Raw genomic sequence first — 57,671 nt, forward strand, 5'->3', positions numbered from 1 at the left:
TTGGGTTTGGGCCGGCTCCTACCGTGGGTCGGCGGCTTCGCGGTCTGGCACTTCGATGCTGCCCTGGGTCCCGCCCGACAGCAGCTGCGGAAGCACATGATCGCGCAGGAGCGGGGAAATGTCCGTGCGTGCGAACGCTTCGGCCGGGGTGAGCCAGAGCGTCTCTTCGATCTCCGCGGCGGCCTTCGGGGCCGGATCGGAGCCGCTGCCGAAGGGGCCGGACAGGGTCAGTGAAAACAGGCCGGCATCTATGAACGTATTGGCTTCGTTGGCGGCCGGACCGTACCAGCGGCCAATGTCTGACAGGTCAGAGGCCACCACATGAAGTCCCAGCTCTTCGTTGACTTCGCGGGCGGCCGCCTGGCGGAAGTCCTCGCCCGGCTCCAGCTTCCCGCCGGGCTGCATAAAGCGTTGCGTTCCGCGCTTGCGGACCAGCAGGATCCGCCCCTCGGTGTCGTGCACCAGGACGGCGGAGAGCGTGAGCACCATGGGTGCGCCGCCGGGAATGTGTCCCAGCGCCGGGTCCTTCTGCAGTCCGGTGAGCCCGTTCCAGGAGAGGTTGACCAGGTGCGCTGCCACGGTCGCCTTGTCGGGGGAGCGGGCATCGAGCCACCACTGACCGGTCATGGCGACCATACCTACGAGCATCTGGGCGTACATCCCGCCCACCTCGGCGCTGAGCCCGCGGCTGCTGAACTCCTTGGCCAGGATGTGCTCCACATCCGCGGCGATGCGGGAAAGCAGGGTGGAGAAGGTTCCCTCGGGCTGCGACGGCGGCGCGTCCCGGACCAAAATCCGGAAACCGTCGGTGTGGTTCTCGATGTAGTCCAGCAGCGCATAGGCGGCGCGTTCGAGCAGGACGCGCGGGCCGGCGTCGGCCCCCAGCGCCTCAGTAATGGCGGCCAGCAGGCGGTCGAACTCGGAGTCGACCACCTCTGTGTAGAGCGCTTCCTTGGAGCCAAAATGCTCATACACCACCGGTTTGGAGACACCCGCTCCGGCGGCGATGTCCTCAATCGTGGCTCCTTCGAGCCCGCGCAGTGCAAAGAGGGACCGTGCGACGCCGATCAGTTGTGCCCTGCGCTGGGTTCCGGTCATGCGCGGCCGTGAGCGCGCCGCTGTTATTCTCGCCACCTCCCCAGTCTACGCATTCTCCCGGCCGGGCCTCTGGGCGGGGCGTCGGAACCCAAGTCGCGGATGGGCCTGAACACATGGCAAACTGGAGTCTTGTGTGCAGCCGGTGCTGCGTACTTTCCGCCCTGGTGTAATGGCAGCACCCCGGCCTTTGGAGCCGTGGAGTATAGGTTCGAATCCTATGGGCGGAACGGTAAGGCAAGCAGCCGCACTGGGGATATCCCGGAGGCAGCAGACGCCGCCCGTACCCGGCCGGACAACGTGTAGGAGCGCTTTTTCGTGAGCATGCAGGATACGCAGGGTACCGGACCGAACGCTGAGGCCGGCCCCGCCGCCGTCATTGTCCTCGCCGCCGGAGCCGGCACCCGGATGAAGTCCCGGACCCCCAAGATCCTCCACCCGGTGGGTGGTGTGTCCATGATCGGACACGCCCTGAATGCCGCGCAGGCACTGGCTCCCCGCACCCTCGCCGTTGTGGTCCGCCATGAGCGGGACCGGGTCGCTGAGCATGTCGCAGCGCTGCAGCCCGGAGCGCTGATCGTGGATCAGGACGACGTTCCCGGAACCGGACGCGCTGTCCAGGCCGCGCTGGAGGCGATCGACGCCGTCAGTGAACTTGAGGGCACCGTCGTGGTGACCTACGGTGACGTGCCGCTCCTGGAACCGGCGACCCTGCGCGAACTGGTCACGGTGCACCGCGTCGACGCGAATGCCGTGACGGTCCTGACCGCCCGTGTGGATGACCCGACGGGCTACGGGCGGATCATCCGCGCCGCTGACGGCACCGTCACCCGGATCGTGGAACACAAGGACGCTGACGCCGGCGAGCGGGCCGTCAACGAGATCAATTCCGGGATCTATGCCTTCGACGCAGGCGTGCTGCGTACGGCGCTTTCCCAGGTGAGCACCGATAATTCCCAGGGCGAGATGTACCTGACCGATGTGCTCTCCCTGGCCCGCGACGCCGGCGGCCGGGTCGCTGCCGTCGTCACCGGGGACCAGTGGCAGGTCGAAGGTGCGAATGACCGGGTGCAGCTGGCGGCCCTTAACGCGGAGCACAACCGCCGGATCCTCTCCGCCTGGATGCGTGCCGGCGTCACCGTGGTGGACCCGGCAACCACCTGGATCGATTCCACCGTCAGTCTCGCCGAGGACGTCACGATCCTGCCCGGCACCCAGCTGCACGGCACCACGCAGATAGCGCGCGACGCCGTCGTTGGCCCGGACACCACCCTCACCAACGTAGTGGTCGGAGAAGCCGCCAAAGTGATCCGCACCCACGGATCTGATGCGCAGATCGGGGCAGGGGCCGACGTCGGGCCCTTTGCCTACCTGCGCCCCGGCACCCGGCTGGGTGAGGGCGGCAAAATCGGCACCTTCGTGGAAACCAAAAACGCGGAGATTGGTGCCGGTTCCAAGGTGCCGCATCTCTCCTATGTGGGGGACGCCACCATCGGTGAGCACTCGAACATCGGCGCTGCCTCCGTTTTCGTCAATTACGACGGCGAAAAGAAGCACCACACCACCGTGGGTTCGCACGTGCGGATGGGCAGCGACAACATGTACGTGGCCCCCGTAACGGTAGGCGACGGGGCGTACAGTGGAGCCGGGACGGTGATCCGCAAGGACGTTGCCGCCGGCTCCCTGGCCATCAACGTCGCTCCGCAGCGCAACCTCGATGGCTGGGTGGCAGCCAACCGCCCGAATTCCGCCGCTGCCCGGGCAGCGGAAGCGGCGCAGACACAGACTTCCCTCTCCGGTACTGATATCCCCACGCGAGAAAGCGACCACGAATGAGCAGCGTAATCACCGCACAAGGTGAAAAGAAGCTTGTCCTAGCCACGGGACGGGCTCACCCGGAGCTGGCCGAGGAGGTGGCCAAATGCCTGGACACCGACCTGCTGCCGCTCGCTGCCTATGATTTTGCCAACGGTGAGATCTACGTCCGTCCGGGCGAAAGCGTCCGTGGCAAGGACGTCTTCGTGATCCAGGCCCATCCGGCCCCGCTGAACAACTGGCTCATGGAGCAGCTGATCATGATCGACGCGCTGAAGCGTGCCTCGGCCCAGCGCATCACGGTGGTTTCGCCGTTCTACCCCTACGCCCGCCAGGACAAAAAGGGCCGCGGCCGCGAGCCGATTTCCGCCCGTCTGGTTGCCGACCTATACAAGACCGCCGGCGCGGACCGCATCATGAGCGTGGACCTGCACACCTCGCAGATCCAAGGTTTCTTCGATGGCCCCGTCGACCACCTGATGGCTATCCCGCTGCTGGCCGACTACATCCGCACCCGCGTGGACGTCACCAACGTCACCGTTGTATCCCCGGACACCGGCCGCGTACGGGTGGCTGAGCAGTGGGCTGAGCGCCTCGGCGGCGCCCCGCTGGCCTTCGTGCACAAGAGCCGGGATCTCACCGTTCCCAACCAGGCTGTCTCCAAGCAGGTTGTCGGTCAGGTCGAAGGCCGCACCTGCGTGCTTATCGACGACATGATCGACACCGGCGGAACGATCGCCGGAGCGGTCCGGGTCCTGAAGGAAGCCGGTGCCAAGGATGTCATTATCGCGGCTACCCATGCTGTGTTCTCCGATCCGGCGGCACGCACCCTGGCTGAGTCCGGCGCCCGCGAGGTGGTAGTCACCAACACGCTGCCGATTCCGGTCAACAAGCGGTTCGAACAGCTCACGGTGCTCTCGATCGCCCCGCTGATCGCCCGCGCGATCCGCGAGGTCTTCGAAGACGGATCGGTGACCAGCCTCTTCGACGGCAAGGCCTAACCACGCGGCTGTCCGCTTCGGGCGCTAAACCTCCAGCCCCTGGCACCCAGCTAAAAACACAGTGCACAGCTAAAAACACAGCGCACACAGGTAAAAACACAGTCAGTGCCCGAAAGCTCCGGCTCTCGGGCACTGACTGCGTCCAGGCCGCGCCGCCACCCCTGCCCCCTTCCCCGCGGCCACCCTCCCACCGCCGCGGACCAGGGGCCCGGGTGAATGCGGTAGGATTGTCAGCGATGCCTAGGCGAGGGAGGCCCCGGAAAAATCCGGAGGTACTCCGTTATCGACGGTGGCTGGCAACTTCTCAACTGCACCGCAGTCCCCTGGACGCGGGAAATGCAGCTGGTTCGTTCCGATACCGGCGCCGGATAGGCAACTCGAAGCCATTACGGAAGAACCACAACAGGAGTTTGTTATGTCTGATCAGAAGCTCGCAGCCACCACCCGCACCGACTTCGGCAAGGGCGCTGCCCGCAAGGCCCGCGTCGCCGGCAAGATCCCCGCAGTCATCTACGGCCACGGCGCCGACGTTATGCACATCCTGCTGCCCGCCAAGGCAACCACCCTCGCCGTCCGCACCCCGAACGCACTGCTGACGATCGACGTCGACGGCGAAGCCCACCTGGCCCTGGCCAAGGACATCCAGCGCGACCCGATCAAGCAGATCATCGAGCACATCGACCTGCTGACCGTCCGTAAGGGCGAAAAGGTTGAGGTTGAGGTCAACGTCCACGTTGAGGGTGAAGTTGCTCCGGGCGCCGTCTTCAACCAGGAAGCCGTGACCATGCTGGTCTCCGCGGACGCCACCAACCTTCCCGAGTCCATCAAGGTCAGCGTTGAAGGCCGCAAGGCCGGCGAGCACATCATTGCCGGTGACATTGATCTGCCGGCAGGCGTCGAACTGCTGCTGGACCCGGAGACCATGGTTGTCAACGTTTCCGAGCCCACGGTCCAGGACCTGGGCGAGGCTTCCGAGGAAGAGGCTGCAGCAGCTCCCGCAGCCGAAGAGGCCTAAGTCTTTCCTGCACGGTTTGCCGGGGCCTGAACTCCTGGACTGAGCCGTCCGGCAGCTTTCGGAACCAGTCCAAGGAGCAGTCCCACCTGTGAACAGCAATACCTGGCTTGTAGCCGGGCTCGGAAACCCCGGGCCCGGCTACAGCCGTAACCGGCACAACATTGGCCAGATGGTCCTGGACGAGGCCGCCGCCCGGATGGGCGCGCGCTTCAAGACGCACAAGGCGCGGGCCCAGGTCGCTGAAGGCCGAATCTCCCTTGGCGGCCCACGCGTCGTGCTGGCCAAGCCTTCGACTTATATGAATCTCTCCGGCGGTCCGGTGTCCGCCCTGGCCCGTTTCTACGGAATCGACCCGGCCCAGGTCATCGCCGTTCACGATGAGATCGATATCCCGTTCAATACTGTCAAGCTCAAGCTCGGCGGCGGTGAGGGCGGCCATAACGGCCTGCGCGACATCAGCAAAGCCCTGGGGACCAAGGACTACCTTCGGGTGCGGGTTGGTGTGGGGCGTCCGCCCGGGCGGATGGACACCGCGGACTATGTCTTGAAGGACTTCGGCACCGCCGAGGCAAAGGAATTGCCGTTTCTGATCTCAGATGCGGCTGACGCCTTGGAAATCCTCATTTCGGAGGGTCTGACCGCCGCCCAGCAGAAGTTCCACGGCGGGTCCTGAGGCCGTCCCTGCGGTAAAGCCCCACGTCATCGCATACAAGTAGTGCGGGGCATTTTTAGGGTATTTAACCAGTGCCGCCAGTGCCCCTGAAGAGCATTGTTTGAGCCTGACCCCGGGCCTAGACTGGCGTTAGCCTTCGGGCTCCTGAAGCGGGGCCGGCGTCGGGAGGCCTCCGAGACTGGGCCACCCCCATCCCGGCGTCGGTCCCTTTTCCTTTGTATGTTTCCCAACCCAGGTTGCCTGCACTGCCAAGTGTCGGCGGGAAACCATCTACTCAATGCCTTCCTATGAACGCTGATACGGCGTACGCTAACCCATTGACTCGTATGTTGCGGGGGCGCAGAAAAAACCGAATCAGGCAGCATGGGGGAACGCATATGGGATGGGCAGCCAGGGCTGCTTCTAGCCTGTTGACACCTTTGGAAGCTGCTGGCCGGGTATGACAGCGGCCAGGGCGCCGATGCCACTGGTGGGGCGCGAAAGCGTGCTGCACGGCATGCAAGATGCTTTGCGGAGCGGGAAGGGCATGCTCATCGTAGGCGCGCCCGGAATGGGTAAGACGGCACTGGCCACGGCAGTGCTGGAGGCAGCCGGCGGATTCCACGTCGTTAATCTTCACGGAACCCGGGTTTCCCGAAAAACCTCATACGGGGCCATGGCCTGGCTCATCACGGAACTCCCTGCATCGGCCAAACTGCACCCTGTCCAGGTCCTGCAGCAGCTGCGTGTCCTGCTCCGGCAGAAGGCCAACGGCCTCCCGGTCCTGATCTGCGTCGACGATGCTGAGGAACTTGATGACCTGTCCGCACTGCTGGTTTCGCAGCTGGCCCGCGGGGGAGATGCTACTGTCATCGCCACTGTGCAGGACATCCTGCTTGCAGCACCTGACCTGATTTCCCTGTGGTCCGAGGGTTATCTCCAGCGAACCGACCTTGAACCCCTGGACCAGGCGAGCACCCATCAGCTCATGGAGCAGACGGCAGGCGGCCCAGTGTCTGAGCGGGCATGGGCGGCGATGTGGACGGAGACCAGGGGCAGTCCGCAGTTCACCATCCTGATGACCCGCGAACAGATTAAGTCGCGGCGGCTGGTCCGAAGCGAGGGCGTCTGGGTGATGGCCGCACCCTATATCCACACCGGGGCGATCGCTGAACTGATCTCTGCCAGGCTGTCAGGGCTTTCGTCCGAGGAACGCAAAGTCGTGGAGATCCTCTCCTTTACCGTTTCCCTCCCGCTGAAGGCTTTGCTGGAACTGGCATCACCGGATGTACTGGACACGCTGGAGGAATCCGGAACGGTGGAGCTGACCGGCTGTCCGGTGCCCACTGTGCGAATCCGCAATGCCACCCTGGCCGCCGTGGTGGCGGAGAATGTACCGCTGGGCCGCAGCCACCAGCTGTGGAAGGAACTCTCAGCGGTGCTGGGCTCCAGCGACGGTCTGGACCCGGTTGCCACGACCGGCTATGCGTCCTGGTCGCTGGCCTGCGGGGCACAGCTGGACGGACAGCTGGTACTGCGGGCCGCAAAGGCAGCCAATGCCCGGGGGGACAACGCCGGAGCCCTCCTCTACATCAGGTCCGTTGCCGCGGAAAGCCGGAGCCAGGAACTTGTCTGCGAGGAAGTCAGGGCCCTGACCCTCCTGGGCGAGAACCAGCTGGCACTGAGCGTCCTCCAGCACTTCGAACCGGGGTTCGATGTCAGCCGCTCAAGCTGGGTTGAGCTGATGCTTCAAAAGGCCGGGCTGCTGCGCAGCCTGCCCAAGGCCGGCAACGCCCAGTCCGTCTTGGACAGCCTCCGCGGCAAGGGCCCTGCGGGAATTGACGGAACCCCTCCCCGAACGCCGTCGTACGACGCGGATACGGATGCATCCATCGTCCTTGCCCAGGCACATGCGTGGCTGGCGGAGGGAGACTACGCCCAGTCGGTTGAACCGCTTCTTGCCCTCGCCGGCCAGGAAGGTACTGCGCCGGGCCTGCGTGCCCTCGCAGCAGCCATGGCAGCCGAAGCCCTGAGCGTGACCGGTCGCGCCGGCGAAGCCATGGCCATGTTGGAGGACTTCGGGCCGCTGATCATGGCTCCGCAGGCCGCGCCGGACCAGGCGGCGGTCCTGACCCGTCTCTTCTACGCTTATTACGCGGCGGGGGAGCTGGACCGGGCGCGGGAGATGCTGCGTGCCGCAGAGAAGAACGAAGAGGGATTTTTCCGGGGCAACGGCGGAGAACTGGCAGACGGATTCCTGCGGGTTGCAGCTGGAGAAGGAGAGGCAGCGCTGGAATCCCTGCTGCCCGCCGTGGGGCAGCTGCGGTACCACGATCCGGAAAACCTCCTGCCACTGGCCGCCGCCCTGATGGCATACGCATACGCGCTCAGCGGGGATCCGGAGCAGGCCGCGGCCTACACAGCCCTGGCCCCCAGGTTCCGGCACCGGCCGCTCTGGTATGCCAGGCAGATGACCACCTATTTCAGGGTGCTTGCGGAGGAATCCGAACCACCGGAGGCAAACTCCCGGCGCCTGTTCCAGCTCGCCGAAGATGCTCTCGAACTGGGCAACGTGTCCTTTGCCCTCAGCTGCCTCGAACGCGCGGTGACGCTGGGGGACAACACCGCGGCAATGTTGCTGGCCAGAACGGCAGATGGGGCATCGGGTCGGTGGGCGGAAGTGCTGGCCCGGTACGGCCGGGGACTCGCGGAGGGGAACCCGGGGCTGCTTCTGGAAGCGGCCCGGGGCGCACAGGAACTTGGGCAGCACCCGCTGGCGCACCACGCAGCCCGGCTGGTGCGGACGGTAGCGGACACCGTGCCGCGGAGCATGCTGCGCGCAGCCGCCGCCGTGGAAAACGCTGCATTCCGGCAGCTGCGCCGGGAAAACAGCTTGGAGCAGAAACTTGGGGAGCTCAGCGAGTTCGACGCGGGGCTGGTGAGGCTGGCGGCGGGAAAACGGAGCCGGACCCAGATCGCCGAGGAACTCCACCTCTCACCACGCACCGTAGATTGGCATCTGGGCAAGCTCTTCGACAAGCTGCATGTATCCGGCCGCGATGAGTTGAGGGACGTCCTCCGGTAATCCCGGGGATGGATTTGGGGGAAATATGCAAGGTTTTGCTTCGCAGCCGATGGTGGGCCGGGAAGAAGGCATAGAAGCCGTCCTGGCCAGCATCCGCTCGCCGGAACTGCGGGGTGCCCTCGTCGTCGCGGAAGCAGGACTGGGGAAGAGCGCGCTGGCCAACGTGGTGGTTGGAGTCCTCGAATCGGAGATGCCGGTCCACCGCATCCATGCCAGTTCGGCACTGACCGGGATTCCCTTCGGTGCGCTCGCCCCGCTGCTGCCTGTCCTCTCTGCGAGCGACACGGACTCGCCGCTGGCTGTGATGCGGGCGCTGCTGGACCGCCTGCGTCCGGCAACGGAGACGGACACACCCACGCCGCCGTTGGTCGTCGTGGATGATGCGCATGCCCTGGATGAAGCCAGTGCCGATCTGCTTTCCCAGCTGGTGGCAGCAGGAACGGTGCGGATGCTGATCCTGACGCGCAGCATTACGGATATTCCGGCTGGAATACCGGCCCAGGTCTGGAGCGGAGTACTCGCCCGGCACCATCTGCTGCCCCTGACAGATTCCCAGGTTCACGATCTGTGCGGGCAGGTGCTCGGGGGGCCTGTACTGAGCACGACCAGTGCCGAGCTGGCCCGGATGAGCGGCGGGAACCCGATGTATGTGCTCGCGCTGATCGCCGAAACCCGGCGCACCGGCAACCTGGTCCCGCGCCGCGGAGTCTGGTTGCTCGGGGAAAACGTGCGCCCGCCCCAGGGCCGGCTGGGCGATCTCCTGAAAGCCCAGCTGTCGGGGCTTTCACATGATGAACGCGAAGCCATGGAGATCATTGCCCTGGCGGAGCCGGTACCCATCGGCGTCGCCTTTCGCCTGGGACTGCACCGTTCGGTTGATGCACTGACCGCCGCCCGGCTGGTCAGCGTGGAAGAGGACGGTCAGCGGCTTCTGCGCCCCCGGCACCCTTTGTACGGCGAACTGGTCCGGCACATGGTGCCGGCCGCCCGCAGCGCCCGCCTGCGGCAGCGGGTACTCGCTGTCCTGCCGCAGAACCCTGACTCCATGGACGGCCTGCTGCGCAGCGTCGCCTGGTCCCTGGACTGCGGCGCACCCGTGCCGGATCACCAGCTTCTTCAGGCCGCCTACATGGCAAATAATTTCTTCGACAGCGACTTCGCCCTCCGCGCTGCTCACGAAATCCAGGACCCCAATCTGCTGCCTGCCGCCCGGATCCAGACGGCGAGGGCGCACTACCAGCGGGGAAATTTCACCGCGGCGCAGGAGCTGGTGGCCGGAACGGTAGAGACGGCGAGGGACCTCACCACCGCCAAACTCGGCACGCTGCTGGACGTCCAGCTGCGCCAGCACTCCGACCGGGCCGGCTCCGGGCTGCGCCGGGCCAGGCAGACCTGGGAAGACGCGATCGGCCGCATCGAAGCAGCCGCCACAGCTGATGGAAGGAATGGTGCCGAACTGCAGGCGGACATTGCCTCCTCCCGTCGTGGAGCACGCCTGCTGGAAGCCTTGATTGCAGTAGCTGAAGGCACCTACCGCAGCACCGCGGCCGAGCTGACCAGCCTGCTTGCCAACGCGCGGGCCGAGGGGGACGCCGAGGCCACGATGATGGCACTCACACTGCTGGGTGACATCCACACTTGCAGCGGCCGCTCCGAAACTGCCGCCAATCTGACCCGTGAGGCGCTGGCAATCATCATCCGCAACGACCACAGGTTCCTGACCTACTACCAGTTCGTTCTCCACCGCCATCTCACGGCCCTGCTCTGGGCGGGGTACTGGGAGGAAGCCCGGGACACGATGCAGAAGGACTTTGCTGCCTCGTCCCGGAGCACCGGCCGGATTGGCGGCACAGTGGACATGTGCTTCGCCGTGATGGAACTGCGCCGGGGCCGGTTGAAGGATGCTCTGCCAAAGCTCACCGCCGCAGTCGAAGGCCTGCGGACCCATGATCCCGAAGGGATGCTGCCCCTGGCGTTGTCGATCAGTGCCCAGCTGTCCGCACGGCAGGGTGACCTCGCCCAGGCCGATGAAATCCTCGCGGACTGCGACGGACTAGAGCCGCGCGGGCCGGTTAACGCACAGATGATGGCAAGGGGAAACCGGCTCGCCGCCGAATACGCCAGAACGCAGGAACCCAGGGCGCTCACGGACCTTCGGGATCTGGCGGATCAGGCGGAGGAACTGGGGCTGGCCGCAGCGGAGTTCGAGCTGCGGGCGCTGGGCATGGGCCTGGGCGACCCCACGGTCATGAGCCGCCTGCTCAAGCTCAGCGAGGAGGTGCAGGGGCCCCGGGCCCGTGCCGCCAACGTGCTGGCCCGGGCAGTCCTCGACCAGGATGTGCCTGCCCTGCTTCACCTCGCCGTGGAACCGATGGACGCGGACAGCACAGCCCTGGGCCCGCTGGCGCTGCAGGAGGCCCTGCGCCTGGCCAAAGCAGTGGGTGACCGCACGCAGGTACAACGGGTCCAGCGGGTTATCGGCAAGACTTCCGAGGCCGCCGCCAGCAGCCGCAGCACCGCCAGGACACCGTCGCTGACGCGGCGGGAGAAGGATGTTGCCACCCTGGTTATCCAGGGCTACCGCAACGCCGAAGTGGCCGAGCGGCTGTACCTGTCCGTACGCACGGTCGAAGGGCACATCTACCGGATCTTCGAAAAACTTGGCATCAGCAAACGCGATGAACTGACAGCTGAGCTGCTGGGGGAGTAAATCCAGACTCTGACTACGCGGTAGGGAAGTACCCGTTCCGGGTAGCGGCAGGCGATTACCGGTAACCGGTACTCATCCGGCTCCAAACGCGGCCTTCGTAGGGTGATCCGCAGTAACAGGAGCTCAGCCGCCCACGGCTGCGGATAGAACAGCAGGTCTCAAAAGTGCACCCTTCGCCAACCGTTGGATCGGTCTTGCCCGAAAACGTCCTGAACGTGGCCGTGATCGGTGCAGGATACTGGGGTCCGAACCTGGCCCGTAACTTCCACGCCAGCCCGGACTGGCGCCTGAGCGCCATCTGCGACCTGGACCGGGAACGTGCCGGCCGGCTGGCGCACACTGCGGGCGGCGCAGCCGTCCAGGACTCGGTCCAGGCGCTGCTGGAAGACCCCGCCCTGGACGCCGTGGCCATCGCTACTCCGGCCCGCACCCACCATGCCATCGCCGCCGCCGCGCTGGCGGCAGGCAAGCACGTCCTCGTGGAGAAGCCCCTGGCCGACACCCTGGCGCACGGCGAGCAGATGGTGCGCACGGCCGACGCCGCAGGGCTGGTCCTGATGGCGGACCACACCTACTGCTATACCCCCGCCGTCCAAAAAATCCGCGAGCTGGTTGCCGGCGGCGAGCTCGGCGACATTTTGTTCATCGACTCCGTGCGGATCAACCTCGGACTCATCCAGCCCGACGTCGACGTCTTCTGGGACCTTGCCCCCCACGATCTTTCGATCCTGGACTTCGTGCTCCCGGGGGGACTGCGGCCCATTCAGGCGACCGCCCACGGATCCGACCCGCTGGGCGCGGGAACGGCCTGCGTGGGGCACCTCATCCTTGAACTCGACACGGGAGCCCTGGCCCACATCCACGTCAACTGGCTTAGCCCCACGAAGATCCGGCAGCTGGTGATCGGCGGCAGCCGGCGCACCCTGGTCTGGGACGACCTCAACCCCCAGCAGCGGATCAGCGTGTATGACCGGGGGGTCGATCTGGCCCAGCAGACCGGACTGGCCGAACGCTCCCGGTCCAACATTTCCTACCGGCTCGGCGATACCTGGTCCCCGGCGCTGCCCGAGCACGAGGCGCTGGCCGCCATGGTCGCGGAGTTCGCGGCCAGCATCCGGACCGGCCGGCAGCCCCAGACCAGCGGAAACTCCGGCCTGCGCGTCCTGTCCGTGCTCGACGCCGCCACCCGCAGCCAGCAGACCGGATCCCCGGCCGTGCTTCCCACCCTCGAACTGGAATCAGCCTCATGACACAGAACCATTCGCTGTACGGAGCCTCCATCCTGGTAACCGGCGGAGCCGGAACCATCGGATCGGCCATAGTCGACCAGCTCCTGGCTGCCGGTGCAGGTGAGATCCGGGTCCTCGACAATTTGGTGCGCGGCCGCCGCGCCAACCTGGCTGATGCCCTGGAGGACGCCCGGGTCGGGCTCTACGAGGGAGACATCCGGGACCGGGACCTGGTGCACGATCTCACCAAGGGAACCGACTACGTTTTCCACCAGGCCGCGATCCGGATCACGCAATGCGCCGAGGATCCCCGGCTGGCCCTGGAGGTGCTCGCCGACGGTACGTTCAATGTCCTGGAGGCCGCTGCAGCGCACAGCGTGCAGAAAGTCGTGGCCGCCTCCAGTGCGTCCGTGTACGGGCTTGCGGGGCAGTTCCCCACACCGGAGGTTCACCACCTGCATAACAACGACACCTTCTACGGGGCCGCCAAGGCCTTCAACGAAGGCATGCTCCGCAGCTTCAAGGCGATGTACGGACTCTCCTACACCGGGCTGCGGTACTTCAACGTCTACGGTCCGCGGATGGATGTCCACGGCGTCTACACCGAGGTACTGGTCCGGTGGATGGAACGCATAGCGGACGGGCTTCCACCGCTGATTTTCGGCGACGGTGCGCAGACCATGGACTTCATCTACACCGAGGACATTGCCCGGGCAAACCTGCTGGCCGCGGCGAGCGGCGCCGAGGGAATCTTCAACGTCGCCAGCGGTACGGAAACCAGCCTGCTGGAGCTGGCCCGCCAGCTGCTGGTGGTGATGGGGTCCGGACTCGACGTCGAATTCGGACCCGCCCGCGAGGTCAACGGTGTCAGCCGGCGGCTCGGGGACACCGCTGCGGCGCAGGACCGGCTGGGCTTCACGGCAGAAGTGCCGCTGGAAAAGGGGCTGGCGGAACTGGTGCAGTGGTGGCTTCCGCTCCGAGCGGAGATCGCGGCCGGACGCGGAGGGCAGGAACTGTGAACCGCATCAACGTTATGAAGCCGTGGCTCGGAGCGGAGGAAATTGCCGCGGTCAGCGACGTCATCTCCTCCGGCTGGATTGCGCAGGGGCCGAGGGTCGCGGCGTTCGAAGCGCAGTTCGCGGCCCGCATGGAGGCCGGGCACGCCGTCGCGGCATCGAGCTGCACCACGGCCCTGCACCTGGCGCTCGTGGTTGCGGGCATCGGACCTGGTGACGACGTCGTCGTGCCGTCCTATTCCTTCATCGCCACCGCCAATGCTCCCACCTATGTTGGTGCACGGCCCGTCTTCGCGGACGTGGACCTCACGACCGGAAACCTCACCGCCGAAACAGTGGAAGGGGCCCTCACCCCGGAGACCCGTGCCGTGATTGCGGTGGACCAGGGCGGTATGCCGGTGGACCTGGCATCACTGCGGCGGCTGTGCGACCCGCTGGGGATCACCGTCCTGGAAGACGCGGCCTGCGCTGCCGGCTCCCGGTATGCCGGGGCCCCGGCGGGGGCAGGCGCCGAGATCGCCGCCTGGTCCTTCCACCCGCGGAAAATCCTGACCACCGGAGAAGGCGGTATGGTCACGACCTCCCGTCCGGACTGGGCCCTGCGTGCCCGCGCCCTGCGCGAACACGCGATGAGCGTTTCCGCGGCTGACCGGAGCGCCAGTGTATTGGCCGCCGCCGAAACATACACGGAAGTAGGCTTCAATTTCCGTCTGACCGACCTGCAGGCAGCTGTCGGAATCGTCCAGCTGGGGCGGCTCGATGCCGCCGTCCGCCGGCGCCGGGAACTCGCCGGTGCCTACACTAAGGCCTTCGCCGAAATCCAGGGAATCCGCACACCCAGTGACCCGCCCTGGGGCGAGACGAACTACCAGTCCTACTGGATCGAGATACTGCCGGGCTTCAGCATGGACCGCGACGGAGTCCTGGCTGCGCTCGCGGAGGCCGGCATTTCAGCGCGGCGCGGGATCATGGCCTCACATCTGGAACCGGCCTACCGGAACCGGGACACGGGATCCGTGCCGCTGCCGGTCACCGAACGCCTCAGCGCTAACACACTGATCCTCCCGCTCTTCCACGAAATGACCGAATCCGAGCAGGCGAGGGTCATCGAGGCCGTGAACCGATGCGACAGGACACCGTGACCATGCCGGCCCTGCTGCTGCTGGCCGCGGGTGGGCTGGGCCGCGAAGTCCTGGCGTCCCTGCGGATGGTTAACGACTACCGGATCTTCGGCTTCCTCGATGACGACGAAGGGCTGCACGGGACGCGGGTTGACGGCGCTCCGGTCCTGGGCGGCATCGCCGATGCCGTGAACTACCCGCGCTGCCGGTTTCTGGCCTGCGCTGGCTCCGGCGCGGCGCGGGCGCAGATGCTGGCCGCCCTGGAAGCGGCAGGAATCGGTGAAGACCGGTTTGGGACCTATGTGGACCCCCGGGTCCACCTCCCGGAGGGCTGCACCGTGGGAACCGGCAGCATCCTGCTGGCGGGCACCGTCCTGACCGCGTCTGTGTCCGTGGGACGCCACGTAGCCGTGATGCCGAACTGCACTCTCACGCACGACGACGTCCTCGAGGACTTTGCCACGCTCGCCGCGGGTGTGTGCCTGGGAGGCGGCGTCCACGTTGGGTCCGGCGCCTACCTGGGGATGGGTGCCAGCGTGCGGCAGGGCGTGCGGATTGGGCAGGGAGCCGTAGTTGGCATGGCTGCGGCAGTGCTGCAGGACCTGCCGGCCGGCCAGACCTGGGCCGGGGTCCCAGCCCGGCCCCTGCAATCACACGACGCTGGGCTGGCGCCGGTTATGGCCGGAACCGATCGGGAGAGGACGGAACAGCAATGACAGCGGAGCACAAAATCCGGGTCCCGCTTGTGGACCTGGCCGCGCAGCAGGCCGAGGTCGACGAGGAAATCCAGGCCGGGCTCAAGGACATCTTCGCCCGGACCGCGTTCATCGGCGGCGCTGCAGTCGCCGAATTTGAGGCCTCCTACGCCCGGTGGCTGGGGGTAGGGCACTGCATCGGGGTCGGCAACGGCACCGATGCCCTGGAACTGGCACTGCGGGCCTGCGGCGTGGAACCCGGCGGGGAAGTGATCCTGCCGGCCAACACGTTCATTGCCACCGCAGAGGTGGTTTCGCGCATGGGCGCGCGGCCAGTGCTGGCCGACGTCGATCCGCAGCACCTGCTGCTGGATCCCGCCCGTGTCAGGGAGGCCGCAGGTCCAAACACCCAGGCGCTGATGCCGGTGCACCTCTTTGGGCAGACGGCACCGGTGGAGAAACTGGCAGAAACGGCCCGCCGCTGGGGCGCGGTAATTGTGGAGGACGCAGCGCAGGCCCAGGGAGCGGTGCGGTTCGGGAACCGGGCCGGAACGCTGGGTGACGCCGCCGGGACAAGCTTCTACCCCGGGAAAAACCTCGGCGCTGCCGGTGACGCGGGAGCGGTCCTGACCCGGAGCAGCACCATCGCCGAACGGGTCCGCCTGCTGGGCGATCACGGCAGCAGGGTCAAGTACCAGCATGAAATACCCGGCATGAATTCGCGCCTCGACGCGGTCCAGGCCGTGGTCCTCAGCGCCAAGCTGCGCCAGCTCAGCCTCTGGAATGACCAGCGGCGGCAGGCCGCCGCTGCCTACGGCACCCTGCTGTCCGGCATTGAGGGCATCACGCTGCCGGTCTCCGCGGAAGGCAACACCGACGTCTGGCATATTTACGCCATCCGGGTTCCCGCCGCTGAACGGAACCGGGTCCTGCGGGCACTGACCGCCGCAGGCGTGGGTGCCGCCATCCACTATCCGGTTCCGGTGCACCTGACCCGGGCATACGCCCACCTGGGGTACGGTCCCGGGGATTTCCCGGTCAGCGAAGAGGCCGCGGACCGTCTGCTGTCCCTTCCGATTTATCCGCATATTACCGGCGCCCAGCAGGAGTTCGTGGCCGAGACCCTGGCCGGGGCGCTGAAGTGACTTCCCGCCCCGATGCCGCCGGGCTGCAGGCCCTGGGAAGCCGGGCGGCCCGCGGAGCGCTCTGGAGCGGAGCGAACGCATTGATGATGAAGCTGGCCGGGATCGGCGTCATGGTGGTTGTGGTCCGGCTGGTCACACCGCACGATTTTGGTGTTTTCGCCGCAGCCCTGGTGGTCCACGCAGTAGTCTCCAGCTTTGGCGAGCTGGGACTGTCCTCCTGCGTTGCCCGCCGGGACCTGGACCCGGAGAAAGTGGCCTCGACCGTCGCCCTGCTGGCGCTGCTGAGCTCCTTCCTGCTGGCCGTTGGCATGGCGCTGGCGGCTGAGCCGCTGGCAGCAGCGCTGGGTGCACCGGAAGCTGCCGGACCCATCCGGGTGCTGTCCATTGCCGTGTTCCTGGGCGGGGTGTTTACCGTTCCCGGAGCGCTGCTGGTCCGGGAGTTCCGGCAGGGCAGGGTCTTCCTGGCCTCCATCATTTCCTTTGTGCCCGCCAATCTGATTTTGGTGCTGCTGGCGGTGAACGGCGACGGCGCCATGGCCTTCGCCTGGTCACGGGTGGCGGGCCAGCTGGTCAGCGGCGTGGTGATGGCCCTGAGCGTGGACCGGACCTACTGGCCGCGGCTGCGCCGGGCGGAGGTAGGGCCGGTGCTCCGGTTCGGCCTGCCGCTGGCCGGTGCAAACCTGCTGGGCTATAGCCTGCTGAACGCCGACTACGCGATTATCGGTGCATTCCTTGGCCCCGGGGAACTTGGTATTTATACGCTCGCCTTCACCGTGGCCTCCTGGTCAACCTCGGTGCTGAGTTCCACCATCAACTCGGTGGCGATGCCGGCCTTCTCCGCCCTCCGGTCCGACCCGGCTGAACTGCGCCGTTTCCTGGCGAAGACATCGCGGCTGGTGGCCCTCATCGCCTTTCCCATCTCCGCGCTGACCATCGCCCTGGCCGACGAACTGGTGGCTGTCCTGTACGGGCAGCCATGGGCGGCGGCCGCCCCCGTCCTGCGGGTTCTTGCCCTTTACGGAGGCCTGTTCGCGCTTTCCCTGCTGCTCTCCAATCTCCTGGTTGGCCAGGGACGTGCCGGTGCCGTTTTCGGAGTCCAGGCTGCCTGGCTCCTGATACTTGTCCCAGCCGTGGGACTCAGCGTCGGACCGTACGGGCTCCCGGGTGCAGCCTGGGTTCATGTCGCGGTCATTGCGCTCGCGGTTTTCCCGCTGTATCTGCATGCCGTGCGGAGCTCGGTGCCGGCGCCTGGCCGGCTGCTGGCCCGAGCCGCCGGGGCTCCGGCTGCCGCCGCCGCGGCGGCAGCCCTCCTCGGCCTGCTTGCCGCGGGTGCGGGCAACAGCGATTTCCTGCGGCTGCTGTTTGGCGGCCTGGCCGGATGCGCCGTGTACCTGATCCTTTGCGCCCCGATGATTCGCCGGATCCTCCCCGCAGCTCCGGCCGGACGGGCCGGGGAACTGCTTGCCGCCTATGACCACTTCGAACAGCCGCTCCGGCGCCCGCTGCGGCTCCCCAAGGAGGCAGGATGACCACCCCGCCCTACAACCGGCCGCGGCTGCTGTTCTTCCGCTGGGCAAGGCCGGGCCTTCCGGACTTCCTGAGCCGGCACCTGGACGAACACGTCCAGACCCTCGGGCACTTCTTCAACGTGCGGGTGATCGACCGGGACTGCGATTACGGGATCGAGTGTGACGAGTTCGAGCCTGCCCTGTGCGTCTTTGAATCAGGTGTCTACGCGGGTGAGCGGAACATCCGCAACACCGGAAGCCGTCCGGAGATCCCGAAGCTGGGGTTCCTGCATTCCGACGCCTACGACCTGGCCAGGGCTGTCTTCCTCTCCGATATGGAACGCTGGGGAGTGGAATCCTTCTTCACAAACTCCGTGGCCATGGCGGAATACACCCCGGAGATCAGCGACCGGCTCTTTGTCTGGCCGCACGCAGTGGATCCCTCGGTGTTCCGGCGGTATCCGGCGGATTCGGGTCCGGCGGACAAGAACATTCCGGTGCTCTTCACCGGCAGCCAGGAACGCCACTATCCCTGGCGGAACGCCGTCGGGCGGGTCCTGGCACAGCGCTTCGCGACCATGACCATGCCGCACTACGGGTGGGGGCTGGGCGCAGGCCGCACGGTGCACGGAACGGAGTACGCCCGGCTGCTCAGCTCAAGCATCTTCGTTCCGGCATGCGGCAGCATGTCCCGGGACCTCGTCCGGAAACATCTGGAAATACCCGCCGCCGGAGCCTGTCTGGTGGCTGAAGGCACGCCCGCGCTGGCGGCCTTCGGATTCGTGGACATGGAAAACTGTGTCCTGGGCGAACCGGGGGAGCTTGCGGACAAACTGGACTTCCTGCTGGCCGACGCCGGCCGGCTCGCGGACATCGTGCAGGCCGGACATGATCTGGTGCACACCCGCCACGTGCAGGACCGCCGAAGCCAGGTGCTCGAATGGCTTCAGCTTTCTGCGCGCCGGGGACCCGGGGAACGGATTGTCCAGGCCGGCCCCGCCGGCAGCCTGCTGCTCGCACCCGCCGAACCCCGGCCTGCTGCCTTCCTAGCCGGCGGCAGGGACCGGGAAATCCTGGCTGCCGGCTGGCGCGCCATGGACGCCGGGGACCTCGGCGGCGCCCGCCGGGAGTTCCTGAAGTGCCTGAACTTCTACTTCATCCCCGAAGCCGTGATTGGGCTGGCCTTCACCGAGCTGGCAGCCGGAAACGCACAGGCAGCCCGGGACTGGACCACCCAGGCGCTGACGGACACCTTCACCGACCGGTCGGCTCCGGACCCGGATCCCGTCCTGTGGGCCACGCACATCCGGGCACTGCTGTGTTCCGGGGAGTCCGGCCAGGCACTTGCGGCAGCCGGGCAGTTTCCGGCGCTGCGGCATCCCGAGCTTGAGCGGATGCGCCGGGCCCTGGGACTGGCCGCAGCCAGGCCGGCACCCGCCCGGGCATCGATTTGCCCGCCGCCGGCCCGTTCGGAGGAACAATGGGAGCAGGAACTGGCCACTCACCGGCAGGCCTGCAGCCTGGCTGCACCCGCAACGCCGGGAAAGGCATCAGCCCGTCTCATGAAGCAGCGCATCCGCCGCCGCATCCGCTGGCGGCTGCGGACCGGGCCGGTAAAGGAAGTCCGGCTGCGCCTCTCACCGGTCAAGGCAAGGCTGCTCGGCGACGACTGGTCGCGGATGATCACTGACCTGGTCCGGCGGGAGGGACTGGACGAAGCGGTGCTGTTCGGGCGCCCCGCCAACGACCGTTTCCAGCGCGCGCTGCGCCGGGGCCTGGATCTGAATCCGTCACTGCCGCCGCTCACTCAGGTGCCGGCTCCGGGACCCGCTATTACGGGACCCGGACCCGCCCTGCCTGGTGCCCACGGCCACCGGGTGCTGGCGTTTGTGGCCGACCCGGCTGCCGCTGCCGGGGCCGCAGGCTTCCTGACCGGGTGCTCGCTGGTCATCGTCAATAACACTTTTGGTCCCGAAGGCTACCGGCTCGTCACCGAGCTGACGGCTGGAAACAGGCTGGTGCTCCTCGCCCACGACGCATTGAAGGGCCGGATGATCCTTGGCGGAACCGGATCTGGATCCGTTATGCAGCAGAGCCTCGGCCGGACCCGGAGCCACCCGGTTCCCCAGACCGGCGGGAGGAACGAATGAGGAGCAAGGGTCCGCTGATGTGGATTGCCGGCACACCGTGGGACGGTGTTGCCGGCACTGAGAAACAACTGGCCAGCGCCCTCGCCCGGCACCGTGGGGTGGTCTGGGCCGATCCTCCGGCGCCGGTCTTCGGCGGCCGGGCACAGGGCATCTTTCCCTCTCTGGAAACGGTCCACCCGGGAATCCGCCGCCTCACCGTGCCGGTCCCGCCAGGTGCGACCCGTCCGGTGGTGCGGGTGGCTGTCGACTGGATCCTGCAGCGCGCCTTGAAGGCACTGCCAGCATCCGGACAGGGAACCGTGGTGGTTGCCGGGCCCATGGGCAGGTTCCCGCGTGACACAGGGGCTTTCAAGGTCTTCTTTGTCACCGATGACTGGCCCTCGGGCGCAGCGCTGATGGGGCTGCCAGCCGCCAGGATCCGGCACTGTATGAAACGCAACCTCCAGGAAGCGGACGTGGTGGCGGCAGTCTCGCCGTACCTGGCCGGAACGCTGAGGCAACTTCATCCCGGGGCTGAAGTCCTGGTGCTGCCGAACGGGTGCCTGCCCCCGGTGGCCGGCCCGGCCGAAAAACGCCGGCCCGGTGCCGCGTTGGTGGGACAGCTGAACGAACGGCTGGATCTGGACATTCTCGACGCCGTCGCCGCGTCGGGCACGGACCTGACGGTCATCGGCCCGCGCACCGAACGCGACGCCGCCGTTGGTGCCCGGCTTGACGCGCTGCTCAGCCGCAGCAACGTCACCTGGCTGGGGGAGATGTCCGCAGCCGCGGCTGCCGAACAGCTCGGAACGGTGACCGCCGGCATTACCCCGTACGCAGACTCGGAGTTCAACCGGGCGAGCTTCCCGCTCAAGACCCTGGACTACCTCGCCGCAGGACTGCCCGTCGTCGCCACCGACCTGCCCGCTGCCCGCTGGCTGGACACCGGACACATCGCCCTTGAGAGCAGCCCGGAGGGTTTCGCCGCAGCCGTCAAGCGGCTCGTCGGCGAGACACCGAATCCGGTTTTGATCCGGCAGCGGCAGGGGATTGCCCGCGAAAACTCGTGGGATTCCCGGGCCGGGACGCTGCTGCAGGCCATCGACGATGCGGCGCCTGCCTTTGCGGGTGATCACTTCCTCCTCACCCGCTTCAACCTGCCGACCCGCGGGGCGGAAAGCCTGGTGCGCGCCCGAGAAGGCTGGCTGCGGGAACGGGCAGGGCTCTTTGAACGCTACTGCCTCCCCTCAGTCGCCGCGCAAACGAACAACCGGTTCCGGTGGGTCATCTACTTCGACCCCGAAAGCCCGGACTGGCTGCGTGAACGAATCCGCAGCTGGTCCGCGGACGGGGCATTCACGCCGCTCTACCGGGCGTCGGTGGGCCGTGGCGAACTCCTGGCGGATCTGCGCGGGATGGTTCCGGAGCCGGGAAACCTGCTGATGACCACAAACCTGGACAACGACGACGGCGTAGCGGCCGGTTTTGTGGACCGCCTGCAGCAGGCGGCAGGGGCGGTGCAGCCGGCGCGGACAGCGGTGTATCTGCCCCGGGGACTGATCCTGCAGGGAACCGCGCTCTACGCGCGCACCGACCGGACAAACGCCTTCTGCTCGGTCGTGGAACCGTGGCAGGACGCAGTGACGTGCTGGAACGACTGGCACACGCTGCTCGGACGCAGCATGCCCGTTCGGGAAGCGGCCGGTCCGCCGGGCTGGCTGCAGGTTGTCCACGGCGGGAACGTCAGCAACCGGATCCGGGGCAGGCGGACGGCGCCGGAACCGTACCGGGCATCATTTCCAGGGCTGCTGGATTCGGCTGAACCACCGTCACGGCGGGAACGGGTGCGGGAGATGTTCCTGACCCTGCCGCGCCGGACTTTCCGGGACGGGCTGCGCAGGGCGGGTAAGACCGTGCTGCTGCGGGTGGCAGGCAAAGACGGATTGGACCGCATCAAGGAACAGCTTGGTACCCGCCAGGGTGCCGGAAGAACGGGGACATCATGACCGCGCCGCAAAGCCTGCGGGTGCTAGCCCGCCGCTGGTATCTGATCCTGGTGGGGGTGCTGCTCACCGGGGTGCTCTGCGCGGCGGCGAACCTGCTGGTTCCCCCTTCCTATGATTCGCAGGGAAGCATGGTGCTGATGCCGCCGGCGGCGGCGGTAGGTGAAGCCGGGAACCCGTACCTGCAGCTTGGTGGCATGAGTGAAGCCATGGACGTCCTGGTACGGCAGTCGAGCGCCACCGAAATCCGTGAGCAGATCCTGGAGGGCTATCCGTCCGGCACCTATGTCGTTGAGCCGGACCGGACCACCAGCGGCTCGATCATAGTGGTGCACGCGACCGCGGACACCCCAGAGGAGTCGCTTGGACTCCTTGACGACGCCATGGCCACAGTTCCCGATACCCTCGCCAGGATGCAGGACGAACTTGGGGTTATCTCCGGGCAGCGGATCGACATCATGCCCGTGGTGGTCGATACCGAGGCTAAGTTCAATTTCAAGCAGACCGTCCAGGTGGTGGCGATGGCCGGCCTGGCCGGCCTGGCCGGAACCCTGATGCTGACGGCGCTGCTGGACGGTCTCCTCACCGGCCGCAGGCTGCGGAAAGCGGCGTCTGGCCGGGACCGGGGACAGCCCGGCCGCAGCACACAGACGGAACCGGAATCCGGGCCAGGAACCGGCCGCGCGCAGCCGGAAACCGCCCCGGCGGGTACTGTCCGCCCCGGCAAGGCGGGGCGGGGACAGGCCACCGGCCCCCAGATACCCGGTGGCCTGCCGGGTACCGGAACGGGAGACAGCTTCGAGGAAACGGCAGAGCGAACCACCGTAGCCGGCCGGGACACCGTGCCGGCGAAAGAGGCAGGGGTCCGTTGACAGCCGCACAGCTTTTCGGCGCACTGGCCAGGCGCTGGTACATCCTCCTTGCCGGGTTGGGCTGCACCTGTGCCGCGTTCATTCTCCTGGGGCAGTCCGGAACGGTCTATGCGGCACAGTCTGACTATGTCTTCGTGGCACCGGGGGTCCCAGGCGAGAGCCGCCAGCTGACCATGGCCGAACCACAGACGCTGATCGATTTCACGGCCATAGTGGAGCGGAAAGTCCTTACCGGCACCAAACCCGCGAAGCTGGCTTCACCGTCCGCATCCCTCTTTGGCACCGGGATCCGGGAGGGCATCTCAATCAATATGCTGGACAGCGGCGGGCAGTGGGTTCCTTCCTTCAGCCGTCCGGTCCTGTCCGTCCAGGTGGCAGCTCCGTCACCGGCAGCGGTCCGGGACGGGATGGACGCCGTGCTGGCCGAGGTGCGCAAGGTGAGCACGGATCTCCAGCGGGAGTCGGGCGCCGAGCCTGGGTCCTTTATCACGGTGGAACGTTCCCCCGAAGACCTGAACATCACGTCCTTCGGCAAAACCCGCACGGGGGAAGTCAAGGCCTTCGCGGCCCTGGCGGCGGCAGGGCTGGGACTTTCCTGCGCCGCTGCCGCCGCCGTGGATTCCGCAGCCGCACGCCGGACCGGAAGAACGCTTTGACCGCCGTAGGCAGGCGCCCGGCTGGACTGGCACCCGGACCGGATACCGGGCGTGCGGCAGGGGACGCCGTGGCTTTCCTGACGATCTATCTCGTCCTGACACTGGCCGTTCCCTCCTACCTGACCATCACGCCACTCGGCGCCATCGGCAGGCCGTCTACGCTCTGGGGAGTACTTGGACTGTCCTGGTGGGCATTCGAACGTCTGCGGCGGCCGGCTCCCGCCGCCGCAGGATCACCCGCGGTCCGTACAGCGCTGCTGCTGTTCCTCGCGGGTGTCCTGATCAGCTATGCCACGGCCAATCTGCAGGGTATGCCGCCAACCGAATCCACGCCCGCGGACAGTGGGCTCATCCGGGTGGCCGGCTGGGTCGGCATCGCCCTGCTCGCCAACGAGGGCATCACATCGATGTCCCGCTGGCTCTGCCTGATGCGCCGGCTAGTCCTGATCGGCGGGCTCTCGGCCCTCCTGGGACTGGCACAGTTCCTCACCGGTCAGAGCCTGCTCGAGTGGATACAGCTGCCGGGCTTCAGCGCTGACACCGCCTACACGGTGGTCTCCAGCCGCGGGGAATTCGTCCGCCCCTCCGGTGCCGCCTCGCAGCCGCTGGAATACGCGGCGGTGCTGTCCATGGTTCTGCCGGTGGCGTTGATGCTGGCGCTCTCGGAAAAGCAGCGGAACTTCGCGGCACGCTGGTGGCCGGCCGCCGCCGTCGCCCTGGTTACCGTTATTTCCGGTTCCCGTTCCGCCTTCATCGGTGCCGCTGTTGGAGTACTCGCCCTGGTGCCCGGCTGGTCTGCCGCTGTGCGGCTCAGGGTCCTGGGTGCGGCGGTGGTTCTGCTCGGAATCGTCTATGTCACGGTGCCCGGCATGGCGGGAACCATCCGCGGCATGTTCCTGACGCTGGGCAACGATTCGAGTTCCCTGTCCCGGACGGACAGCTACTCAGTTGCCGTGGAAATAGCCTTGCGGAATCCGTTCTTCGGACGCGGGTTCGGTACGTTCCTGCCGCATTACCGGATCTTTGACAACGGCTACCTGACGGCCCTGGTCGAGCTGGGGCTGGTGGGCGCCGGGCTGCTGATCCTGATGCTGGCCTGCGCACTCGCGGCCGCACTCCGGCCCGCGTTCGCGGCGGCCACGAGGGGAAGCGCGGTCCGGGCGCAGGGGAGCGCCGTCGCAGCATCCCTGCTGGCCGGCGGGGTCCTGCTGGCGATCTTCGACGGCCTCAATTTCTCCATGTCCGCTGCGCTGCTGTTCCTGATGTCCGGGGTAGCCGGGGCATTCCGCGGACTCCATCCACTGCCGCGCCAGAGCACCATCCGTACCCGGGAGGAACCATGACAGAACAGGGCACCCGCTGCCGGCAGCGGCGGATCCGGCCGGAAGCCACGGCGGTTGTCCTCGCTGCTGCGCTCGCCTTGGGCCTGGCCGGGTGCACCGCCGGGGCAGATACCCCGGCGCAGGTCCAGGACCAGCCCGGGGACCTGGCGCTGCCGCGTATTCCATGGGAGGGCGGGCCGGCCTACTGGTCCGGCTACGCCAACGCGGACGCGGCAGGATGGTCGGATCCCTCATTCTTCCCGATCGTTGCGTGGCACAACGGCATCAGCAGCAACGAGGAGGTGCAGTACGACAAATCGCTGGGCATCAACACCTATATCGGCCTGTCGGAGGACACCAACTTCCAGCTCTTTGAAGACAACAACGTGTTTTGGATCGGCGACGCCGTCAACGAAACCTTCTCTCCGGACAGCCCGAACTGGGTGGGATCGTTCCTTGACGATGAAGTGGACGGCAGGTTCAGCCCGCAGGAGGGCGTGCGGCGGCTTGAGGCCAGGGCAGCGAAAGCACCGGAGGGAACGTTCAAGATGGCGAACTTCACCCAGATGGTGATCAGCACCGATATGCCGCCGCGGGATGCGGAGAACCTGGTGAACGGCCCCACCGACGTCGTGTCCATGGATATGTACTGGTACACCGTTCCGCATTGTTCGCTCCAGCCTTACCGCAGCCCCTATCTGGTGCCGATCAGCCAGCCTGCCTGCCGGACGGCGTCGAGCTACGGGCGGGCCGTGGAAGCCCTGCGGATGCGGGACGCCGCGGACGGCGCCCTGCAGCAGATCTGGCATTTTGTCGAGAACCTGAATGGCGGTCCCGCGGAGGGGACTTTCTCCGGCTACGTGCAGCCCGGCGCCGTGCAGGGGGCGGTCATGAGCGCCGTCATCAATGAGGCCCGCGGCATCCTGTATTTCAACCAGAGCTTCTCCGGGCCCTGCGAAACGTCCAACGTGTTCCGGGCCTCGCAGCTGGACCCGGACTTCTGCGGACGGGAGCAGATCGAGGCGGTGAAGGACGTCAACACGAAGATCCATGCGCTGGCCCCGGTCATCAACACCCAGTCCTACGAACACCGTTTCGGTGACGGACTGGACACGATGCTCAAGACAGATGGAACCCATGCATTTGTCTTCGCAATGACCGAGGGCGGCACCGGGGCAGGGCCACGGACCTTCCAACTGCCGGAGGGAACTGCCGGCGGGCAAATCGAGGTGCTCTTTGAGGACCGGGCCATCGAGTCCGACAGTTCCGGGAAGTTCACCGACAGCTTCGAGCAGGAGTACTCCTATCACGTCTACCGTGTTCCGCTGGCGCCGTGAGAGTGGCACTACCTGCCCGGGTGGGGGACTGCGCGGCGCGAACCGCGGGCCTGCCGGTAGGCGCCACGCCTTTTATTTCCGCTCCCCGGTCCTACGGTGAGGGTGGCATCCAGTGGACGGCATAGATGAAGGACGCAGGACACCATGCACATAGACTCCAAGGCCCCGGCCGTGCGGAACCGGCGGCGCAGCCCTGCCGCCGCTGCCGTGGCGCTGTCCGTTCTGCTGGCAGCAGCGCAACTGGTGCTGCTGCAGCCGCCGCCGGCCGCTGCGGCAGAAAACTGCGCAGCAGCGCAGCACCCGGTGGCCTGCGAAAATGCGAAACCGGGCACGGACCCGGAAGTGTGGGACATCGAAAAAGCCGGTGATCCGACAATCCAGGGCTTTGCCACCGAGATCAGCGTAAACACCGGGGAAAGCCTGGACTTCAAGGTGGATACCGATGCGTCGGCTTACACCATCAACATCTACCGCACGGGCTGGTACCAGGGGCTCGGTGCGCGGCACATCGCCACGGTGGCGCCCTCGGTGCCGCTGCCGCAGCACCAGCCCGAATGCCTGAGCGACGTCGCCACCGAGCTGGTGGACTGTGGAACCTGGCATCGGTCGGCTGGCTGGACGGTGCCGGCGGACGCTGTCTCCGGGGTGTACGTGGCGCTCCTGCGGCGCACTGACACCGGCGGGGCAAGCCACATTACCTTCATTGTCCGCAGCGATTCCTCCACCGCCGACGTCGTGTTCCAGACCTCGGATCCCACCTGGCAGGCGTATAACACCTACGGCGGATCGGACTTCTACCAGGGGGCTGCGAACGGCAGGGCCTACAAAGTCAGCTACAACCGTCCGATGGCCACCCGGGGAGACAACGACGGACGGGATTTCTATTTCAGTGCCGAATACCCCATGGTGCGGTTCCTAGAGAAAAACGGATACGACGTCACGTACCAGGCCGGCGTCGACACCGACCGCCGGGGTGAGGCGCTCAAATCCCACCGGGTCTTCCTCTCCGTTGGCCATGACGAATACTGGTCCGGGGCCCAGCGGGACAACGTGGAAGCGGCCCGGGATGCCGGGGTGAACCTCCAGTTCCTCTCCGGGAACGAGGTCTACTGGCGGACCCGCTACGAACCTTCTCCGGTGGACGGAACCGGGCACCGCACACTCGTCAGCTACAAGGAAACCTGGGCCAACACCAAGATTGACCCGGCGCCGGAATGGACGGGAACCTGGCGGGACCCCCGCTTCAGTCCACAGTCCCAGGGCGGCGGCGTACCGGAGAACGCCCTCACCGGTACCGCGTACGTGGCCAACTTCTCCGACCTTCCGGTGACTGTCAGCGCCGAGGAAGGCAGGTACCGGCTGTGGAGACACACGGACCTGGCCGCCCAAAGCCCCGGGAGCCGCACCGAACTGGCCGCGCACACCGTCGGTTACGAATCCAATGAGGACCTGGACAACGGCTTCCGGCCTGCCGGCCTGACGAGGCTCTCCACGACGGTGGGGCCAACACCCCAGTACCTGCGTGACTACGGAAACACCGTCACAGAAGGAACCACCGAGCACCATGTAACCCAGTACCGGGCTCCCAGCGGAGCCCTGGTGTTTTCCGCGGGCAGCGTCCAATGGACCTGGGGACTGGACCGGGAACATGACGGCTGGGGCGCGCCGGCCGACCGCCGGATGCAGCAGGCACAGGTCAACCTGCTCGCTGATATGGGAGCTCAGCCGGCCTCCCTGGACTCCAGCCTCACCGCCACCGCGGCCAGCACCGACGAGACCGCGCCCTCCACCGCCATAACCTCCATCCAGCCCGGGACAGCCGTGCCGAACGGCAGTTCCGTCACGGTCACCGGAACAGCGTCGGACACCGGGGGGCAGGTTGCCGGAGTGGAGGTTTCCACTGATGACGGCCTGACCTGGAGAGCCGCCGACGGTACTTCGACATGGAGCTACACCTATATCCAGCACGGGATGGACACCCAGACAGTGCAGGCCCGGGCGATTGACGACAGCGGCAACTTCAACGCGGCCGGGGTCTCCGCGCCACTCAGTGTCCAGGGGCCGTATACGGTGTTCGGCGCCGAAGAACCCGAAACCGCGGACGGCGGGGACGGTTCGGCTGTGGAAGTCGGCATGCGGTTCACCCCCGCTGTCGGCGGCTACATCAGCGGGATCCGGTTTTACAAATCAGAGGCCAATACCGGGCCGCGCAGCGGAACGCTGTGGGACGCGTCGGGAACCGCGCTGGCCACGGTCGCCTTCACCGGGGAGACCGCAGCAGGGTGGCAGCAGGCAATGTTCACCCAGCCCGTGGCCGTCAGCGCCGGAAACGGGTACGTAGTCTCCTACAGTGCGCCGTCCGGGCACTATGCCACCGCCGCGGACTACTGGTCGGGCGGGGGCAGCACGGCTCCTCCCCTGACAGTGGCCGGCGGATTCGGCGCCGCGCCTGCCGGCGTGTACAACACCACTCCGGGACGGTTCCCCGCCGACAGCTACCGCAACACCAACTACTTCGTGGATGCGGTCTTTGAAACGACGAGCAACGCGCCCCTGTCCGCCTCCGGGCATACACCCGCCGACGGCGCTGCCGGGGCTGCGCTGAACACACGGATCAGTGCGGTGCTTTCGAAGGAAGCTGTCCGGGAAAGCGTGAGCGTAGTGGTCCGCGACGCCGGTGGAACGCCCATTGCCGGAACAACCAGCTATTCCGCGGCCAGCCGTACGGCGCAGTTCGTTCCGGCGGCGGAACTTGCGGCCGGGACCCGGTACACCGTTCAGCTGGCCGCTGTGGACACCGGCGGCGGCGCCCTGGTCTCCGGCGGAACCTGGTCTTTCACCACAACCCGCAGCGCCGCCGAGGGGGACTGCCCGTGCAGCCTGTTCAGCGAAGATTCCATTCCGCAGCTGCCCCAGCTTTCGGACGGGATACCGCTGACGCTGGGTGTTGCATTCCGGCCCGACACAGCCGGCACCGTGACCGCCGTCCGGTTCTACAAAGGGCCGGGAAACACCGGAATCCACACGGGACGGCTTTTCGGACCGGGCGGCACCGAGCTTGCCGCGGTCACGTTCAGCGGGGAATCGGCGTCGGGCTGGCAGACGGCCACCTTCCCCGCTCCCGTGCCGGTACAGGCCGGACAGGAGTACATAGCTGCCTACAGCTCACCCAATGGTGCCTATTCGGCCAACCTTGGACAGTTCGCCGGAAGCTATGCCTACGGCCCCCTGAGCGTTCCCGCGAATGGCGGCCGGTACGTTTACGGCGGAACCTACCCAGAACAGTCCTCCACTTCGGGATACCTGGTGGATGTGGCCTTCGAACGCGGAGACCCTTCCCTGAGCGTGTCTTCGCGCGCACCTGCGGCCGGCGCGGACAGCGTCCCGGCAGATACAGCCATATCCGGGACGTTCTCCCACGAGGTCCAGCCCGGCTCCGTAACCTTCAGCGTCCGCGGCACGAACGGTGCGGAAGTGCCCGGCCGGACTGCGTACGACGCGGCCGCCCGGACAGCGGTCTTCACGCCTGCGGCGGCGCTGACCGCGGCCACGGCGTATACCGTGAGCCTGACCGCTGAGGCTGCCGGCGGCCTGCTGCCCGACGGCAGCGGGACCTGGTCGTTCACCACCGCAGACACCGGCACGGAAGGGGATTGCCCGTGCGGGCTGTTTCCTGCTGATACGGTTCCGGCCATTGCCCAGGTAGCCGACGGGCAGCCGGTTGTGCTTGGGACAGCGTTCCGGTCCGCAGCCGACGGACTGGTCCGCGGTATCCGGTTCTTCAAGGGACCCGGGAACAGCGGCACCCACACCGGGCGGCTTTTCGCCCCCGACGGATCGGTGCTCGCCTCGGCCGTCTTCACCTCCGAATCCGGCAGCGGTTGGCAGAGTGTGGCCTTCGACGCTCCGGTCCCGGTCCGTGCCGGAGAGGAATACATAGCGGCCTACACCTCACCGACGGGGACCTACTCGGTCACCCCCGGCCAGTTCACTGCGCCGTACAGTTACGGGCCGCTCAGCGTAGCGGCCTCCGGCGGCAGGTTCAGCTATTCCGGCGGCTATCCCGCGAGCCCCTCTGCGGCTGGCTACCTGGTGGATGTCCTCTTCGACTCCGGCGGTGTCCTTCCGGAAGCTCCGGAGGCAGGCTGCCCCTGCAGCCTCTACGCCCAGGCGGATGTGCCGCTCATCGACCGGGTGCTGGACGGAACGCCGGTGACCCTTGGCACTGCGTTTTCCGTGGACGTTCCCGGGGAGGTCAGCGCAGTGCGGTTCTACCGCGGCCAAGGCAACACCGGACCGCATACGGGCTATCTTTACGACGGGTCCGGCACCGAACTTGCCCGGGTGCTTTTCCCCGACGGGACCATTTCGGGCTGGCAATCCGCAACACTGGACACGCCGGTACCGGTGCTGCCCGGCACCGAGTACACAGTTGCCTACAGTGCCCCGTCGGGCGTCTACTCTGCCACTCCGGGGGGATTCGCAGCCGGCCGGGACCGACTGCCGCTCCTAGTCCCGGCCAACGGCGGACGCTACTCCTATGCCGGAGGTTTCCCCGCGGCTCCTTCCGGTTCCAGCTACCTCGTGGATGTGGTCTTCACCCGGGCCGGGCAGCGGCCCGGATAAGGTGTGCGGGCAGCCGGGATTTCCTCGGCATCAGCGTACGACCGCCGGTGACCATGCATGTTCGACAAACAGCTCCGGCGGTCCACCCGCTGTGTCCAGTGACCAGACATCCGAATCGCCGGAAGCGCCCTGGCGCGGAAGCCCGTACAGGACCGTGCCTTCGTCCAGCCACTCAATCTGATCATCCACGCTGCGGGTTTCGTCGAGGACCGTTTCAGTCAGGCTGTCCAGCTCCAGTACTGCCACCCGCCAATGCGGAACGGCAGAACCGGAGACGTCCTTCTTGAAGGCAATCCGCCGTCCATCGGGGGAGATCGAGGGGCATTCAACGCCGTCGCGCAGGGCAGTCAGGGACCGTGCAGAGAGGCTGCCGCGGACCAGCCAGGTGGAACCGCCGCTGGCCGCCGTGGCATAAAACGTGTCTCCGTCCGTACTGAAGGTGACTCCCCAGATGTTCCTGTCCGCTGCGGTCACTGAGATGCCCTCCACCAGCAGCGTGAAGTCTTCGATGTTGCCGTAATCCGGGCCGTCAAGGGCAGTGATGCGGGTTTCCGTGGAGAATCCGGCGCCGGCATAGGAGTGCCCGGTGACGAACGCGGTGGACGCCACCAGCGACCCGTCCGGTGAAATGCGTGTCCTGCTGGGAATGCCCGGCAGCGGCCAGGCCGCCAGCTGGGCGCCGTCCGGGTCCAGCACGACGTCGGAGAAGGTAGTCAGCACCCCCGGCGTCGTCTGCAGGCAGGAACGGACCGACGCTGTGGCGTAAACCCGATCACAGGCCGTGTCCTCCAGCCTCCGGGGCCCGCCGGGCGCTGTCAGCGGAACGCTCCCAAGATGCCCATAGCCTTCGCCGGAGGCCGTGTTTCGGAACACTACGTATCCGCCGCCTGCTGCTCGCGGGTTCTGCTCAACGGCGACACCCGGCGCAGCGCTTGAACGCGCCTGGTACTGCTGGAACGCTGAGACGCCGTAAAAGGTACTTCCGGCGACGACGGCGGCCGTCACCACTGCGAGCACCCGCCAGCGTGCCGGCGAAGGTCCCGGCCCGTCCGGCAACGGGCGCGCCGCCGGGGAACGGTCGTCCAGGGCACTCACGAATTCTCGCCGCCTGGATTCCCGCCACCGGCGCGGGCCGCTTCCACGCTGCGTCTGGCCCCGGTTGACCGGATGAGCCAAACCGCAACCGGCAGCACCAGCGCCAGAGCTGCTGCCGCCGTCCACAACGCGGTTTCCGGGCCGAGCGTGTACCAAAGGACTCCGAAAGCGCTCGAGGCCACCAGGCGGCCGACGGCGACGGCCGTTTGGGCGGCAGCGATACCGGTGGCACGGAGCCGTGCGGGCACCAGGGATCCCATCATTGCGGCCAGCACCCCGTCGGTGGCGGCGTAAAAGGCACCCAGCGCCAAAAGGCAGGCAAGGACCGCGGGCAGGCCGCCCATCCCGGCACAGGCATAGGCTGCCAGCAGGCCAAGGTGTCCCAGCAGGAACACCTTGTGCCGGCCCCAGCGGTCGGCGGCCCGGCCCAGCGGGATGGCGAGCAACAGATAGGCGGCATTCGTCCCAACGAAGAGAAGAGGGAACCACACCGGGTTGAACCCCCCTCCGCTGAGGAGCAGCAGATACAGGAACCCGTCGCCCACACTGACCAGGGCGAGCAGCCCCGCGGCCAGGAGGAGCCGGCGCACCGCGGAGGAATTCAGGTCCCGCAGGGCTTGGCGGGCGGTAACCCGGCGGGAATCCGGTCCCGCTGAGGGGTCCGGAGCAGCAATGGGAGCCGGATCCTGCCGGGCGGACCGCAGGTTGGGAACCAGCAGGACCAGCACAGCGACGCCCAGGACGGCGGCCCCCAGCGAGAAAACGAAGACAGTCGAGTAGCCGCCGGGCAGGATCAGCAGCACTCCGAAGGCCAGCAGCGGGCCGGCTGTTGCTCCCACAGTGTCCAGCATCCGGTGTACACCGAAGGACCGGGCCAGGTGCTCGGGCTGGGCTGCCGTGGCAATCAGAGCGTCCCGAGGTGCCGTGCGGATGCCCTTGCCGATCCGGTCCAGCGTGATTACCGAAGCCACCGCGCCGACTGAGGCTGAGACCAGCAGCCCGGCCCGGGCAACCATGGACAATCCGTAGCCGGCAGCAGCCACCCATTTCGGGCGGTCCACGGTGTCCGAAGTCCATCCGGCGGCAATCCGGACGACGGAGCTGATGCCCTGTTGAAGGCCATCCAGGAAACCATAGGCGAGGATGGACAGCCCCAGTGCTCCGGTGAGGTAAACCGGCAGCACCGCCGCCACGGCCTCGGAGGAAACATCGGTGAGCAGGCTGACGATCCCCAGCCAGACAATGACGGGAGAGAGCAGGAAGGGGACCTGGGCCGGAGCGTTCCGGTTCCGCCGGCGTGCCCGCTGATCTGCGAGTGAGAGGTACATGGCTGCCTATACCCCGGCCCGAAGAACGGCGAACACAGAGTACGGCAGATCCGCCCCACCGGTTGCCGGTCCAACGCTGACGGTGACAGCGCTGGTGCCGTAGGACCAGACGGCGGTGGTGGTGCCGCCGGAGGTTTCAGGAGCACCGGGCTGGAACCCCAGGGACTCGAAGTGGCCGGCATAAAACGCCAGGACCTCGTCGGTGCCTGAACTGGTGCTCGCTCTCAGCCCAGCCTGGAGGGTGTTGCCGGAGGACGCGATGGAGGAAGCCAATACCTTCGTACCCGGAGACAGTGGGAGCACGTGCTCAGGGAAGGCATCCACCAACCGGCCCTCTGCCGCATCAGCCGGCGGCAGCGGGGGCTCCAAAAGTGTTTTCGCCTCAGGAAGGACACGCGACGCCGGGAGTGTTCCGGCTCCTGCCACAGCGGATCCCGGGGGAACTTCCAGCGGCCGTTCCGGGTCAGGGGATGCTGCCGGCGGCCTGGCGCCGGGTACCGAAGCGGCGTCCTCCGCGGTGTATTCACCGGGCGCCGGGGCGGAACCGGGAGATAGTCCGCCGGTGTCTGTGCCGGCGTCGGTGCCGGTGCCGGCACTGGTGTCGGCTTCCGGCCCGGATGCAGGACCGGGCAGGCCGGATAGAATAATGCCGCCCGCCACCAGCACGGCCGCGAGAATAAGCCCGGCCACAACGAAGGCCTTGGTGCCGCGCATCAGCTTCGCCATCTAGGATGCCCTGTCCCGCTGCTGCACCGGTACCCGGCTGCTGTTGTCCCGTTCCCAGACGGTGCCCGGGCGGGAGGCAGCGGCCAGCCGGCGGCCGGTGATGGTCAGGGTTGCATAAACCGCGGCATCGAACGCGCTGCGCGGCCCCCGCACGGAACGTAGGACACCCGCCGCACTGGCAAGCATTGTGCCGTGCAGGGCGCCTTGCTCGGAGTTTCCACGATAGGTGCGCCGCAGGATTGCCAGCAGGCCGGCAAGGTCCCGTGGCAGCCGCACCAGGACGGGTGGACAGTCCAGTACCGACTTCTCGGCACCGGCGAAGAACCGGTCCACATAGAGGTCATCCGCTACGACCGGGGGCAGCTGGCCAAGCCGGGTTCCGGCCTGCGCGCTCAATGCGTAGGCACCGGCTCCCCAGAGCGAGTGCTCCGCGCCGGGCAGATGCCGGCGGGCCCGGTAATAGGAACGGACCAGGAAACCTGCACCGTCGAGGTCGTATTCCGCTGCCGGCCGCACGGCTTGGGCTCCACCCTCCAGGGCTTCAAAAACGGCCTGAACGGTCTCCGGCCGAATCCGGATGTCAGCATCCAGGTACAAACGGGGCCACCGGTCAGCTGCTGCGTTTCCGGCATTCAGCGCCGCTGTCTTGGACGCTTCCGCAAGTTCCAGGACGGTGGTGCCGGGACGGGACCGGGCGACCCGCGCCGAGTCATCGCTGCAGCCGTTGCAGACTACTATCACCTGCACACCGGCCGCAGCCACCGGGGCCAGGGCATCGAGGGTCTCGCCGATGACCGCTTCTTCGTTGTGGCAGGGGATGATCACGGAGCCAGGCGGAATAGGTGAAGCACCAGCCGGAGGGTGGGGGACGGCGCGCCCGTCAGCCATCGGCAGGAAACGGCGCCGGCCGGGGGCCAGGAGGGTGCGCACGGCGAGCCGGTGGCCGGCACCGCCGATTCTCAGGGTTTCCGCCAACAGCACCATGCTGCCGAAGACTGCCGCGTAGCCGGGGCTGCGGTGCAGCTCGGCGTAGCGGACCCGGTTGACGGCCATAAGGGCTGAGAGTTCCGGGGACTGTCCCGAGCCGCCGCGCCGGTGGACCATGGCTGCAGCCGGCTCGAACCACACTGCTGCCCCCGAGTCCCTGGCACGCCGGAAGTAGTCAGTTTCCTCGGAGTAGAGGAAGAAAGACTCGTTCCAGGGCCCAAGCCGGCGGGCCAGGGGCATGTCTACCAGCAGTGCCGCGCCGGTAGCCCACTCCACCGGATGTGCGAAGGCATACGCTTCGCCGTCGTACTCAATTTCGGAGAGCCACGCAGGACGGCGGGAAAGCCGGCGCCCCGCCAGCGCATCACCCAGGGCGCGGGTAATGGTTGGTTCACGGCGGAGGGACGGATAGGTACTGCCGTCTTCATCGGCGAGCCGCGGCACCACGATTCCGCTGCCCAGCTGGTGCAGGCGGCGGAGCATGGCGGCCAGGGCTCCACGCTCCACCCGCAGGTCCGGATTCAGCACCAGGACCGCACCGGCGTCGCCGGCCAGCTGTGCGGCAGCGTTGATGCCGCCGGCATACCCGAGGTTGCCGCCCGTGCGCACCACCGCCACGTCGCTGTGCCGGGTAAGCTCCCGGACAGTGGCATCAGTCGAGGAGTTGTCCGCGGCGACGACGCGGATGGTCAGATCGGCGGTTTCCGCACGCAGGGATTCGAGGAACGTACCGATATCCCGGGCGTTGTTGTGGGTCACGGTGAGGACGCAGATATCCGCGTAGCCGTGTGCCGGTGCAAACTGGCCGGCGTCCGGAGCGGGGAGCGGCTGCTGGACTGCCGGGACCAGGTGTAGGAAGCCGGCCGCCCGGGCCGTACTGCGGCGCCGCAGCCGTACATAGGCGGGCGGGCCCTGGAGAAGGTAGCGCCGGGCCAGCCGCCGTGGTTCCAGGCTCAGCCGCCAGGCCCATTCGAGGCCGTTGCTGCTGGCCCAGGACGGAGCGCGCTGGATGCGTCCGGCGAGAAAATCAACAACGGCGCCAAAGGCCAGCAGCACTCCTGCACCGGTGTCCGGACCGTACTCCGCGATCCACAATTCCTGCCGCGGTTTGCCGAGCCCCACCACCAGGACGTCTACTTCGGCGCCGGCAATTTCTGCGGCCAGGGCCCGGTTGGCTGCAGGATCTGCGAGCGCGGAACGGGACGGCGCCCAGCACCGGGCAACCACGAGACCCGGACGCCGCTGCGCGAGCAGCTGCATCAGCTCCAGCTGGGTCGCGGCCGTACCGCCCAGGAACCCGACGCGCAGTCCGTGCTCCTGGCAGTTATCGAGGATTGGGTGGATGAGGTCGCTGCCGGCGAGGCGGGGCCACCGGGTACCGGTCAGGGCGCTGGCACGGGAGGCGAGCGGTGCGCCGTCGATCAGGTTTAGCCACTGGACTCCCGCAGGGACTCCGGCAGAGACCTGGGACGCCTGCAGCGAACCCTGCCAGCGGCCCCCGGCCCCGAAGTAATGCAGGTGGTCCAGATTAATGGAAGCCACGGCCAGCGGCAGGGCCTGACCTGCACGGTCACCGATGGTGGCCAGTGCCTGCTCAGCGGTCCGCAGATCCACCTCGACGCCACCCATGAAAAGGCGGGTGGCGCTCTGCGCCCCGCCTTTCCGGGCCACATGCCGCCCAGGCGCACGGCCATCCGCGTTATTGCTTTGTCTTGCCAAGTCCGCTCCTCAGGCTCGTATGTACGAGCAGTGAGAATAGGAGTGCGGGGAGAAGCAGCACCGGGTAGCAGCTACGGGTCTGCCGACGGTGTGGGATCCGGAAGAGGCGCCGGAGCCGAGAAGTTCTACCTGTTCCGACCGCTGGAACTAAGTAGCGTTTCTCTCTTCGACGGTTCCGGATACCGCAGTCCGGCCCGGTACGGGCTGCAGGCCGCTGGCGTCCAGCCGGAAGCAGTCGCCCGTTACCGGGCAGCTCCAGTCTTCCGGTTCCGGTCCCTGCGCCAGCGGATACCCGGCCGGTCCCACCCAGCCGACCTGCCTCGCCGGCACACCTGCGACCACGGCATAGGCCGGAACATCGCGGGTTACCACGGCACCGGCGGCAACCGTTGCCCAGCGGCCGATCCGCACCGGGGCGATGCAGACGGTGCGGGCCCCTATAGAGGCGCCGTCCTCAACCACCACACCCACCGGGTGCCAATCGGCGGCGCTCTTCAAGGACCCGTCCGGATTCACTGCCCGTGGGTACGTATCATTTGTGAAGACCGCTGCCGGACCGACGAAGACGCCGTTGCCCAAAACGCTGGGCTCATAAACCAGGGCATGGTTCTGGATCTTGCAGTTGTCCCCGATCTGAACGCCTGGACCGATGTAGGCGCCGCGGCCAACAACGCAGTTTGAACCCAGTGAGGCCCCTTCACGTACCTGGGCCTGATGCCAGATGAGGGTCCCGCTGCCGATTTCTGCATTCCCGGCGACATCCGCCGTACTTTCGATCCGGCTCATGCCCGTTTCCTTTCGGCTGTGTGCGCACCTTCGGCCGGTCCGCTGGCCACACCCTACCGCTCCGGTGCCGCGCCCGGGCGCTCAGGGACACCCGCAGGTACTGTCCGCTCGGTCCCAAGTAGCGAATCTGTTTCCGGCCTCTCCGGAGTCCACGCAAGTGGTGCAAAAGGGGGTAATGACTACTTGTAGCAGTGCCTGATCCCCGAACCTACGCTTTGTCCTCGGACCCCCGACACGAATCCAAGCGTAAGAGGCGGAAATTTCATGCGCGTTGTTCCACCGGTGCAGCTGCATCAAAGCCGGGCCGCTGCCGGGGAACCGTTACAGCTGGCCGGGCGCGGTGAGGCGGTCAGATTCGCAATGTCTGCCGTGGAAGGCAAAGGCGGAGCGGTGATTGTGGGGCCGGAAGGCATCGGAAAGACCGCCCTGGCCAACCACGTGGCCCGTGCCGTCGGACTGGGCTTCCACGTAGTCCACATCCGGGGGAGCGCGGTGTCGGCCCGGACGGATTACGGTCCGTTGAATTGGCTGCTGTGTGAACTCCCGGAATCCGTGCTGAATAATCCAGTGCAGGTCCTCCGCGGGCTAAAGGAGCATCTGGCCCGGCTGGCTGAGGGCCGGCGGACCCTCCTGGTGGTGGACAACGCCCATGAACTGGACCCGCTGAGCCAGACGGTGACGGTCCAGCTGGCCCGCCAGTCCGTCGTGACGCTTCTGGCCACCACTCCGGACCTCCTGCGCTGCGGCGAGGAGATGGTCCGTCTGTGGTCGGACGGAATGATCCGCCGCATTGATCTGGGGCCGCTGGAAACGTGCGAGGCCCAGGCCCTGATGGAGGGGGTGGCCGGAGGCCGTTTGTCTGCCCTGGCTGTCCGCACGGTATGGGCCGATACACGGGGAAATCCGTTGTTCACCTCCCTGCTGTGCAGGGACCAGATTGTGGCGGGGCGGATCCAGGACCGCGGCGGAACCTGGACGCTTACCGGGCCGCTGACCTATACCGGTGAGATTTCGGACTGGATGGAGAGCTGGTACCGCGGACTGCCGGAGCAGGAGCGGCGGATCGTGGAACTGGCTTCCCTGTGTCCGGGCCTTCCCCTTGAAACACTGCTGGCGGTCGCGGACCCGGACTCATTGGACAGCCTTGAGGAACGCGGCGTGCTCAGGATCGGCCACGGCGAGGGAACCGTCTCGCTGCGGGAACCGCTGTATGCGCGCCTGGTGGCCGGGCTGATACCGGTGGGCAGGTCCTTTGACCTGTGGCAGGACATTATGGACACCGACCCCGACCTCTCCACATTTTCCGATGCCCCGGCGAAGGCCTATGCCCGGTGGTCCGCGTCCTCAGGCAACACCCTGCCCGTGGAACTGGCGCAGCGGGCCTGCGCGGCGGCGAACCGTACCGGTGAGCCGGAGACCGCCCTCAAGATAAGTGCCGCGGTGGACTCACCCAGCCCGGGGCTGCTGCTGGAACGGGCCCGGGCCCTGGCCGCAACCGACCGGCTGCGGGAAGCCGAGCGCGACCTTCGGGCCCTGGTTGACCGTCAGGACGCCGGGACAGCTGTACCCGCCCTGCTGGAGTTGGCAGCAATAGCACGGAGGCTGCCCCAGCCTGCGGTTGATCCACGGGCCGCACTGCGGCAGGCGGCTGCTGCCTCGGCGGCGCTGCAGGAACCGGAGCGCAGTGGAGCGCAGCACAGCATTCTGGTGGCCGAGGCGACCCTCGCTGTGCAGGACGCAGACCTGGCGGCGCTCCCGGAAGGACTGGAAGCCCTGTGCAGGGACCGGTCCGTGGCCGAAACTATCCGTTTTACCGGCCGTGTCTGCCGCGCCCAGGCTCTGGCCCTGGCCGGCAGTACGGATGAGGCACGGGACGAAGCTTCCGCACTCTGGGCCGACCTGCAGGCAGCCGCCGGACTGCCCGAAGTCGTGGGCGCGGACGTCCTGACGGGAATCCTGTGCACCTATGTACTGACGGGAGATCTGACGCTCGCCCTTGAACTGCTCAACGGTTCAGCCCGGCTGCGTCATCTGGACACCTACCTGGGTTCCTGGATGGAGTTGCCCGCCGGGGTGGTCCACGCGCTGAGCGGGCGCCCCGACGCTGCGCTGGAATCGCTGCTCCCTGCGCTCCGGCAGCTGGAAGTCCGCGATCCGCGGGAGCTGCTGCCGCTCGCATTTGCGGCGACTGCCTATTCCTACGCGGCCAACCAGGACTGGGACAAGATGGGCGAATACCTGGCGGCAGCACCGGAGTACAGATGCCGGCCGGCTTTCCATATCGCGGCGGTCACCAGGTTCTTCCTGGCGGCGGCCGTACTTGCTCGGAAGTCGGACCGGGCCTCGGCAGCGGTCCTTACAGACCAGGGTGTCCAGGCCAAGATGCAGGGCTGCTATCCGGAAGCGGTGCTCTGTTTCGCTACGGCCGCGCTGTCCGGGGACGGCCAGGCTGCCGTGCTGCTGGAAAGCACCGCGGGCGAGGGAGAAGGAACCAACGCCGGCATGTGGCGTTCCCTCGGAACCGGGCTGCGGCAGCGGTCCGGCCGAATGCTGTCCGACGTCGCGCGGCAGCTGCTTCACCTGGGTCACTTTGGGCTGGGGCATAAGACAGCGCTTGCTGCCCACGATGCGGCCGTGGCCAGCAAGGACCGGGACGGGGCCAGGCGCGCCCGGTCCGTGGCCAACGAGTGCTACCGGTTCCTGGCAGAGGCCAACGGCATCGCCCGGCGGCTGGCCTCCCTGTCCGAGTTTGAGCGGGATCTGGCCGTCCGGGCCGCCGCTGGCGAATCCAGTGTCCGGCTGGGAAACGCCCTGCACCTGTCGCCGCGGACAGTGGACTGGCACCTGGGACGGATCTTCCAAAAACTGTATGTGTCCGGACGCGCCGAACTGCGGCGCCTGCTGGGGGATGATCCGGGGGGCCAGCAGCCGGAAAAGGACGGTGAGTACAAGTAGCGGCTGTTGATTGTTGAGGAGGAGACCAAGTATCGGCATGGAATGCCACGCCTGTTATTCGAGTAAGTAAAGCCAACTACTGGTGATTGCTACTCAAGCCGGTGTGCAGGGGCCCTACCTACTCTGATGAACGCCCGCCAACGCGGGTCAGATGGGTTTGTATAGAAGAGGTCTCACTGTGGACGATCATCATTCGACGGGCGCCACCGCATACGCTGCGCCTTCCGCTGCTGCCGGCACCGGTCCGGACTGGCAGCCGCGTGCCGATTCCCTGTTCCTGGGCAGGGCCAGGCTCATCCAGACGATCGCTGAGAGGCTGGAACCGGATTCTCCCGCGACCGGCTGCCTGCTCATCGGCGAGGAAGGCAGCGGTAAGAGCGCACTTATGCGCCACGTCCTGCAGCTCCATGGCCAGGATGCCTACACCATCCATGTGCGGGGCTCAGCGTTCGCCGGGCGCACCCCGTTCGGGGCGCTCACCTTCCTGCTTTCCGACCTGGATCCGGAGGCTTCCTCCCACCCAGTGCTGATCCTGCGGGGCCTTACGGCACTGGTCCGCGAACGTGCCGCGGGACGAACCATTATCCTGGCCGTGGATAACGCGGAGGAGCTGGACGAGTTTTCCGCCATGGTGCTTAGCCAGATGGTAGTGAACCGGTCCGCCCGCATGATTGCGGCGTTCCGCGACTTCAGTGCCGCCCCGTCGGAGTTCATGGGGCTGTGGCGGGAAGGGCTGCTGACCCGCCTGGACCTGGAACCCATGCTGCCGTCGGACTGCGCGCACCTGTTGGAGGCCGAGCTGCGGGGGCCGGTGAGCCGGGCCGCGGCAGAGGACCTGGCCCGGATCAGTGGAGGTAATCCGAGCCGGCTGCTGGCCGCCGCCGCTGATTACCGGGACAGTGGCCGGCTGGTTCTTGCCGGCCGAGTGTGGGTGCTGGCACCCGGAAGGCAGCCGGCGTTCCCTCGTCTCTACGCCGCCATGGGGATCAAATTATCTGCCCTTGAACCTGGCCAGCGGGAACTGCTTGAGTTCCTCGCCCTTGCCGGCGCCCTGCCCCTGACCCAGATCCTTGAACACGTGGACAGCCTGGATGTGGATGCCCTGCAGGAAGCCGGTCTGCTGCTGCTCACCCATGCAGGGGTTCCGGCACTGTCCCTGGTCGACCCGACGCTGGGAACGGTATTGCGCGCCCAGCTCGACGCAGGACGGCGGCAGGAGCTGCTGGACCGGATCCTGCCGGACCCCATCGTCTCCCCACCGCTGCGCAGCGCCGAATGGCTGCTGTCCGCCGGGGCCAAACTAACTCCGGAACTGGCACTGTCCGCCGGCCGCGCCGCGAACGATGAGGGGGATTCTGCCGCTGCGGAGCGGTTCATCACCGCAGATCCGAACTACCTGTCGTCTCCGGCAGCGGTACTGGAGCTTGCCTGCGCGCATCTCCACCGCCGCGATCACCAGGCTGCGGCTGGCATCGTGGACCGGCACAGGCAGGCTGGCGGGGCACCCTCCGCTTCTGTCGAGAACCTGCGGCTGCTGATGGCTGAAAGCCGGGCAGGCTGCCTGGCAGTCACGGAGCAGATCAGGGACAACCTGCCGCCGCTGCCGGAGGGAGGAACGAACACCGGGAAGCACACCTCCCTGCTTGACGAGGGTGAGCGGATGCTGGCTGCCTTGCGGGACCGCGGAATGGGACGCGCCGAGGCCGCGCAGCTCACAGGCGAGCTGACCCTGGCCCGCGCCCGCTGCCTCTCCCAGCATGGAAAGTACACGGAATCCGCTGCCTTCCTCTCCGGCGTCTACGCCCGGGGAGACGAAATCGGCCGTGGCTTCCGCGTCCTGGTGGGGTCATGGCTCTGCGAGGCGTGGGGGATGACCGACCGGCAGAGCGATGCCCTGGAGCTGGCAGCAACTCTCTGGAACCTGCTGGCCGATGGCCTTCCGTCGGATCTGGAGGAAGGGCCCGCCGCGGAGGCCAGGGCACGGCTCGTCCACGTTCTGCTGGTCACCGGCGCCGTGGCGGCTGCGGACGCCTGCCTGGCTCCGGAAACGGACGCGGTGGAACACGGTGCCTTTGGCGGAACCGTCCGGGAAATCTGCGAAGGGATGCTCCGGGCCTTCGAAGGCCGGGGCCCTGCCGCGACGGCGCATTTGCTGCCTGCGCTCAGGCAGCTGGAAGCAGCGGACCCATTCGGAATGCTGCGGACTGTCCAGTGTGCCGCTGCTTATGCCGCTGCGCTCCAGGGCCAGGACGATCGGGCCTGGGAGCATCTGCGGTCCGCCGGCGCGGTATCGGGATCCCCGTCCTGGGCTATGCAGCGGACGGGAGCCCACTTCGCGGTCCTTGCGCAGGGTGTGCTGAAGTCCCCTGAAACCGGACCCACGCTGGAAGAACTCGCCGCAGCGGATGAGGAACGCGGCGCAGGCTCCTATGCGCTGCTGGCCACACTGGGCGCAGTGCGCCTTGGCAGGACAGACGCTGCACAGCAGCTGCTGGATATAGCATCCGGGCTGCAGGGAAACTTCGCCCGGTTCTGTGAAATATACGCCAAGGGCGCCGGGGAATTCGACGCCCAGCTGCTGCTTCTCGCGGCCGACGCGGCACACGCCGACGGCCATGACCTGCTCGCCCGGGAAATCAGGGAACAAGCGTTGGAAGTGGCATCCGGAGCGGGCGACCGAGCCACCGTGCGCTTCATCCACCGCAGCCGGCGGCTGCTTTCAGCAGAGGCAGATCACGACGGCGAGGTGGAGGACTGCCTGCGCGGGTTGACCGCCCGGGAACGGGTCATCGCCCGTTCTGCTGCGAATGGAACAAGCAACAAAATTATCGCCCAGGAACTCTCTATTTCCGTCCGCACGGTGGAAGGCCACCTCTATCAGATCTATTCCAAACTGCACGTCGGAAGCAGGCGGGAACTAGCCCGGCTGGTCGCCGCAGGGAAACCGGCTGCCGTGGCGGGAGCACAGTAATGGCGGGCCAGGCAAAGCAGCCGGCGTTCCTTCGCGCTGCCGAAGCGGAAGACATCGCAAGCCGTCTCCTGGACCCGGTGCTGCGCGGCGTCGTCGTACTGGCGCCGGAAGGCATGGGCAAGAGTGCGCTGGCGGAGGAAGTCCTGTCACGGCTGGACGGGATCGTCACCGTCTACCGGATCCACGGAAGCCCCGTGCTCTCCCGGATCTCCTACGGCGTGCTTACGCCCTTCATGGAGCCCGCGGCGGCAGAGGACCTGGAATCCCCGCTCGTGGTGCTGCGGAACATCCGCCGCTACTTCCGGGTCCGTGCTGAAGCCGGGCACCCTCAGGCGCTGCTGATGGTCGACGACGCCCATCATCTGGATGAGGCATCCAGCCACATCCTCGTCCAGCTGGCCATGTCCGGGGAGCTCCGGCTCGTCGTCCTCTCGCGCAGCCGCGGTGTCCACATGCAGGAACTTCTCTCCCTCGCCCGGGACGGTCTGATGTCCAGGTTCGATCTGCAGCCGTTGCCGCTGGAAGCTGTTCATGAACTCTGCGTGCAGCAGCTTGGCGGGCCGGTGCTCACCGCTTCCAGTGCGGTCCTCGCGCAGATCTCGGGAGGTAATCCGCTTTACGTCAAGGCGCTGATTACGGGTGCCCGGCGCCGCGGCGAGCTGCTGCTGCGCAACGAGTGCTGGTATCTGCGTTCTCTTCCGGGTGGCTTGGAACCAACGGCCCAGGACCTCGCCAAGCGGCTGCTGGCCGGCCGCACCCCGCTGGAACGGACCGTGCTTGAAACCGTGGCGCTGGCCGGCGTCCTGTCCCGCTCCGCACTGGCGGCGCTGACGGACCAGGAAACCGTGCAGACCCTGGTCGATGAAGGCTACCTGGAACCGGTCTCAGATTTTCCGGATCAGCTCGGGATGGCGCAGGCACTGCACTCAGATGCCATCCGCAGCCTGGTACCACCCATGCGCAGCATCGAGATCAGACAGAACCTGCTGGGGGAGGGCGGAGCCGCGGAACGGATTCCGCAATCTCCGCGGCATTTGGGGTGGGCACTGGACTGCGGGGAAGACCCGCAGGACGCCGCCCTGGTGCAGGGGGCGCGGGCCGCGAATGCTGCCGGGGACTCCGAGCTGGCGCTGCGGCTCGCCCAAGCAGTCCGCCCTGGCACTCTTTCGGCCCGGGCGAATGTGGAGGCGGCTGCGGCCCACCAGGCCCTGGGCAATTTCCCCGACGCCTGGGCCGGCCTGGATGATGCCGTCAGCACGGCACCGGATACCGCCACCCTGGATTTCGCGGTACTGGCAACGGCGCAGCTGGCAGCGTGCTCTGATCAGACGGGAGACCGGATCCGTATGTTGGCCGGTGCCTGGGCTGCCCGCGATGCGGAACTTGCCGGACTCCAGGCAAGGGACGAACGGACCACCTGGCTGGCGGCGGGTGAGAGCGTCCTGGAGCTGTGGGCGCGGGTGGCTGACGGCAATCTGCTGGCCCAAGGCGCATCTGCGGCTGCCACCATGGCACTGCTGGAGGCCGAAAGCCTCCGTACGACGGCGGATACGGAATCCCCCGCGCTGCACGAGTTCAAGGCTCTGGGCTTCGCTCTTGTCTCGGAAGTCCGTACCGCCGCCGGTGCCGCCCGCGAGGCCGTGACGGCCGCGCACCAGGCACAGGACGAACTGCTGCAGGAGCCGCTGGCTCGAAGCAGCGTGCGCGGCAGCCTGTTCCTCCGGCGAAGCTTTGCACTGCTGCACGCTGGCCGGTTTGAGAAGCTCAGCCAGTTACTGGCCGCAGAGCTGGAAACCGCTGACCCGCATCATCTCCTGGCCTTCGGTGGCACCATCGGGGTGCTGGAGGGAGCGCTCGAAATTCATCAGGGCCGCTACCGCGAGGGACTGCGGCGGCTTCGGCCTGCAATCGAAGCTCTGCGGGCACGCGATCCGGAACGGCTGCTGCCCTACGCCCTGGCCGTGGCTGGCTACGTGGCTGCCGTAGTGGACGACACCGGTCCGGCTGCCCGGTTCGCCGGCGAGCTGCGCGGGGTGGGATATACCGGCCCCCGGGCCCTGTCCCTGACGGCTCGGGCGTTCGCCGCAGCAGCCCTCGCGCCGCAGGGTTCAGAGGAGCCTCCGCCGCCCCTGGTGCGCGAACTAGCGGCCGAAGCCCGTGAACTTGGACAATATGCGGCGGAGAAGGACATCCTGGAGCTGGCGATGGCAATCGGCGACCTGAAACAGGCGCGCCGCCTGGTGGACCTGACCGACTCCTTCGAAGGCGGCGAGGCGGCCGCGCTGCATGCCTATGCCGCTGCCGTCGCTGCGGATAACCCTGAACGCATGGTGGCGGCAGCAGATGAAGCGGTCCGCCGCAGGAAGTTCCTGGTGGCCGTCGAATGCATCGGCCATGCCATCCGGTATTACGGGGCGCACAACAACCTGCGCCGGCAGCGTGCCCTGATTCAGCAGCTGCGGCGGCGCCGGGACGAACTCGCCGGGGTCACCGTTTCCTATCTCAGTCCCAGCGTTCATCAGGTACGCCTGACCAAAAGGGAGCACGAGATTGTGAAACTGCTGCTGGAAGGCGCGAGCACCAAGGATGTTGCCACCCGTTTCACGCTTTCCCAGCGCACAGTCGAGGGGCATGTCTACCGGATCTACGTAAAGCTCGGGATCAGCAAGCGCACGGAGCTCGAAGCCGTGTACCGGGCGTTGGAAGCCGAGCCCAGGGTGCTCGCCGGACACTAGCCTGGAGCCAGCAAAACGTCATAACCAGTGTGCCGCAGCGCGTTACGCGTGCTGCGGCACACTGCTGCCGGAAGCCCCGCAAGTAGCACCGGCGCCAGCGGCAAGTAGGGTGCCCGGATGGTTAGGTGAATAGGGTTCTTTTTAGGGTGACTACTACTGGTGCGCCACCTCCGCATCTGGCATTTACTAAACGAGTCAGTTTGGAAGTGCAAAGAAGTGCAAAAGAAGGTCTCCCATGCGCGGCTCACCTGCGTTCCCCCCAAGCGGAGCTCGGATCCCTGGTTTCAACCGGCCAACACCGGAGATGAAACCTCCACATGCGGAGCCGGCGGCGTCGAAGTCTGCTGAGACCCAGACTTCCCCCCAGCCGTCGCCGGCTCCTTCCCAGCTTCCGGTTTGGGGGGCGTGCTGAAATGGCACCCCTGAACACACGCTCCGTCCGGGCCAGGCCCAATCGGCACAGTCTGCATGGACACGAGGCGCTGACACCGCCGCCGCTCGGCTTCCCACCCCGGACAGACATCATTACGGAGAACTGGGCGGCGGCCCAGCCCCGGCCCAGGACCAAAGCTCCTGAGGACCGGTGGCGCCGCCAATACCGGGCCGGCCTGATCAGCACCGACTTCGTGGTGACCGTTCTGGCCCTCGCCGCAGGGTGGGCAGCAGTCATCACCCTGACTAACCGGGGTTTCACCGCGGAAGCCCTGCGTCATGTGGGTTTTCTCCTCCTGCTGCTGTTCGCCTGGAACGCGGGTCTGGCCGTATACCGGACGCGGGAGGAGCGCCTCCTCGGAATCGGTGTGGACGAGTACAAGCGAATCGCCACGGCAACCCTAAGGATGTTCGGCGGTGTAGCCCTGGCCATGGTGCTTCTGCAGCGGGATATTTCCAGCACCGTCCTCGCCGTCTCGCTGCCGCTGGGACTTGGCGGGCTTTTCCTGGGCCGCTGGTGCTGGCGCAAATGGCTGAATTCGCAGCGCCGGCTGGGCCATTACCTATCCCGGGTGGTGGTTTTCGGCTGTTCCGAGGATGTTGCGTATGTGGTGAAGCAGGTGTCAGCCCACGCCTCCGCCACTTACCAGGTAGCTGGCCTTGTGGTTCCCGGCGGGCCGGGACCGGAGCTGGACGGCGTCCTTGAAGCCGGGCTTCCGCTGGCCACGGATCCGGACGAAATCACCGAGCAGGTCCGTGCACTTGGAGCCAACGCGGTGATCGTGGCGGGCCCGGTTCCGGGCGGCAACCGCTACATCCGTGAACTGGGCTGGCGGCTGGAAAACACAGCGACGGAGTTGATCCTCGCATCGAGCCTGACCAATGTGGCTGGACCCAGGATCCATTGGCGTCCGGTTGAGGGATTGCCCCTGATGCATGTGGAACTGCCGCAGTACAGCGGTGGGAAACACGTACTCAAACGCTGCCTGGACATTGGGCTTGCCTCGGTGGCGCTGGTGGGACTGGCACCGGTCTTCGCAGCGCTGTTCCTGATCGTGCACTTTGACAGTAAAGGGCCCGTGATCTTCCGCCAGCAGCGTGTGGGCGTGCGGGGCCGTACGTTCCAGATGCTGAAGTTCCGGTCTATGGTGGTGGACGCAGAGCAGCGCCTGGCGGGCCTGAAGAACCGGAACCAGGGCGCAGGTGTCCTGTTTAAGCTCAAACACGATCCGCGGGTAACCCGGTGCGGACGGTGGATGCGCCGGTTCTCCCTTGATGAACTGCCTCAGCTGTGGAACGTGCTGCGCGGAGACATGTCCCTGGTCGGGCCGCGTCCGCCCCTGCCGTCAGAGGTCAAGGGTTATCAGGGCTCCACACACCGCCGCCTGCTGATCAAGCCCGGGCTGACCGGTCTGTGGCAGATCAACGGACGGTCCAACCTGGCCTGGGACGAGTCGATCCGCCTCGATCTGTTCTACGTCGAGAACTGGTCGCTGACCGGTGACCTGATGATCATGTGGCGCACGGTCAGGGTGATGGTCCAGCCCGAAGGCGCTTACTGAGACGCAAACTTAGGCGAGACTCAGATGCCTTAGTACCTCCGCCGTGGGATGATTAGGTCAGACTTGTCTTGCGTAATCTCGCCGCAGGATGCCCCCAGCAGAGGAGAACCGACCGTGTCTGTGGTTTCGACCCCCGCCACCCTGCACCAAGCTTCCGGGCCATTGGACGACGCGGAGGTGGTCAGGATCCGAAATGACTTTCCCATCCTGGACCAGGATGTCAACGGGCGCCGGCTGGTCTATCTGGATTCGGGAGCGACGTCGCAGAATCCGCTGAGCGTGATCGAGGCCGAGCAGGAGTTCTACGAACAGCGCAATTCCGCGGTGCACCGCGGAGCCCACACCCTTGCCGTTTCCGCCACCGACGTCTTTGAAGACGCACGCCGCACGGTTGCAGCCTTCATTAACGCCGCTCCGGAAGAGGTTGTTTGGACCTCCAACGCCACGGAGGCACTGAACCTGGTTACCTACGCGTTTTCCAACGCCACAGCGGGACGCGGGGGAGAAGCGGCCCGGCGCTTCGTCCTCGGTCCCGGGGACGAGATCGTGGTGACCGAGATGGAACACCACGCCAACCTGATTCCATGGCAGGAACTGGCACTGCGCACCGGGGCTGAACTGCGCTGGATTCCCGTGGACGACTCCGGGGCCCTGCGGCTGGAGGAAGCCGAGAAATTGATCGGTGACCGGACCAAGGTGCTGGCGTTCACCCACGCTTCCAATGTGCTGGGAACCATCAACCCGGTGGGAACCCTGGTGGATATGGCCCGCCGGCGTGGCGCGCTGGTGGTTTTGGACGCCTGCCAGTCCGTTCCGCACCTGCCCGTTGACGTAAAGGCCCTGGACGTTGATTTCGCAGCGTTCTCCGGCCACAAGATGCTTGCACCGACCGGGATCGGTGTGCTGTACGGCAAGGCCGAACTGCTCAATGCCATGCCGCCGTTCCTGACCGGCGGGTCCATGATCACCACCGTGACGATGGAAAAGGCGGAGTACCTGCCCGCCCCGCAGCGATTCGAGGCAGGGACACAGCGGATTTCCCAGGCTATGGCACTGGGCACGGCCGTCAACTACCTGCAGGAGACCGGTATGGACCGGATCCACGCGTGGGAAGCACAGCTGGGCCAGCGGCTGGTCACCGGACTGGAACAGATTGACGGAGTTAAGGTGCTGGGCCCTCCAGCAGGGGTGGAGCGGATTGGGCTGGCGGCCTTCGACGTCGCCGGTGTCCATTCGCACGACGTCGGCCAGTTCCTCGATGACAAGGGCATTGCCGTGCGGGTGGGCCACCATTGCGCCCAGCCGCTGCACCGCCGGCTGGGGCTCGTCTCCAGCACCCGTGCGAGCACCTACATTTACAACACCACGGAAGACGTTGATGCGCTGCTTGAAGCAGTGGCCGGCGTCCGTCCATTCTTTGGAGTGAAATAGCCATGAGCTCGGACCTGGAGCAGCTTTACCAGCAAATCATCCTGGAACACGCCAAGCTCCGGCACGGTGAAGGTTTGGTGGACCCTCCGGAAGGAACCGCCAAGGGGGAGTCACACCAGCTCAACCCGACCTGCGGTGATGAGATCACTCTCCGCGCGGCCCTGGACAGTGCGGCAGCAAACGGTGCGACGGTGGGCGGGATCAGCTGGGAAGGCCAGGGATGTTCCATCTCCATGGCGTCCGCCTCTGTCGTCGCCGGACTGGCCGCAGGCCTGCCCCGCGACGAGGTGCTGGGCCTGGTGGAGAACTTCCGGGAAGTGATGCGTTCGCGCGGAACGGTTGAAGCTGACGAAGAGGTGCTCGGCGACGCCGCGGCCTTCTCCGGGGTGTCCCGCTATCCGGCGCGGGTGAAGTGCGCCATGCTCGCGTGGGTTGCGCTGGAGGAAGCTATTCAGACCGCCCACTAGCTGCGCGCAGACGACCGCCGCCGGGTCCTACCTGCCGGCGGTTTTCTTCAGGGGCAGCTCCACCCGGAACGTCGTCCCGGCACCTGGCTGGGATGTCAGGCAGATGGTCCCCCCATGTGCGGCGACGATGTCCTTTGTGATGCCAAGGCCAAGTCCGACGCCGGGTATCCCCGCTTTCTTCACGGCAGCGGCACGGAAAAACCGGTTGTAGACCTCACCCTGTTCGGCGTCGGACATCCCCATGCCTTCGTCTTCCACCTCCAGCACCACGGATGCTTCACCACTGAGCACCCGGAGGGTGACGGTACCTCCGCCCGGGGAGTACTTGATCGCATTGGAGACGAGGTTGTCCAGAACCTGCTGGATGCGCGTGGAATCAAAGACCCCGCGGACATCGGCGGGAGCATCGACCACAAGCCGGATCCCCGCTGCGTCGGCCCGGGGCCCGGCCGAGTCGGCAGCCGACCGCGCCAGATCGCGCAGGGAGAGCTCTCCGGCTTCGAGATAGATGGAGTCCGACGCCGTCGTCAGCAGATCGGCGACCAAGACCAGCAGCCGCTCGGCATTACGCAGCGCCACGGACAGGGATCCCTGCAGCGATTCAGAGAGGCCCTCATCTTCGGCATCGGATATGGCGAGGTCAAGGTAGCCGATGATCGAGGTCAACGGAGTTCGAAGCTCGTGTGAGACGCTCGCCACGAAATCTTCCTTCGCCCGCAGGGCCCGCAGCATGTCCGTGACGTCGCTGAATGCCAGGACCGATCCGTTGAACTCCCCGTCCTCATCGTTCAGCGGGCGGGCCGATACTGCCATGGCACGCTGCTCCGCACCGCGGCCGACCCACATGAGGCTGCCCGAATAGGCTTCGCGGCGCAGAGCCCGGGCCATCGGGCGGTCCGCTGCGGGCAGGGGAGTGCAGCCGTCCTGTTCGAAGAGCAGCATGTCGGCTTCGTCTTCGCCGTCAGTATCCGCAGGAACGGAGAGCTGATGGGTGGCCAGCTGCCGGTTGTTCATCAGCATGATGTGGCCGTCCCTGGCCAGGACCACAACGCCGACGTCGATAGTGTCCTGGACGGCATCGAGGAGCTGTGCGCGCCGCCGGCTGTCCTGCAGGCTGCGCTTGAGCTCCCGGTCCTTTTCCTCAAGTGCCTGCTGTTGCCCAGTCGCGTCCTGCACAGTGATGGCGGCGGCAAGATACATCAGCAGCATCACCAGCGGAACCAGGGCAGGGGCGAGGAGATCTGCGGGCTCCGGGTCGGTGCCAAAAAGTGGAGCCCAGGCAATCAGCAGGGCGCCGGAAAAAGCTGCCAACGCTGCCAGGCGCGGCGCGACGGCGGACCAGGCCAGCCAGAGGACGGGAAAAACGGCCAGCGCAGCCACGCCCGGAACATCGGGCCGGACGCCGCGGTAAAGCAGGGCAATGGCGCCAAAATCGAGGAGCGGGACCAGTAAATAGGCCCGCTTGAAGCAGCGGTCCCACGGCACTGAAACGGACAGAATCGACAAAACTGTGATCAAACCCAAGCCGGTTAGGAACTCAGGATTTGAATATGCCTCCGGTTTGGCCACAAAAACGATCGGCAGCAAAACGACTACGGCAACAACAAGAGGGGACTGGCTCAGCGCCACCCGGTCGCGCAGGGCAAACAAATAGAAGTCCCTGCGCTTTCCCAGCGAGGACAGGGTCGCGTCCTTGAATCTGGACATGGGGCGGCAACCTCGCATTTTTTGAGTGAATGGAGTCCGCAGTTTATCTGCCTAGGCTGTAGGATGCCGAATAAGGGGAGCGGGTACAGCAGGTCTCGCAGGACAGGAAAACCACAAAAAGTATGGAAACACAGCGCGTAGCCGTCATTATCGAAGACGACAAAGACATTCGCGATCTTCTGCACGCAGTACTCCAGCAGTCCGGTTTTGAAGTACATGCAAGTCCCACCGGATCCGAAGGCGTGGAAGCAGTCCGCACCCACAATCCCGCCGTCGTCACCCTGGACCTTGGGCTGCCGGATATCGACGGATTTGAGGTCATCAGGCAGCTGCGGCTGTTCAGCGACGCCTACATCGTGATGCTCACGGCACGTGCCGAAGAGCTGGATACCCTGATGGGCCTGGAAGCCGGCGCAGACGATTACATCACCAAACCGTTCCGGCCGCGTGAGCTTCGCGCCCGGATTTCTGCCATGATGCGCCGCCCGCGCAAGGATGAAGCGGCCCCTTCACCCGCTGCTGCACCTGCTGCCGAAGTCCCGCAGGCATCCGTTCCCGAGGCAGCCGCACCCAGTGCGGACAGCGGTGTTTTCCAGCACAACGGCCTCATGCTGGACCCTGGAACGCGCACTACCCAGCTTTCCGGCCGGGACGTGGACCTCACACGCACGGAATTTGACCTGCTTCAGGCGCTTCTGGAAAGCGGCCGGCGGGTGCGGAGCAAAACCGATCTGGTCCGCCGCCTGCGCGGGGAGGACTACGACACCGGGTCCTACATCAGTGAGTCGGACGAACGCACGATCGAAGTCCATGTCGGGAACGTCCGGCGGAAGCTCGGTGACGACTCACGTTCTCCGCGCTGGCTGGAAACAGTCCGCGGCGTGGGGTACCGGCTCGCTCCGGCCCAGTAGCTCCCTGACACCTGGCTCCCAGACACCTGGCTCCCTGAAATACAGCTCCCTGAAACACAGATCCCCCGAAACCCGGCGGCTGCTCCGGGGGCGGCGTCAGCGGACCGGAAATGTCTGGCTGAGGTGCCGCACAGTGTCGTCGCCGCACTGCTGAATCGGTTCGATCAGTGAAGCAAGGCCGCAGTGGTCCGCGCTGCGGACCATTTCCTGCGCCCGAGAAGCGAGCCCGGCGAGGCGTTCGGCTCCGGCCATTTGGCTGGAGATCTTGATGCTGAGCACCACGTCCATGGCGCCGGGGAAGTCTGCGGTGTCCAGGGCCGCAACAAGACGGGAAAAGCGTCCGTCCCACATATCGATGTAGTTTCCGACGAACTGGTGGCAGATCTCCGGGCCCATTTGTTCGCTCAGCTCGCGCAGAACCCGGGTGGAGACCAGGGTTTGGGAAGATGGGCGTTCTGTCACCGCGATCATTTCGGAAGTCGTGGGGCGGGAGCAGCGCCGCAGGCGCGGGTGGCGCAGCCTGCCGGCACGATTCTCTGGCGGGGAGACATGGGGGTCCTCCTGATGGACAGCAATCCCCTTGTGGGGGATTCGGGTGAGTCAATGCTGCCAACTGTGTCAGGGCAAGCTCAGGAACTCTCCCCGTGCAGGCTCAAGATCCCGGAAATTTTGCCGGGCTGCAGGCCGGACCCCTTAACGGACGACGCCGGCACCTCGGAAGGTACCGGCGTCGCCCTAGCGGCCGTGAACGGCCGCTAAGGAACTAATCTGCGATGTAGAAGAGCCGCTTGTTGACGAACTCGTCCATGCCCAGCGGGCCAAGCTCGCGGCCGTAGCCGGAACGCTTGACGCCGCCGAACGGGATGTCGGCGCCTTCGCCGACACCGTTGACGTTGGCCATGCCGACTTCCAGCTGCGCCGCTGCGCGGCGCGCGCGCTCCTCGTCCGTGGAGAAGACGGCGCCGCCGAGGCCGTAGTCGCTGTCATTGGCGAGCTGAACGGCTTCCTCGTCGCTGGAGACCTTGTACACCACGGCGACGGGGCCGAAGAGCTCTTCCCGGTAGGCGCGCATCTGCGGGGTGACGCCCGTGAGTACTGCCGGAGCGAAGTAGGCGCCGGGACCGTCCTGCAGGGTGCCGCCGGCGTGCAGGGTAGCTCCCTTGCTGACGGCGTCCTGGACCTGTTCTGCCAGCCCTTCGGCGGCAGTGCGGGAGGAAAGCGGGGTGTAGGTGCCTTCGGCCCCTTCTGCGGGGTTTCCGGGCACCAGGTCCTTGGCCAGGTTGGTCAGCTCTGCTACGAACTCGTCATAGATGTCCTCCATAACAATCATCCGCTTGTTGGAGTTGCAGGCCTGCCCGGTGTTCTCGATGCGGGTCGCCCAGGCCTGGCCAGCGGCAGCCTTCACGTCCTCGGCGTCAAGCACCACGTAGGGATCGGATCCGCCCAGTTCCAGGACGACCTTCTTCAGGTTCTTACCGGCCAGTTCGCCGATGATCGCTCCGGCACGCTCGGAACCGGTGAGCGAGACGCCCTGGATGCGCGGGTCAGCAATGATGTCCGCGATCTGGTCGTAGTTGGCGAAGACGTTGGTGTAGACACCTGCGGGCACCCCGGCGTCGTCCATGATTTTCTGGATCGCCAGCGCGGACTTCGGGCAGGACTCGGCGTGCTTGAGGATGATGGTGTTGCCCAGCATCAGGTTCGGAGCTGCGAATCGGGCCACCTGGTAGTAGGGGAAGTTCCACGGCATGATGCCCAGCAGCGGCCCGACCGGGAGCTTCTGGATCATGGCCCGGCCGCCGCCGATTGCCTTGATCTCCTGGTCCGCTGCCAGCCCGGGACCTTCAGTGGCGAAGTAGCTGAAGATGTCGGTGCAGAACTCGGCTTCGCCCTTGGATTCGGCGAGCGGCTTGCCCATCTCTTCGGTAATGATGGCGGCCAGTTCCTCCACACGTTCGGTGAAAAGCTCGCCGACCCGGGCCACGATCCGGCTGCGTTCCTCGATGGGAACCCCGCGCCAGGACTCGAACGCTGCCTGTGATCCCGCGAGTGCTTCCTGGATCTGGGCGTCGGTGGCCGTGGGGAATTCCTCGCCCTGTTCACCGGTAGCGGGATTCACTACCCGGTAGGACCTGGCCGTTGTGTTGGAAGTGGTGCTCACGTCCGTACTCCTTACGCATAAAAGTGGGTTATGTCATCATGCCCCGAAACGGGCTTCACGGTAAACAAATCACCTGTTGGTGACGCAGTCCGGAGAGGCCGGGAGCCATGTCCGGCAGGCCCGGGGAAGTTCTGTCAGGCTCTGGCAGCCATGCCTGGCCGCGCCGCCCGCCAGGCATAGACGGCGGCGGTGCCCAGCGCGGCTCCCAGGGTGTTGGCAAGGACGTCCTGCAGGGTGGGAACCCGGTCGGGTAGGAGCAGCGCCTGGCAGGTCTCCACGGCCGCGGACAGGCAGAAGCCGGCCACGGCAGCCAGCCAGGTCCAGCGGGAGCCCAGCCACGTGCCAACGAGCAGCCCGAGCGGAACGAAGAGAAGGACGTTCGCAGCGGTTTCAACCAAGCCGTAGTCCACCCAGGCCGGGATGCCGAAGTTGTGCAGGAGCTCCAGGAACTGCCGCAGAACCGCCCCCGCTGTTCCGCGGTCCACGGGCGCGGGGGCGAGGACGACGGCGCAGAGGGCACCGAAGTAGAGCACCGAGGCGGCCAGCAGGGCAGGCCTGCGCCGGTGGACCCTGCCGCGGGCGGGATTCTGCATGCTCGCTCATTTCCGGAGTCAGTGCGGAATCCGTGGCCTGGGGGCCGGAATGATCCGGATTGCGCAGATGTTGAGGGGGTCTTGTGGGCGCCTTGAGCATTGTCCCAATGTTTTCCGAACCCTGTGCCAAGACTGCCCGGTTTCTTGAGTTCCGCGATGGAAAGTAGTTCCAGCGGCAGGGGAAAACCCCGGGCCGATAGGTCTCACAGGAACAAGGGGAACACAATGAACAAGATGGCAAAAGGCGCACTGGCAACCAGCGTAGGCGTGGCACTGCTGCTCGGCGGCGGCGGAACCCTGGCAGTATGGAACGTCTCCCAGACCGCCAACGCCGGCACGATCGTCGCAGGTGACCTGAACCTGGTTGCAGGAAAGGGCACTTGGACGAATGCCAAGGGCGCCAAGATTGACCCGGCAGTCTACAAAGTCGTCCCGGGCGATGTGCTCACCTACACCCAGGAACTGGACGTCACCCTGGTCGGCGACCTGATGGAAGCAAAGCTCACCCTGACCGGCGCATCGAGTGCCTTCACCAACGCCTCAGTCTCCGACATCGTGGTCACGGATACTGCCGGAGCGGCTGTCAACGCGGCCAAACTGACCCCCGCGACGCTGCCGGCGGACAAGAAGGTCAAGGCAACCACGACGTTCACCTTCAACTCGAACACCGTGAACCGTGACGATGCAGGCAAGACGGCCAACTTCTCGGCCCTGCGCTACACGCTGGACCAGATCGCCCCCAAGTAACCGGGCACCCCGCCACTTGTTCTAATCCCCGGCTGTGCGCGGCGCGCACGCTCCGCGCACAGCCTTCCCCCTGGAGACAAAGCTCATGAAAAGCCTTCGAGTACTGAAAGCAGCAGGCCTGATCCTCGCTGCCCTGGTGCTCGGGCTGATGACGGCCCAGGGCAGCTACGCACTCTGGAACGCAGGAACCCAGGCGAATGCCGGAACCATCCAGGCCGCCAGCTTCGACGTCGTGATGGACAACGGCACCGGTCCGGTGCTGATGACCCAGGCAGACGGCAGCAAGGGAACGGTGGCACTGAACGTTGGCACAGTGAACGCAGGCTCTTCCGCCTACACACGTGTAGTGCTTACCAACAACTCCAACGCCGGCGGCAGCTTTACGATCAACGCCTCCGCGGGAGCAGCACAGATTTCGTCCTTCCCGGAGCTGTGGACCGTCCAGCACCGGGCCGTTTCCGGCACCGATCCGGGCGCCTGCAGCGCCGCGTTGTTCAATGCCACCCAGCCGCAGACCGTAGATATCCCCAAGGGTGCCTCCGGAATGATCTGCTTCCAGGTCACCCTCGCCGGATCGGCGAACATCCAGGGACAGGCATCCACCATCACCGTCCCGCTCTCCGCCGCACAAGTAGGTTAGGAACAAACCATGTCAACTGGACACAGCACCGCTTCACCGGCCGTCCGGGCACTGAAGCTGGCCGGCACCGCAATCAGCCTCGTCGCCATGAGCGTGGCGGCCCTGGCCGCCCTCGTGCTGATCATCGTCCCGCTGGTCACCGGTTCCCAGACCTACACCGTGCTGACCAGCTCCATGGCACCGAACTACGCACCGGGCACCTTCCTGGTCGTCAAACCGACACCTGCCGACGCCCTGCGGGTCGGTGACGTGATCACCTTCCAGATTGAATCCGGCAAGCCGGCGGTCATCACCCACCGGATCACCGGCATCAGCGCCGGCCAGAATGGTGAGCGGACCTTCACGACCCAGGGCGACAACAACGCCGTTGCCGACGAATTCCCGGTGATGGAAGCCCAGATCCGCGGCAAGTTGTCCTACGCGGTTCCGTATGTCGGCTTTGTGGCCAACGGCCTGGGAAACAGCGAACGCGGCGAGATCGCACAGTGGGCCGCCGTTGGCCTGCTGGGCTACGGGATCGTACTGCTGGTCCGCGGCAGCCTCGAGAAGAAGCGGAAGAACTCGGAAGCCGACGTGGATGCCGTGCTGCTTGACCTTCCGGTCGGCGGCGCCCACGTCCGCGACGCCGGACCTGCCGTCCGTCACCTTCACGACCACGGCAACACCGCGTTCGGCCACGACCCCGT

The 57,671-nt window shown here is 66.5% G+C and carries 39 protein-coding genes and 1 tRNA gene (1 of these 40 only partly in view); 30 read left to right on the plus strand and 10 right to left on the minus strand.

Annotated features, from left to right (window positions below):
- Nucleotides 1-18: 18 nt before the first annotated feature.
- A complete protein-coding gene (locus tag ArtHe_RS17895; protein ID WP_349238375.1) occupies nt 19-1,098 on the minus strand; it encodes an NUDIX domain-containing protein in 1,080 nt (359 codons plus the stop codon).
- Nucleotides 1,099-1,253: 155 nt separating this feature from the next.
- Between ArtHe_RS17895 and ArtHe_RS02535 the strand changes: the two genes are divergently transcribed.
- The 20 genes from ArtHe_RS02535 (at nt 1,254) to ArtHe_RS02630 (ending at nt 31,032) form a co-directional block, all read left to right on the plus strand.
- Nucleotides 1,254-1,325 (plus strand) — tRNA-Gln (locus ArtHe_RS02535).
- Between the two features lie 94 nt (nt 1,326-1,419).
- Nucleotides 1,420-2,931, plus strand: a complete 1,512-nt coding sequence (gene glmU, locus ArtHe_RS02540; protein WP_248319646.1) for a bifunctional UDP-N-acetylglucosamine diphosphorylase/glucosamine-1-phosphate N-acetyltransferase GlmU — start codon at nt 1,420-1,422, stop codon at nt 2,929-2,931.
- Nucleotides 2,928-3,911, plus strand: coding sequence for a ribose-phosphate diphosphokinase (locus tag ArtHe_RS02545; protein WP_248318592.1), 984 nt, complete (start codon nt 2,928-2,930; stop codon nt 3,909-3,911). Before glmU ends, ArtHe_RS02545 begins: the two co-directional genes overlap by 4 nt.
- A gap of 415 nt (nt 3,912-4,326) precedes the next feature.
- Nucleotides 4,327-4,926: a 50S ribosomal protein L25/general stress protein Ctc gene (locus ArtHe_RS02550; protein ID WP_248318593.1), complete on the plus strand. Its 600-nt coding sequence runs from the start codon at nt 4,327-4,329 to the stop codon at nt 4,924-4,926.
- 88 nt (nt 4,927-5,014) lie between these two features.
- Complete coding sequence (pth, locus tag ArtHe_RS02555; protein WP_248318594.1) at nt 5,015-5,599, plus strand: aminoacyl-tRNA hydrolase; 585 nt, start codon at nt 5,015-5,017, stop codon at nt 5,597-5,599.
- Nucleotides 5,600-6,059: 460 nt separating this feature from the next.
- Nucleotides 6,060-8,663 carry a LuxR family transcriptional regulator gene (locus ArtHe_RS02560; RefSeq protein ID WP_282568724.1) on the plus strand — a complete coding sequence of 868 codons (2,604 nt, stop codon included), beginning with the start codon at nt 6,060-6,062 and terminating at the stop codon, nt 8,661-8,663.
- A 25-nt stretch (nt 8,664-8,688) separates the two neighbouring features.
- Nucleotides 8,689-11,373: a helix-turn-helix transcriptional regulator gene (locus ArtHe_RS02565; RefSeq protein ID WP_248318596.1), complete on the plus strand. Its 2,685-nt coding sequence runs from the start codon at nt 8,689-8,691 to the stop codon at nt 11,371-11,373.
- A gap of 194 nt (nt 11,374-11,567) precedes the next feature.
- Nucleotides 11,568-12,623: a Gfo/Idh/MocA family oxidoreductase gene (locus ArtHe_RS02570; protein ID WP_248318597.1), complete on the plus strand. Its 1,056-nt coding sequence runs from the start codon at nt 11,568-11,570 to the stop codon at nt 12,621-12,623.
- Nucleotides 12,620-13,621 carry an NAD-dependent epimerase/dehydratase family protein gene (locus ArtHe_RS02575; RefSeq protein ID WP_248318598.1) on the plus strand — a complete coding sequence of 334 codons (1,002 nt, stop codon included), beginning with the start codon at nt 12,620-12,622 and terminating at the stop codon, nt 13,619-13,621. Before ArtHe_RS02570 ends, ArtHe_RS02575 begins: the two co-directional genes overlap by 4 nt.
- A 14-nt stretch (nt 13,622-13,635) precedes the next feature.
- Nucleotides 13,636-14,760 carry a DegT/DnrJ/EryC1/StrS family aminotransferase gene (locus ArtHe_RS02580; protein WP_248319647.1) on the plus strand — a complete coding sequence of 375 codons (1,125 nt, stop codon included), beginning with the start codon at nt 13,636-13,638 and terminating at the stop codon, nt 14,758-14,760.
- On the plus strand, nt 14,742-15,455 hold the full coding sequence (locus ArtHe_RS02585) for an acetyltransferase (RefSeq protein WP_248318599.1): 714 nt from the start codon (nt 14,742-14,744) through the stop codon (nt 15,453-15,455). Before ArtHe_RS02580 ends, ArtHe_RS02585 begins: the two co-directional genes overlap by 19 nt.
- Complete coding sequence (locus ArtHe_RS02590) at nt 15,452-16,579, plus strand: DegT/DnrJ/EryC1/StrS family aminotransferase (protein WP_248318600.1); 1,128 nt, start codon at nt 15,452-15,454, stop codon at nt 16,577-16,579. Before ArtHe_RS02585 ends, ArtHe_RS02590 begins: the two co-directional genes overlap by 4 nt.
- The gene (locus ArtHe_RS02595; protein ID WP_248318601.1) at nt 16,576-18,108 is read left to right on the plus strand and encodes an oligosaccharide flippase family protein; all 1,533 of its coding nucleotides are present in this window, start codon (nt 16,576-16,578) and stop codon (nt 18,106-18,108) included. Before ArtHe_RS02590 ends, ArtHe_RS02595 begins: the two co-directional genes overlap by 4 nt.
- Nucleotides 18,105-20,237 (plus strand): glycosyltransferase, encoded by a 2,133-nt coding sequence (locus ArtHe_RS02600; protein ID WP_248318602.1) that lies wholly within the window; start codon nt 18,105-18,107, stop codon nt 20,235-20,237. Before ArtHe_RS02595 ends, ArtHe_RS02600 begins: the two co-directional genes overlap by 4 nt.
- Nucleotides 20,234-22,222 (plus strand): glycosyltransferase, encoded by a 1,989-nt coding sequence (locus ArtHe_RS02605; RefSeq protein ID WP_248318603.1) that lies wholly within the window; start codon nt 20,234-20,236, stop codon nt 22,220-22,222. Before ArtHe_RS02600 ends, ArtHe_RS02605 begins: the two co-directional genes overlap by 4 nt.
- Nucleotides 22,219-23,091, plus strand: coding sequence for a hypothetical protein (locus ArtHe_RS02610; protein ID WP_248318604.1), 873 nt, complete (start codon nt 22,219-22,221; stop codon nt 23,089-23,091). Before ArtHe_RS02605 ends, ArtHe_RS02610 begins: the two co-directional genes overlap by 4 nt.
- Entirely contained in the window at nt 23,088-23,747 is a 660-nt protein-coding gene (locus ArtHe_RS02615) for a hypothetical protein (protein WP_248318605.1), read from the plus strand. Before ArtHe_RS02610 ends, ArtHe_RS02615 begins: the two co-directional genes overlap by 4 nt.
- Before the next feature lie 68 nt (nt 23,748-23,815).
- Nucleotides 23,816-25,090 carry an O-antigen ligase family protein gene (locus ArtHe_RS02620; protein ID WP_248318606.1) on the plus strand — a complete coding sequence of 425 codons (1,275 nt, stop codon included), beginning with the start codon at nt 23,816-23,818 and terminating at the stop codon, nt 25,088-25,090.
- Nucleotides 25,087-26,406 carry a hypothetical protein gene (locus tag ArtHe_RS02625; RefSeq protein ID WP_248318607.1) on the plus strand — a complete coding sequence of 440 codons (1,320 nt, stop codon included), beginning with the start codon at nt 25,087-25,089 and terminating at the stop codon, nt 26,404-26,406. The genes ArtHe_RS02620 and ArtHe_RS02625 overlap by 4 nt, the downstream gene beginning before the upstream one ends.
- A 144-nt stretch (nt 26,407-26,550) precedes the next feature.
- Nucleotides 26,551-31,032, plus strand: a complete 4,482-nt coding sequence (locus ArtHe_RS02630; protein WP_248318608.1) for a DUF4082 domain-containing protein — start codon at nt 26,551-26,553, stop codon at nt 31,030-31,032.
- Between the two features lie 30 nt (nt 31,033-31,062).
- Here the strand turns inward: ArtHe_RS02630 and ArtHe_RS02635 are convergent, their stop codons facing one another.
- The 5 genes from ArtHe_RS02635 to ArtHe_RS02655 form a co-directional block, all read right to left on the minus strand.
- Complete coding sequence (locus ArtHe_RS02635) at nt 31,063-32,127, minus strand: WD40 repeat domain-containing protein (protein ID WP_248318609.1); 1,065 nt, start codon at nt 32,125-32,127, stop codon at nt 31,063-31,065.
- On the minus strand, nt 32,124-33,455 hold the full coding sequence (locus tag ArtHe_RS02640) for an MFS transporter (RefSeq protein ID WP_248318610.1): 1,332 nt from the start codon (nt 33,453-33,455) through the stop codon (nt 32,124-32,126). Before ArtHe_RS02640 ends, ArtHe_RS02635 begins: the two co-directional genes overlap by 4 nt.
- A 6-nt stretch (nt 33,456-33,461) precedes the next feature.
- Nucleotides 33,462-34,181 carry a hypothetical protein gene (locus ArtHe_RS02645; protein ID WP_248318611.1) on the minus strand — a complete coding sequence of 240 codons (720 nt, stop codon included), beginning with the start codon at nt 34,179-34,181 and terminating at the stop codon, nt 33,462-33,464.
- Entirely contained in the window at nt 34,182-36,887 is a 2,706-nt protein-coding gene (locus tag ArtHe_RS02650) for a WecB/TagA/CpsF family glycosyltransferase (RefSeq protein WP_248318612.1), read from the minus strand.
- 147 nt (nt 36,888-37,034) lie between these two features.
- A complete protein-coding gene (locus ArtHe_RS02655; protein WP_248318613.1) occupies nt 37,035-37,673 on the minus strand; it encodes an acyltransferase in 639 nt (212 codons plus the stop codon).
- A 264-nt stretch (nt 37,674-37,937) separates the two neighbouring features.
- Here ArtHe_RS02655 and ArtHe_RS02660 point away from each other — a divergent pair, with 264 nt between their 5' ends.
- The 6 genes from ArtHe_RS02660 (at nt 37,938) to sufU (ending at nt 50,226) form a co-directional block, all read left to right on the plus strand.
- Nucleotides 37,938-40,628 carry an AAA family ATPase gene (locus ArtHe_RS02660; RefSeq protein WP_248318615.1) on the plus strand — a complete coding sequence of 897 codons (2,691 nt, stop codon included), beginning with the start codon at nt 37,938-37,940 and terminating at the stop codon, nt 40,626-40,628.
- A gap of 178 nt (nt 40,629-40,806) precedes the next feature.
- On the plus strand, nt 40,807-43,599 hold the full coding sequence (locus ArtHe_RS02665) for a LuxR family transcriptional regulator (RefSeq protein ID WP_248318617.1): 2,793 nt from the start codon (nt 40,807-40,809) through the stop codon (nt 43,597-43,599).
- A complete protein-coding gene (locus tag ArtHe_RS02670; protein ID WP_248318619.1) occupies nt 43,599-46,334 on the plus strand; it encodes a LuxR C-terminal-related transcriptional regulator in 2,736 nt (911 codons plus the stop codon). The genes ArtHe_RS02665 and ArtHe_RS02670 overlap by 1 nt, the downstream gene beginning before the upstream one ends.
- 413 nt (nt 46,335-46,747) lie before the next feature.
- The gene (locus ArtHe_RS02675; protein ID WP_248318620.1) at nt 46,748-48,328 is read left to right on the plus strand and encodes a sugar transferase; all 1,581 of its coding nucleotides are present in this window, start codon (nt 46,748-46,750) and stop codon (nt 48,326-48,328) included.
- Nucleotides 48,329-48,442: 114 nt separating this feature from the next.
- Nucleotides 48,443-49,759, plus strand: coding sequence for a cysteine desulfurase (locus ArtHe_RS02680; RefSeq protein WP_282568710.1), 1,317 nt, complete (start codon nt 48,443-48,445; stop codon nt 49,757-49,759).
- 2 nt (nt 49,760-49,761) lie between these two features.
- The gene (sufU, locus tag ArtHe_RS02685; protein ID WP_248318622.1) at nt 49,762-50,226 is read left to right on the plus strand and encodes a Fe-S cluster assembly sulfur transfer protein SufU; all 465 of its coding nucleotides are present in this window, start codon (nt 49,762-49,764) and stop codon (nt 50,224-50,226) included.
- A 27-nt stretch (nt 50,227-50,253) separates the two neighbouring features.
- Here the strand turns inward: sufU and ArtHe_RS02690 are convergent, their stop codons facing one another.
- Nucleotides 50,254-51,933, minus strand: a complete 1,680-nt coding sequence (locus tag ArtHe_RS02690) for a PAS domain-containing sensor histidine kinase (RefSeq protein ID WP_248318623.1) — start codon at nt 51,931-51,933, stop codon at nt 50,254-50,256.
- A gap of 122 nt (nt 51,934-52,055) precedes the next feature.
- Between ArtHe_RS02690 and ArtHe_RS02695 the strand changes: the two genes are divergently transcribed.
- Nucleotides 52,056-52,844, plus strand: coding sequence for a response regulator transcription factor (locus tag ArtHe_RS02695; protein WP_066299149.1), 789 nt, complete (start codon nt 52,056-52,058; stop codon nt 52,842-52,844).
- A 96-nt stretch (nt 52,845-52,940) separates the two neighbouring features.
- Here ArtHe_RS02695 and ArtHe_RS02700 read toward each other — a convergent pair whose 3' ends face one another.
- From ArtHe_RS02700 to ArtHe_RS02710, 3 genes are all read right to left on the minus strand, one after another.
- Entirely contained in the window at nt 52,941-53,306 is a 366-nt protein-coding gene (locus tag ArtHe_RS02700) for an Hpt domain-containing protein (RefSeq protein ID WP_248318625.1), read from the minus strand.
- A gap of 301 nt (nt 53,307-53,607) precedes the next feature.
- Nucleotides 53,608-55,005 carry an NAD-dependent succinate-semialdehyde dehydrogenase gene (locus tag ArtHe_RS02705; RefSeq protein ID WP_248318627.1) on the minus strand — a complete coding sequence of 466 codons (1,398 nt, stop codon included), beginning with the start codon at nt 55,003-55,005 and terminating at the stop codon, nt 53,608-53,610.
- A gap of 134 nt (nt 55,006-55,139) precedes the next feature.
- Nucleotides 55,140-55,598 carry a VanZ family protein gene (locus tag ArtHe_RS02710; protein WP_248318629.1) on the minus strand — a complete coding sequence of 153 codons (459 nt, stop codon included), beginning with the start codon at nt 55,596-55,598 and terminating at the stop codon, nt 55,140-55,142.
- A gap of 225 nt (nt 55,599-55,823) precedes the next feature.
- On the opposite strand from ArtHe_RS02710, the gene ArtHe_RS02715 reads away from it, so the two are divergent.
- From ArtHe_RS02715 to ArtHe_RS02725, 3 genes are all read left to right on the plus strand, one after another.
- The gene (locus tag ArtHe_RS02715) at nt 55,824-56,345 is read left to right on the plus strand and encodes an alternate-type signal peptide domain-containing protein (protein WP_066299164.1); all 522 of its coding nucleotides are present in this window, start codon (nt 55,824-55,826) and stop codon (nt 56,343-56,345) included.
- A gap of 85 nt (nt 56,346-56,430) precedes the next feature.
- The gene (locus ArtHe_RS02720; RefSeq protein ID WP_248318631.1) at nt 56,431-56,985 is read left to right on the plus strand and encodes a hypothetical protein; all 555 of its coding nucleotides are present in this window, start codon (nt 56,431-56,433) and stop codon (nt 56,983-56,985) included.
- A gap of 9 nt (nt 56,986-56,994) precedes the next feature.
- Nucleotides 56,995-57,671 carry the 5' portion of a signal peptidase I gene (locus ArtHe_RS02725; protein ID WP_248318632.1) on the plus strand. Its footprint extends 79 nt past the window's final position, so only the first 677 of its 756 coding nucleotides appear in the window; its start codon is at nt 56,995-56,997; its stop codon lies beyond the right edge, outside the window.

Source organism: Arthrobacter sp. Helios, assembly GCF_023167125.1.
In the GTDB taxonomy this organism is placed as follows: Bacteria; Actinomycetota; Actinomycetes; order Actinomycetales; family Micrococcaceae; genus Arthrobacter_B; species Arthrobacter_B luteolus.

Bases quoted from the DNA above. Each gene is read 5' to 3' on its own strand.
- ArtHe_RS17895 (WP_349238375.1), bottom strand. From the start codon at position 1,098: ATGACCGGAACCCAGCGCAGGGCACAACTGATCGGCGTCGCACGGTCC.
- glmU (WP_248319646.1), top strand. From the start codon at position 1,420: ATGCAGGATACGCAGGGTACCGGACCGAACGCTGAGGCCGGCCCCGCC.
- ArtHe_RS02545 (WP_248318592.1), top strand. From the start codon at position 2,928: ATGAGCAGCGTAATCACCGCACAAGGTGAAAAGAAGCTTGTCCTAGCC.
- ArtHe_RS02550 (WP_248318593.1), top strand. From the start codon at position 4,327: ATGTCTGATCAGAAGCTCGCAGCCACCACCCGCACCGACTTCGGCAAG.
- ArtHe_RS02560 (WP_282568724.1), top strand. From the start codon at position 6,060: ATGCCACTGGTGGGGCGCGAAAGCGTGCTGCACGGCATGCAAGATGCT.
- ArtHe_RS02565 (WP_248318596.1), top strand. From the start codon at position 8,689: ATGCAAGGTTTTGCTTCGCAGCCGATGGTGGGCCGGGAAGAAGGCATA.
- ArtHe_RS02575 (WP_248318598.1), top strand. From the start codon at position 12,620: ATGACACAGAACCATTCGCTGTACGGAGCCTCCATCCTGGTAACCGGC.
- ArtHe_RS02580 (WP_248319647.1), top strand. From the start codon at position 13,636: ATGAAGCCGTGGCTCGGAGCGGAGGAAATTGCCGCGGTCAGCGACGTC.
- ArtHe_RS02585 (WP_248318599.1), top strand. From the start codon at position 14,742: ATGCGACAGGACACCGTGACCATGCCGGCCCTGCTGCTGCTGGCCGCG.
- ArtHe_RS02590 (WP_248318600.1), top strand. From the start codon at position 15,452: ATGACAGCGGAGCACAAAATCCGGGTCCCGCTTGTGGACCTGGCCGCG.
- ArtHe_RS02600 (WP_248318602.1), top strand. From the start codon at position 18,105: ATGACCACCCCGCCCTACAACCGGCCGCGGCTGCTGTTCTTCCGCTGG.
- ArtHe_RS02605 (WP_248318603.1), top strand. From the start codon at position 20,234: ATGAGGAGCAAGGGTCCGCTGATGTGGATTGCCGGCACACCGTGGGAC.
- ArtHe_RS02610 (WP_248318604.1), top strand. From the start codon at position 22,219: ATGACCGCGCCGCAAAGCCTGCGGGTGCTAGCCCGCCGCTGGTATCTG.
- ArtHe_RS02625 (WP_248318607.1), top strand. From the start codon at position 25,087: ATGACAGAACAGGGCACCCGCTGCCGGCAGCGGCGGATCCGGCCGGAA.
- ArtHe_RS02630 (WP_248318608.1), top strand. From the start codon at position 26,551: ATGCACATAGACTCCAAGGCCCCGGCCGTGCGGAACCGGCGGCGCAGC.
- ArtHe_RS02640 (WP_248318610.1), bottom strand. From the start codon at position 33,455: ATGTACCTCTCACTCGCAGATCAGCGGGCACGCCGGCGGAACCGGAAC.
- ArtHe_RS02645 (WP_248318611.1), bottom strand. From the start codon at position 34,181: ATGGCGAAGCTGATGCGCGGCACCAAGGCCTTCGTTGTGGCCGGGCTT.
- ArtHe_RS02655 (WP_248318613.1), bottom strand. From the start codon at position 37,673: ATGAGCCGGATCGAAAGTACGGCGGATGTCGCCGGGAATGCAGAAATC.
- ArtHe_RS02660 (WP_248318615.1), top strand. From the start codon at position 37,938: ATGCGCGTTGTTCCACCGGTGCAGCTGCATCAAAGCCGGGCCGCTGCC.
- ArtHe_RS02670 (WP_248318619.1), top strand. From the start codon at position 43,599: ATGGCGGGCCAGGCAAAGCAGCCGGCGTTCCTTCGCGCTGCCGAAGCG.
- ArtHe_RS02675 (WP_248318620.1), top strand. From the start codon at position 46,748: ATGGCACCCCTGAACACACGCTCCGTCCGGGCCAGGCCCAATCGGCAC.
- sufU (WP_248318622.1), top strand. From the start codon at position 49,762: ATGAGCTCGGACCTGGAGCAGCTTTACCAGCAAATCATCCTGGAACAC.
- ArtHe_RS02690 (WP_248318623.1), bottom strand. From the start codon at position 51,933: ATGTCCAGATTCAAGGACGCGACCCTGTCCTCGCTGGGAAAGCGCAGG.
- ArtHe_RS02695 (WP_066299149.1), top strand. From the start codon at position 52,056: ATGGAAACACAGCGCGTAGCCGTCATTATCGAAGACGACAAAGACATT.
- ArtHe_RS02710 (WP_248318629.1), bottom strand. From the start codon at position 55,598: ATGCAGAATCCCGCCCGCGGCAGGGTCCACCGGCGCAGGCCTGCCCTG.
- ArtHe_RS02715 (WP_066299164.1), top strand. From the start codon at position 55,824: ATGAACAAGATGGCAAAAGGCGCACTGGCAACCAGCGTAGGCGTGGCA.
- ArtHe_RS02720 (WP_248318631.1), top strand. From the start codon at position 56,431: ATGAAAAGCCTTCGAGTACTGAAAGCAGCAGGCCTGATCCTCGCTGCC.